Source organism: Lentibacillus sediminis (assembly GCF_002763455.1).
GTDB lineage: Bacteria > Bacillota > Bacilli > Bacillales > Amphibacillaceae > Lentibacillus_D > Lentibacillus_D sediminis_A.
The window spans coordinates 57,358-115,028 of sequence record NZ_NIXK01000010.1 but is presented as its reverse complement, the minus strand read 5'-3'; the positions used below and the strand labels follow the sequence as shown (position 1 = coordinate 115,028).

Genomic DNA, 57,671 nt, shown 5'->3' with positions numbered 1-57,671 from the left:
GCCATAGCTGTTTGCCAGACTGAGAATCCCCAGCACGCCGATCGTGGACGCAAGCGGAACTTCCTTAAACATAATAATAAAGTAGTTCCCAAGCATCGGGATAGTTGGCGGAAGGGCCTGGGGCAACACAATCTTCGTCCATTTCTTCGAGGTAGAAAGATTCAATGCCTTGGCAGCTTCCCATTGTCCTTTTTCTACACTTTCAATCCCAGAACGGTAAATTTCCCCGATATAGGTGCTGAAGTGAATGCCCAGGCCCAATGTAGCCGCAGCAAGCGGGTGTAAGGCTATCCCGATAACAGGAACCATCGGCAATGCATAGTAAAGGAAAAATAACTGAACGAGCGGCGGCGTGGATCGGATAAATTCCATAATCCATGTTACGACAAAATGAAAAGCTTTATTCGGCACACGCCGCAAAAACGTCCAGACGAATCCAAACAGGAGGGCGAACAAATAACTGGCGATGGTCAGTCCCACCGTAATTTCAATACCGTCAAGAATAACCGGCAGGGATTCCGTAAATGCTTCCCAGCTCCATCCATTATTATTCATCAGCTAGCCACTCCTTTCTTGGAGATGCTCTCTGCTTTTCGTGTTGCAAAGATCAGCGGCAATGCAATGATGAAATAGAAAACGAGCACCAGCAGATAGACAAGCGGTGCCTGCTGATAGTTGGTGCTTCTGATAATATCTCCATAATATAAAATATCGGTCAAGCCAATCAAGGAAACCAGCGACGTACCTTTAAGTATTTGAATGGTGTAGTTGCCAAATTCCGGCAGCATCATTCTTACTGCCTGCGGGAAAATAACCAGCCGCATCCGCTGGAAACGAGACATATTGAGGGCGGTAGCAGCTTCTGTCTGCCCTTTTGCCACCGCAAGAATCGAACTGCGGACTACTTCTGACATGTACGCTCCGTAGTTGAGGGCAATGGCAATAACACCTGCCCACCAGTTGCTGCCGAGCTGAATGCCAAACAGTATTGGGATCGCGTAATACAGCCAGAACAGCTGAACAATTAGGGAAGTACCGCGAAACACTTCTACATAAAAACCGGTAAAACCTCTTAGCAGCTTATTGCTGGACAGCCGGCACAGCCCCGCTACGAATGCCATCAAATAAGCAAAAAATGCGGAAGCTAATAGGACAGAAATGGTAACGCCGAGCCCTTGGGAAAGCTGTGGCAAAATATTGATAATCGCCTCGATCGGAATCACTCCTTTATAAATATTATTCTATAACTCTTTTAATCCAAATCTTTACAGGAAAAAACATAGGGTCAGGCCCCTGGGTGAGGGAACCGGACCCTATGGAGTCTTTTACTCTGAGTTTATTCACTGTTCATTGCGTATAGGAGTGGCGGGACTCCATCTTTAATTATGCTTGATAGTTTTATTCAAGATATAGAGTCACTTCGGCTTACGCTTCGCCGCCGCTGCAAAGCTCCTCTGTGGTAATTGCTCCAACTTCTACCATATTGCTGTCAGCGCTAAACCCATTTTGTTCCAGAAGTTCAGCGATTGTACCATCTTCTTTTAATTTTTGAAGCTGTTCATTATAAGCATCGCGCAGCTCGGTATCATTCAGGTTGAATGCAGCAGCACCATAGCTTGGCACGCCTTCTACATCAGGCTGCTCGAAGTTTTCTACAAGCATCAGTTCATCGGAAGCTGTTTCCATTGCCATGCGCACCGTCATTTCTGTTGCTGTGGTCGCATCGGCTCTGCCCGATTGAACTGCAGAGAAAGTTGCCGGAATATCTGCGGCAGTGGTAATCTGATCTTCACTCACGCCAGCTTCTTTCAGGAACCCGATTTCCGTAGCGCCTTCCATTACAACAACCGTTGCATCCGGGTTATCGGCAATATCCTGGTAGCTTTCCAGTCCCAGTGGATTTCCTGCCTGAACGACTAATGCTTCCCCATACTGCATTGTCGGTTCACTGAAGGCAGCATTTTCACAGCGGCCTGGCTGAATCGCCATCCCTGCTGTAACTACGTCAAATTGCTCTGCTTGAAGTCCTGGAATCAACTGACCGAAATCGGATAGCTGAGAATTCATTTCTTCAATTCCCAGTTCTGCAAAAACTGCCTCGGCAATGTCTACAGCTGCTCCTTTTAACTCCCCATCTTCCTGGTATGCATATGGTTCTTCATTGGCAAACCCGATGTTCACGACGCCGGCTTCCTGCATTTGGGCTAATTTGCTTTCACCTTCGCCACTGCTATCGCCGCCGCCTTCACCACCGCTTGCATTTCCTTCTTCTTCATTTCCGCCGCCACAAGCAGCAAGCATGAGAAGGGTAAGTACTAAAACGGATGTAAGTAGTAGTTTTCTCAATCTAAAATGACCTCCCTATTAATGTATGAAACTAGTATTGGCAGATTCTTTTCTGTCTGCCACCGCGTTTTCCAGGCACAGCCAGGTCAGCGGAAGATCTTTTCTGGGTAAAAATTCTCACGAAATAACGCTAAATACTGAAGAAAATGGGGAAAATTAACTATCAAGCAGTCATACAATAATCATAGCGGGAATTCGGTTGTGATTCAAACGCAGTATTTTTTGATAATTTATAAAATAGCGGCGTATTTTTGGATAGGACGAATCATTCTCCAGATAACAAAGACATGCTGGTTAATCTTCCATTTTCCTTGGATTTGCCCAAAATTTGCCCGGTGAGTCAGCCGATTTGGATAAGACTTATGGACAAACCAGCAGGAACAAGGTAGCATTATCAGCAAAACCTCTTATATAAAAAGAAGCGGGGGAAATTATGATGGCTGGATATGTAACGGTAATCATTGTGGGCGGGATTGTCGTATTAATGGTGCTGATCCTTTCACTAGTGACCATCTCCAAAGGCTATGCACACAAACATACCATTGACCCGCATCCGGATGATAAAGAGCAGGAGGATGACAGGGAAGAGGAGGATGAAGAGAAATGAAGTTTTCTACCATTGGAACAAGCTGGATCACGCAGCGTTTCATTGATTCTGCTGTAAAGTCAGGAAAGGCGTCTCTGCATTCCGTCTATTCGAGAAGGGAGGACAGCGCCCAGCAAATGGCTGAGGCAAACCATGCAAAGGGGTTTACCGATCTGAACGAAATGCTCAAGGAACCGGCGGACTTTATCTACATAGCTTCTCCCAATGCACTGCATTATGAGCAAATCTTGCAATGCATCACCCGGGAAAAGCATGTATTCGTGGAAAAGCCGATGGTCTATACCGAGGCACAATTAGAGGAAATAAGAAAGCAGGCGGCAGAAAAGGGAGTCCTCGTCGCGGAAGGGTTCCGTCATTTATTTTCGCCAAATTATAAACAGTTGAAAAATGCATTGCTAAAAGTGGGGCAGGTAAGAAGTGTACTGCTGCAGTACGTCCAGTATTCCTCAAGGTATGATGCGTATAAACGCGGCGAAGAACCAAATGTGTTTACTCCTGAATTTGCCGGCGGGGCAATGATGGATTTGGGAGTCTATCCACTGAGCATGGCGATTGATTTATTCGGTGAACCGGAACAGGCGGATTATTTCCCTGTACGGCTCAAAAATGGCGTTGATGGCAGCGGGACACTGGTATTGAGCTATGATGGTTTTCATGTGATCATCCTTTGTTCGAAAATCGCGCAGGCCACCATCCCATCGGAAATTCACGGAGAGGATGGGACGCTGACAATGGATCATCTGGCGCCGATTGAATCACTGTTGTTTTTTGACAGGAAAACTAAGGAAAGTGAAGAGCTGGCCGGACATCAGGCAGAGTTGGATATGATGTATGAGGTGGAAGCTTTTGTTCGGATGGTGGAGGAAAATGATACACGGGTGCATGAAGAGTGGCTGGAGAGAAGCAGGCGTGTTGTTAGAGTTACAGAAGCAGTCCGGAAACAGCAGGGGATTTTGTTTCCGGGGGAATAGATAGGATATCTTAGGCTGCCGGGGATTTGCGGCAGCCTGGGTACAATAGAATTTTCCTTAATACACTTGAATGCTGAATAGATCCTGGTTAGTCATATTTTTCGTTATAATCCGCAACCCATTCCAAATTGACGGGTCCATTTGTTACTGAGTAATAGCCACCGTTACCACTATAAAGTATTAATCGGTTTTCATGGACAGAGGCTGCGATTATGTCACCTTTTGAATAGACGGTAAATTCAAAACTTGTTACTTCAGAAACATCACTATCCCATTCGCTATCACTCATTTTTTTTACGTGATATTGACTTAAGAAATGAAACAGTTCATCCGCAGCTTCATCGTTGTTCGTTTCCCAAGTTTCACTTCCATCTAAACGGAAATCCAATGACTCTACATGAACTGGTTCATAACTTAATACAGTAGTTAAGTTTTTCTCTCTATATTCGTTATAAACAGTAATAGACACTAATGCAATAGGGAGGATGACCATAAAAGCAAGAAGGAATTTAAATACACTTTTGTTATATAGATTTTTATCTATTGTGAACTTCATAAGCATGTCTGCCAGATACACAGTAAATGGTATTATTACTAAAAAAAATAGCAAACCACCAGCGATAATACCAATATAAGAACTCCACAGATAAAATCTTTCAGCCAAAAAATATGCGGTGTATGAAAATATAAATAATGTGACGATGAAAATTATCCAAAAATGACTATTTCTGCTGTTATACATTGAATCACCCCCTGATTTTCATTCTTCAATTAACTCGCCCGTTAAAGGAACAAGCGGACTACAGGTTGCTACCGTTATTCGTACTATCTTTATTCTCTTTTTTACTTAAAAATTTCCAAACATGATATGTTGTCCAAAAAACGGTTTAGACCCTACTTAATTTTTTCATACGATTCAATCATTGTTTTACCATTTTTTTTAGCTAGCACTTGAAATGTTTTATTTTGTGAGAATGGCGAATACGTATGTTCATTATGAGTGATTATAGAATTTTCTTTAACAGTAATAAAGTATTTATTTTTTGAATCAGGTAGTATGATTTCTACACCGCCACCTCCTCCGCTTATATCTATCCTTGCTGTTAATTTTCTTAATATAAATTCCTTATCTTCCTGAAATATTCCAGCTACGTAGAAGAAATTGTTATTATCTTCAGCTAACAAAAGATGTTCACCATTCGTGGTATTTACTAATACAAGGTTTTCTCCTACTGATTTCTCAAATTCGTTCACAGCGCTTTCTAATGTGGGAAATATTTCTTGTTCTGTTGTACTTTGGTTTGGATTGTTACACCCTTGCAACACCATAATAGCTAATACAACTAATAAAAAATTTTTAACCATCGGATCACCTCTCTAAAAGGTTATAAAACACTTATCTTATGTAAAAACTCCATATCATTTATAAATGATATGGAGTAATTTATCAAGCTAATTTCATCCATAAGTTATCGTAAAAAGTACACACCGTCTGGATAGCCGGTTGCATTTATGTCTGGCGAGAGAGCTCTTACTGCATATTTATCTAATTCTGGCGCACCAGGGCCAGCTAAATATGCCGTCAAAACACCGTTGGTGATATTATAAGCCGGATCAAAATACAAAGCCTTTGTTTCACCTATCGGTACGTATGCAGTATATGAATAAGAGTTTGTGGCAGTGCGTTGCCATGAAAACCCTGCACCAGCCCTGATTTCTGGAATTCCGACGTTAACATTAAATGACTCTGATACAGACCAGCCGGTTGTGCTTGTAATACCGCATGGTTGGCCTGAACCACTGCAATCAATTGCAGCACTTACTCTAATATCATCACCAGATTCATAATAATTAGTAGAACTACTAGTTTCATTATAAATGTAAATGAGACTAGCTAAATTATTATTACCGATCTGGTTATGACGGTTTAAATCTTGATTGTTCACTGGGTTCTTTTCTTGTTCTTCTAAATGAGTTTTCAATTCTTGCAGAGATAGTTTGTTTTCTTCCCCACCTTCTACTTCAACGGCATTAGAGTATGTTTCACCTGTCTCAATGTTTATAACTTCTCCATCTTCAATCTTGTAATTACTTTCTTCTGCAAATACTGATTGAGAGGTAAACATCAAGGTTAGCGCCACTGCAAAAAAACTTGTGAGCCAAAGTTTCTTAACGACTTTTTGAGACAATTTAATTCCTCCTTATTTTTTGTGAAACAAATAGTCAATCCTGCTTCACGGGTGGAAAATGCAATCTTTTAAGATTAATCTCAACAACTATAATAATATTTTGTTATATTATTATAAAGATTGCAAAAATAATTGTGTGCGTTTAAGCTATACAATTTCCTAAACGAGCTACTGCTTAATCTTTGAACCTCCGAAACCCACTATCATTCTCTGTTTTATAGAATTGGAGTTTCCGTACATTTTCATCACCCTCCCAATCACTGACTTGTTATTTTAAATCTTACCATGGACAATTGATATTTTGTATTGGTAAAATAATAACGATAGAGTGGAAGATATAGGGGTATTACGAATTAATTTTAACAAGTATTAAAAGGGGGATTTCTATGGCTTTAGGGGAGAATCTTAGGTATTATAGAAAGAAGAAAAAATTCACGCAAGAGGAATTAGCCAGTGGGATATGTGCCGCCACGTATCTAAGCAAGATTGAGAACGATAAAATTACCCCGAATATAGAAACATTGAAGTTAATTTGTGAGAAACTTGACATAACGGTTGCCGATGTAGAAGAGAAAGATTATTCCGGAGAAATAAAATTGATCGAGAGGCTTCTGAATTACATAAGTCAAAGAGATAAAAAGGAAGCAAAAAGATTATTCAATGAAATGGATGATTTGCTCCTGAATATCACAGATCCGTATATGATTGGGCAATATAGAACAGCAGAACTGCGTTATTATCTTTCTATTAAAGATAAAGATAGGGCTAATAAAATTAAGGGAATAATTGATGCAGAGTTCATGGATTATTTATCACCAAAATATAGCTTAATATACACCCAATCATTAGGGTTATATGAATATCTCTTTGGTAGTATTTCAAAAGCTAAAGAATATTATATAGAAGCTAACCAAATTGCAGATCAATTATATATAAGAGACCCCGAATTTTACTTTCAAATGGCTATGGTCTTCAGTCGCAATAACAACATCACCATGTCTATTTATTACACAGAAAAAGCATTAGGATTATTTTCTGAAAAAATGGACTTCAAGCGCTCTGCTGATTGCCAGTTAATATTAGGCATCAACTTCAATCGTATTCATGAGTATCCAATTGCAATAGATTATTTTGAAAAACTTTTAACCACTAGTGAGCAATTGGAGAACCCTGAAATAATTAGAAGCAAGGTTTATCACAACATGGGTATGTCTTTTTCGGGATTGGGACAGTCTCAAAAAGCAATAGATTCGCTAAATAAAAGTATTGAATTTTATAAAGATCCTGCTGAAAAAATTATGGCACATTACTTATTGGTAAAAGAATACATGGGTCAGGGTGAGGATGAAAAAGCAAGTCATCATCTTGACGAGGGAGCATTCTTAGCAGAAGACAAACAGGATTTTTTGTATGAAGTCAAATTCAACCTATTAAAATTTAAACATCTAGATGCAAGCCTTAATATTAAATACCGAGATTATATCATAGAAACAGCTTTACCTTATGCTAAAGAAAAATCTTATAATCTTTATTGTGAGTGTTTGGAGTTACTGGGTTCATTTTATAGGGAAACATTCCACTATAAAGAAGCAGTTCATTATTTTGAATTAGCTTTACATTATAGAAAAAGAAGCTACTGATAAGGGGGGATTAGTAAAATGAAAAAAATTCTTATTTTGGTACTTGTAATATTTACGTTAATAGTACCTCAAACTGTTATCGCCGATGAAGAGAAATATCCTGAACCACATGATGATACACCTGTTGGGGGTGAATAGTAAGACAGGATGCCTAACCTGAACGGTGGCATCCTGTCTTTTTTTAATCAATTACTGTGATCTCTCCGTATCCACCGGCTGCAATTTAGCTTCAATTTCCTCGCGTTGATCTTCAATATAAGGCGGCAAAGCAAGGGATTCACCTAGGTGCTCGGGTGATTCGTCGGTAGCAAATCCCGGTCCGTCTGTAGCCAGCTCGAATAAAATGCCATTTGGCTCGCGGAAATACAGCGATTTAAAATAAAAGCGTTCCACTACACCGGAATTGGGAAGGCGGGCTTCCTGCAGGCGATCTCTCCACTTTGCGAGTTCTGCTTCATCTTCTACGCGGAATGCCACGTGGTGGACACTGCCGCGGCCGGGCCGCTCCCGGGACAAATCTTCACGGACCTCAAGATGCACCTCTGCACCGGTGCCGCCCTCCCCGGTGGAGAACACCAGAATATCCGGCTGGCCGCTGACTGGTGATGGATAGCTTGCGACCTGCTGAAAGGACAATACTTCTGTTAATACTCTAATCGTCGGCTCCGCATCCGGGACGGTCAGTTTGCTTGGTCCGAGTCCGATGATTCCTTTATCTGTCGGTACCGGGCTGAGTTCCCACACGTTTCCGCCAGGCACGCCACTATTTGTTTCATCGGAAATAAGCGTAAGGCGCTGCTTTTCGAAATCGCGGAAATGGATGACCTTCCGTCCGGCTTGTTCGGAAATGCCGTCATGCTCGACGTTGTATTCATTGAAGCGTTCCTGCCAATAGGTGAGGGCAGCATCATCAGGCACGCGCAATGCGGTTGCGGAGATACTTCCATGGCCCGGATAGGTCGTTCCGGCACGCGGGATTTCGAAAAAGGTTAAATCGGTCCCCGGATTCCCAATTTCATCCGCGTAAAACAAATGGTACATCGAGGTATCATCCTGGTTGACGGTCTTTTTTACCAGGCGCATTCCGAGCACCTCTGTATAAAAACGGTAATTTTCTTGCGTATTTGCCGTGATCGCTGAGACATGATGAATTCCTTTTAATTCCATCTGTCTACCTCCTTAAGTGGCAGGGCCAATTTATTCTGAATTAAAGATATTTCTATTATAAAATGCTACAAGCCCAGTGTCTATTCATGTGCTTCTTCCTGCTCTCCCTCTGGATCCGGGCGCAGTCCCCGCTGCAGTTGGGCGATGCTCAGACCGAAATCCATTTGCAGATGGGGATAGTCGGTAAAGCTTTCCCAGTCTCCGCCCCATTCAAAACCAAGCTCCTTGGCGATGTCCGCCACTTCAAACCAATCGCGCTCACCATTGTCGTTGCCATCGTAAGTGATATCCCAAATAATCTCTCCCTCGTCATTGCGAAGAGCATAGTCAATGGCCAGGCCGTAATTATGGTAGGATTCCCCGCCCTCCGCATGGGTTACGATCACACCGTCGGCTGTCCGCCCTTGAGCATATAATTCATTTTGCCGTTCAATCGAGCGAGTGCCGTCGGTAATGACAACGTCGATGCCAATATCTGCCGCTTGCTCCAGCAGTATGTTTTTATTTTCTTCGACGACAGGGTGAAGGTGTTCTGGAACAGGAGCGTCCTCGCCACGGTCAACGTAATTTCCATTCATCTGGTTATATAGAAGTAAGAGGATCATCAGAAAAAAAGCAATCAGGGCCCACGGCAGCAATATGTCGATAACCTTTTTCATGCTGTCAGGTTCCTCCCCCGGAACTATCTTTTCTTCTATTTTAACACCAGAGACAAGTATTCATCCACTTGAAGCGTAAAGGCTCCGGCTTGGATTTGTGGGGTTGTTTAGTGATATAATTTGAAGAAACATAGAGAGCATAGAAAGGAAATGAGCATGGCACAGCAAATTGGTGTTATTGGTTTAGCAGTAATGGGAAAAAATCTTGCATTAAACATAGAAAGCAGAGGGTATTCGGTTGCCGTGTACAATCGGTCCTCGGAAAAAACAGAAGCCTTTCTGCAGGATGAGGCAAAAGGGAAAAACTTTGTCGGGGCAACCACCGTCGAGGAGTTTGTCAACTCGCTGGAAAAACCGCGGAAGATCCTGTTAATGGTCAAAGCGGGACCGGCAACGGATGCGACCATTGAATCACTGAAGCCGTATCTGGAAAAGGGCGATATTCTGATAGACGGCGGCAATACCTTGTTTGAAGATACCATCCGCCGCAATCAGCAGCTTGATGAAACCGGGATTCATTTTATCGGTACAGGCGTCTCCGGCGGGGAAGAGGGCGCACTGACCGGGCCGTCGATTATGCCAGGCGGGCAGAAAGAGGCGTACGAACCGGTGGCACCGATACTGGAGGCCATTTCCGCCAAGGTGGAAGGGGACCCATGTGTGACATACATTGGGCCTAATGGAGCCGGGCATTTTGTGAAAATGGTGCACAACGGCATTGAATATGGCGATATGCAATTGATTGCTGAAGCATATTACATCCTGAAACACGTGCTTGGCATGGAGACCGATGAACTGCATGAGGTGTTTGCCGAGTGGAACAAAGGCGAGCTCGACAGCTATTTAATTGAAATTACTTCTGAAATTTTCACAAAAACCGATGAGGAGACAGGAAAGCCGCTGGTTGATGTCATCCTCGATAAAGCAGGACAAAAAGGCACAGGAAAATGGACTAGCAAAAACGCACTTGACCTTGGTGTACCACTGCCATTGATTACGGAATCCGTCTTTGCCCGGTTTATTTCTTCCTTGAAGAGTGAGCGGGTGCAGGCGAGCAAATTGCTGCAGGGGCCGAACGAGGAATCTTATAGCGGCGGCCGCGAAGAATTGATTGAAGCGGTGCGCAAAGCACTTTATATGAGTAAAATCTGTTCCTATGCGCAAGGTTTCGCGCAAATGCGGGCAGCTTCCAAAGAATATGGCTGGGATCTTCAGTATGGGGATATTGCGATGATCTGGCGCGGGGGCTGCATTATTCGCGCGCATTTCCTGCAAAAGATTAAAGATGCCTATGACCGCGAACCGGATCTGGCCAATTTGCTGCTGGATCCATATTTTAAAGAGATCGCAGAAGGCTATCAGTCGGCGCTAAGGGAAGTGGTCGCGATTGCTGTGAAACAGGGGATTGCCGTTCCTGCGTTTTCCAGCGCGGTTGCCTACTATGACAGCTACCGATCCGAGGACTTGCCGGCAAATCTCATCCAGGCGCAGCGTGATTACTTTGGCGCCCATACGTATGAACGCAAGGATAAAGAAGGCGTATTCCACACCAACTGGTTCTAGAGGAGGAGAAGGATGAACATTGCGCTGATTGCTCATGATAAAAAGAAAGATGATATCATCCGGTTTGCTCAGGCCTATAAATATTGTCTGGAAAAACACAAGCTTTTTGCCACAGGCACCACAGGTCTGAGGATTGAAGAGAATACGGGTCTGGACCTGCACCGGTTCCGCTCCGGCCCGCTGGGAGGCGACCAGCAAATCGGCGGGATGATTGCCGACAACAACATGGATCTGGTCATCTTTTTCCGTGATCCGCTGACCGCCCAGCCGCATGAGCCGGATGTCTCGGCTTTAATGCGTCTTTGTGATGTGTATGCTATCCCACTGGCAACCAATATGGCTTCTGCGGAAGTGTTCATCCATGCCCTGGAACGCGGCGACTTCGAGTGGCGGGAAATCATTCATGAGCGGGAGAATCAGGAGTAAATTTGACAGCTTTATCACATGCTGGCTTTTTCTGAATAATCTTCTCCGATCGCATTCCCTAAATCCCCTTTTCGCGATATACTAAAAGCAAAGGGGGAGTGGGGAAATGTATTTTATCATTGCCGGAGTGATCGGTTATTTATTTGGCTGTCTGCATGGATCCCAGCTCGTGGGCAAACTGAAAAAGGTGAACCTGAAGAAGACCGGGGTAAAAAATGCCGGGGCATCGAATACGACGATTGTGCTCGGCTGGAAATACGGGATACTTGTTGCACTTATTGATATTTTTAAAGCGACATTGGCGATTTTACTTACTTTATTTATTTTGCAGGAAAACGGGATTGTTGGAGAAGCGCAGACCTTGCTTGTCTATGTGACGGCATTATTTGTAATCATTGGCCACAACTACCCGATTAACATGAAATTCAGCGGCGGGAAAGGAACTGCCTCGCTTGTCGGGGTTCTTTTGGCTGTCGACTGGCGGATTGCAGTAATTGGGATTGGTATTTTACTGTTGTTGACCTTCACGACAGATTATCTGGTGGTCGGCGTTTTGTTCATGTATCTTTCCTTTTTGGTTACTACCTATGTTTTCTTTGGCGTGGAACCAGCGGCGATTGTGCTCTTTTTGTCGGTCCTCAGTGTTGTAAAGCATATGGAAAATTACCGCCGCATCCTGACGAAAGAAGAGACGAAGCTATCAAGTATGTGGAGAAAGTCCGCATAACAGGAGGAACAGCATGCTCGATATAGTGATTTGGATTTTGATTATTGCATTTTTCGTTTTAAGTTTTGTGGGGATTATTTTTCCGATTATCCCTTCTGTGGTGGTTCTCTGGGGAGGTTTTCTGCTTTATCATTTCGTGCTGAACCCTGATGAGCTGACATGGACGTTCTGGATTGCCATGCTTGTGTTTACCGCTATCCTGTTTGTCGCGGACATTATTGCCAACAGTTATTTTGTCAAACGGTTCGGCGGCAGTAAGACAGGAGAGAGAGCAGCGGCCGTTGCGGTGATTGTCGGATCATTTATTACGCCGCCATTCGGGATTCTTTATGTTCCTTTTCTCGTGGTATTCGCAGTGGAAATGATGCAGAAGCGTTCATCCGGGGAAGCACTAAGGGCGTCAATCGGCTCCCTGATCGGATTTCTCGGCGGTGCCGTGGCCAAGGTGGTCATTCAGCTGATTATGATCATCTGGTTCTTTGTGGTGCTGCTATTTTAAAATGTTTATGATAGAAAGGATTTTACGGAAATGGAACTACCAGCTCGTGTTGTAACGATCGCAGGTTCTGCTGCAGGGGGAAGTGCCGGCATCCAGGCTGATCTGAAAACCTTTCAGGAACTGGATGTCTACGGAATGAGTGTGGTCACGGCGATTGTCGGCAAACATCCGGAAACCGGCAAAAACGTACATCCCCAGACTATCGAAGCAATAGAAGCGCAGTTTTCTACATTAAACAGGCAAGTCGGGATGGACGGGGTAAAAATCGGCATGCTGTTTTCCAAAGAAGTGATCGGGACTGTGGCTCATCTGCTTGGTGATTCAGCGGCTGATCATATTGTTGTGGATCCGGTGATGGTGGGAAAAATGGGTTCACAGCTTTTGGATGACGATGCGATTGATAAACTTAAGGACGAACTGGTTCCCATGGCCGAAATCATCACACCGAACGTGCCTGAAGCCTCCCTGCTGCTTGGAGGCAGGAGTCTGGAAAGTGTTGAGGCTCTCAAGCAGGCAGCAGTGGATCTCCATCAGTTGGGCGCGGGAAATGTGCTGGTGAAAGGCGGACGACTGACCGGTCCGGCGGTCGATGTGCTTTATGATGGTCACAAGGTCACGTCATTCACCGCGCCCCGGGTGGATACGGTAAATACGAGCGGGGCAGGCTGCACCTATTCAGCGGCGATTGCTGCTTATCTTACCAAAGGAACGACTGTAGAGAAAGCGGTTCTGGAGGCAAAACGCTTTGTAACAACCGCGATTGAATACGGATTTTCCTATACTGAAATAGTTGGCCCCACGTATCATGCGGCAATTCGCAAAAGCGGCGTAGCTCATGAGATAAAAGTGGAGACGATTGGATAGGCAGAAGCAGAGTTTAGACAATAGCAAGGAGATTCAGGATGAAAAAGAAATTTTGGCTTGGATTGCTCGTCATGATGGTAATCCTGATCGCGGTCAGTTTTTTTGTTCCTCAAGAAACAGAGCCGCCATCAGATACAAGAATTATTCTCGAGCATAACCGGCACACCTATATAGCACCACCTTGTTTTGAAGAGGCGAATCCGACAAACTGGCTGCAAGAAGCAACATTGGAGGAGGCCGAGAATTTAACTTATCCCCCTGATGGTACATGCACAGCAGAAGCTATGGAAAGCGAAGAAGGCTCATTGTTTGTCAGTCTTCTTAAGGATTTGGGCATTTTGGAGAGAAAGTGGGATTGGTGATTGCCGAAGCGGGGTACATGATGGTGGCAAAAATCATAAGGGGGAATGTGTGATGATCACTACTGCACAAAAATGGGACGATAGTATTTGGGTACGTATCCCCGAGGAAATTGCAGAGAAATATGGTATTCGTGAGGGATTAGAGGTTGAAGTGAACAGTGAAGAGCAAGGAATCATTATAAAACCAATAAATCAAGAACCAACACTAAAAGAGTTATTGGCAAAATGTACACCAGAAAATCAGCATGAAGAAATTGATTGGGGAAAACCTGAAGGAAAAGAAATATGGTAATGCGGATGCTGTTTTGTTTATATCAACCTTGCCCCACATGATTTATTCCCAGCTAAAAATCCTAACTGGCGGCAGCGGTTAGGATTTTAAGATTCAAATCATAGAACATCTATCAACTCAAAAAGCTAAACAACGCTTCATTAAATTCATCGATTTCATCATTTAAATCCACTCAAGGTGGACCCCGGAGAAATTCATCTATAAATTCCATAAGTATAACATAACCAAGGATACTACTCGGTAACAAATTGATAATTAATGTAAAAAGTCTTATGGCTAAATTTTCTTTACTAAACATGGATACAATGCTTAAAGGTATGCCAGAGACGGAAGCAAACATTGTAAGAGATGCAAGTAATGAAAAAACTTTTGTGATGAATTCTGCGTTCTCGTTCGAAAAAATTAATGTCATAAATGCATAGGTTGGTATAACAATAATCACACCAAGTGCTGTAAAAAACGAGATTCTAGTGAACACCTTTAGGTTTTTTCTTTCCAATGAAATCCCCTCTTTTTAACAAACCTAACCAATTTGTCGGATCATGTTGCCCGTAAATTGTTGCTGAACCAAAATAATTAGTCTAAAAACGAAAAAATCTCATTAATGGAAAAAGAAATATCAGGAAAGATTGTAGATGTGAAGGTTTGTTTTTCGCTGGAATAAATATCTTCATGTTGGTAGGAACCTTCATGTAATACATTTTTTTCGATAATCACGTGTTGATAGTCAATGATTAAGTATTCTCTAACCCCGGCTTTTTCATAATAATTGCGTTTTAGCAAGCGGTCGTTTCGAAGTGTACTGGGTGACAGTACTTCAATAATTAAATCCGGAGCGCCATAGCAACGTTTATTACGTAATTTACTTTTATCACATACTATCGAAATATCCGGTAAAACCGTTACATCGTCTTTACCTTTCTTCTCATCTCTAAAAGGAAAAATCACCTGAAGATTGCTGCCAAATACTAGGCATGTATTTCCTTTAAGCCCATTACTGAATTCTCCAATCAGGTTTGCAACTACTCCTTCATGTTCAAACGATGCTGGTGCCATGAAGACCGGGACACCTTCATACAATTCAGCACGTTCTTCCTCTTTTACATGCAGTAAAAATTCTTCCAGTGTATATTTCTTATCTTTATCTAATGATGACATCTCTGACGCACCTCCCTATTTCATTCAATCATAGCAAGTCTTTATGCAGGCTTCAAGTAGCAATAAGTGAATACTTAGAAATTCATGTGCCGGAAAAAAACAGATAGTTACTACTATACGCTTCATGTATTATGGGATGAAGAGGTTATAGGCGAAACGTATTTATCTGGTTTTTCGGTAATATCGAAGCAGAAATTAGATAAAATAAATCCTCCACACCCTCTTGAAAAACTCTGTGAGTTCTATAAAATGAATGGGGAACAAGGGAAGGGGGTTATCTTGTGCTAAAACGGCTGATATTTATAATTGCTGGTATGATTCTGCTTATTGGCATATGGGCTGGCTTTGGTTATCTGTTTCAGGGCATTGACACCGGAGAACAGGAAGTGGTTCCTGACCGGCAATTGGAGGATTTGAGTGCAAATGAGCTGATTGAGTATGCAGCGAATAAACCGGAGGAAGAAAGCGATGGGGCAGAGTCCAACCCATTTGGTGATATTATTTCAATGGAAAATTTAGATAGAACGACTTTTTTGGAATACCTCCATGCCATGTCCCACCAAAAAGTAAAAGCGGAGCAGAAATTCGGCTTTTATCAAATAACCGAGGAGCGAATTAATTGGCTGGTGGAGGCGGTGGATGAGTCTGGGCTGGATGTGGAAAGTTCTTATATGGATATACTAAACCGCTGGGCAGAGGGGGACTTTTCCCAGGTGGTAGATGACCATAACCTCCTGTATCGTGAGGCAAGCATGGAATCCGGTGAACTGGGGTGGGCGACCGATGTATTGAGCGAGGAGGAAGAACAGGCCTACATAGAGAATAAGATAGACTTGGGTAATGTGAAGGCTAGCTGATTATAAAAAGACATAGCAGAGAGAATCCTGCTATGTCTTTTTATATACCCCTTTTCCGCTTTCTTTTCACCCAAATCACCGAGGCAACAAGAGAGCCGGCCATGACAAATAGGGTTGTCCGGAAAAATGGAGGATGGTAGGTAAAAGTGACCGTGTCATCTCCCGCTTGAATGGCGGTTCCTAAAAAGGCATAGTTGACCTGTTCAAGATCCCTTGATTCACCGTCTACCTGCACTTTCCAGCCTTTTTCATATGGTACGGGGATAGCCAGATAGCCATCCTGATTGGCCTGCAAGTTTTCAATGGTGATGCTGTTTCCTTCCAGTGTCACCTCTGATCGCTGGTTGGCCTCTTGTTTCACATTCTCGAGTGTCTGGTAATTTTCGGGATATACTTCCAGGTTTTCAAGCGTGTAGTTGCCCGCTGGTACGCGGATGGAAATCGTCTGGTTCTCCGGCTTCGGCACGCGGATGGTAATTTCGTTCACCCCGGTTTTATAAAGCGATTGCCGGGATTTTCTTGATGTTTGAAAATCATTCACATGCAGGGCAAACCCCGAAGCTTCCTTTACATTATGGCGCAAATAAAAGGATACATAGTAATCTTCCGTACCCGCATCATCCACTCCTTCCGGAATGGTAATATCCAGTCCGCCTGTTTCGGCCGTGACTTTCAGCTGACCGCCGGAATAAGTCCCACCGACAGCGTCTATTCCCGCCTCATCAATCAAATTTTCTTTCTGTGGAAGGCCCTCCGCAGTTGTCTCTGCATCTTTTACAACAATGCCGTGGAGCATTGCCTGTTCCCGTTCCAGCACGGACTGCTCAGCCAGCGAAGCTTCACTATAAACCGCGTCGGACATTCGGACAAATGGCAGTATATTGGTATTTTGGTAAACCACATAATTCTCGCTTTCCATATAGGGTTCAAAACCATATGGGGCGTTCGTCACCGCACCTTTTTCATACATGGCATATTTCCCGCGCAGCATGCTGTGGAGGTTTGCCCGGTCGCCGAACATGGAATAGCGGCTGACACTTTCCCGTTTCATATCAATCCGCAAATCATGATAATAAAACTCCAGCACATGCCCGTTGAGAATGCTGGAATACAGACTGGTCCCCGGGAAGCCTTGAATAATAGGGGTGTTATTTCGCCCATCCGCTATCCAAGTTATCCGGGAGAGCGCATCAGAATCTGCAGCAAGCACTTCATCGATGAGTGCTTGCTGTTCCTCGGAATAATAATTGCTGCTCAGGATATATTCTTTTGTCGTATTCTCGACACCCCCGCCGATGAACAACTCCTTATACTGGAACTGATTCCCCAGAATGAGCTGGGAAATAACAATCGAGGCAAGGAGCGCATACCAGGCCTTCTGATTGTTCAGGAAAAAAGCAAGCACCAGAACAATACCTGCCAGGATCACGTAAGAAGCGGTGGAAAGGCCGGTGATTTCAAACGTCGGATCTGTCACATAAAAAATGAAATAAGCTGCCGCCATCCAAATAGCTGCATACATGATCTGTCTGCGTGGCATCCTTTTTAAATAAGGCAAACCTGCTGCAACGGCACCGCCAATCGTAAAAGCAGCCAAGTACTCATATCGATGCCGCGGCGCGGAAAACCCGTTGAAGAAGCTGGCAGCCCATGGAATGAAATGCAGGACGATGAAAAACAGGCTGAGTACGGTGAAAAAGCGAAACGCTGGCTTCCGGTACAGCGGGAAACAGCCGATCAGCAACACAAAGATGGCCGGCACGATCAGTAAATAGCTGTCATACAAAATATTGCTCGTCCCATCTACCAGCGGAATTTCCTGCTCAAAAGGGGGACGCTGATTATGGAAAAATCCCCAAACGGCAGGGATGAAACCAACTGAACCAATGCCGAACCCAAGAAGAACCGATATGCTGTAATATTTTGCCTGGACAAGTTTTCCTGCTTCCTGTTTCACAAGCGGAAACAGCCATCTGCCTACTATGTAAACCCCGGTGAAAATGCCATTAATATAGGCAAAATAGAAGTTGTCAAAGAACGAAATAGCCGTCGCCGCAATTAGCCAGGCAGGCTTTCGCTCGCGGATGATTTTTTCCACGCCGAGGATCAGCAACGGCAGCCAGATAAATGCATCGGCAAAGAATTCCCAGTAGGTAACATGGCGGAAATACATCGTTGAGGCCCCGTATAAAACCGCCCCAATAAAAGAGGGGAGCGGGTTCATCTTCATATAGCGGAACAAACCGGTCGTAATGCAAATAACAATCGCCAGGCGAAACACACTGATATATACGGTTGCCTGTGCCCAGAACAGCACCTCAGGCTCGCCGATGATCGAGAGGGTTTCCAGAAGAAAAACCACTCCGGCGGTCAGGAAGAAAAAGGTATTGATTCCATAATAATAGGCAAGCTGGGTTGCTGTGCTGCCGCCAATCCCAAAATCGAACGCATAAGAAAAGTTGCCGTCTTTGAGCTGTTCATACATCAGCTGGCGGAACGGCACCATCTGGTTAAGCCCGTCATTTGGCCCCGCCATATACACGCCCTGTGCACCCTGATAAATAAAAAAGGCATGGGCAAGGAATGAGATGACGAGGCTGGAGCCGATTAACAGTCCGATTTTTTGCATTTTCTTCATCTGTTTCCCCGTCCTATTTCTTTAATATTTTCCCTGTAACCAAAAAGGTAACCGGCACCGTGAAGATGACGGCTGCAAGGGGCGCAATGTTTCCATTCCAGTGCAGGTGATCGACAAAAATGTAAATAAACAGGGAGGAGAGCCCGACATTTACCAGCTGGGTAATCGGAAATTGCAGGAATTTAGCCAGTGTCGGTCTCACCTTATACGTAAAATAAACATTCAAGTAAAACGAAATAACCATACTGATGAGAAAACCGGTAATGTGGGAAAGAAGGTAATGCCAATTCAGCAGGTTGTATAAAACGACATAAACAAGATAATAGTTCATTGTGTTCAGCCCGCCCACAATGACAAACCGGATGAATTCATTGTTCAAATATTTCATTGCTGCTCCTCATCCGTATTGGTTTCTCGCACGAGATAATGAGGCCGGTTTTTTGTTTCCATATAGATTCTTCCCACATATTCGCCAATTACGCCAAGGCTCAACAGCTGCACACCGCCAAGGAAAAGGACGGCAGAGATGAGCGTGAAATAGCCTGGCACATCGATTCCGTGACGGAGGATCTGTACAGCCATGGCCAGAATATAAAAAAGCGCAAAAACCAGGCTGATGACGCCTGCGTACAGACAGATGCGCAATGGTTTCTGATTAAAGGAAACGACACCTTCTACACCGTAATTGAGGAGGTTTCTGAACGACCATTTAGAAGCACCACTCTCCCGTTCGACATTCTCGAAATAGACGGTTTTCTGTTCAAAACCGATCCAGGAGAACAGCCCTTTGGAAAACCGGTTGCCCTCACTCATTTTTAATACGGAATCGACTGCTTTCCTGCCAAGTAAGCGGAAATCGCCTTCTCCATCATGTAGTTCCACTTGAATAATTCGGTTGATCAGTTTGTAATAAAGATGGGAGAGAAAGGAACGGGATTTCGCTTCTCCGTTGCGGTTTCGCTTGGCAACAACCTGTTCATACCCTTCTCGGTAGCCTTCCAGCAATTGCGGAATGAGCGACGGAGGGTGCTGCATGTCCGCATCCATGATAATCACAGCTTTCCCATGTGCATGATCCAGCCCGGCAATGATTGCTGCCTCTTTGCCGAAATTGCGGGTGAACGAAATGTATTTCACTTCCGGGTGTGCCCCGGCTAGCATCTGGAGGGTGGAGAGAGTAGGGTCACTGCTGCCATCATCAATAAACAACAGTTCAAAAGGACTGGATAGACTGGCGAATTCCTGCTGAACTGCTTCATGGACGGGTTTGATATTTGCTGCCTCATTGTAGGCGGGTATTATAATGGAAATTAAGTCATTCATTTTGGAGGTACCTCCGGGCATTTCATGTTGTAGTCTAAAACTACCCTGCGGACGGGATTTTCAAACGTATGGCGGGCTGAGTGGTACTGGGAGTCTTTCCATCCTGGCCGGCTCAGGTGTACAATCAAAGTTAAGAATGGGGGAGACGTGAGATGAGCTTTCGGGATGGAAAAATGGGAGATTTCACAGTACGAAAAGCAGAGGAGGCCGACACACCGGCAGTCACGGCAATCTTAAAAAGTGCGGCGGACTGGCTGGCAGAAAAAGGTATTGCGCAATGGAGTTATTTGCGGAGCGGCGGGGAAGATGAGGAGATCAGGCAGGATATTCTTTGTGGTACGACATACATTGTCGAGTATGGAGAGACGGCCGTTGCCACCTTTAATTTTTCCCCGAAGCAGAACAGCTGGGATGTGGAGATGTGGGGGGATCGGCAGGATGCAGCATATTACATTCACCGCCTGGCTGTGGCCTGGGAATGGCATCACCGGCAGATTGGCAGGAAATTGCTGGAGTGGCTGGATGAGAATCTGGAAGGGGAGACCCGCCTAATTCGTCTCGATTGTGTTGCGGACAATCCGGCATTGAATGCATTTTATCAGCAGGCGGGATATGAATTTATCGGGTACGCCGGTGAAGGGGAGGATAAATTTTCTCTCTATGAAAAAATGTGCGGGCAGACGCGCTAGAATCAAGGTCTAGTGATTGTCAATGAATTCTCCCTTATGAAAAGATATGCTTTGGGCCGTTCTTGACTTTCCTGACCAAGCCGTATATATTAAGGAATATATAGTTGAAACGCTGATGAGGATTAGTATAATTTGCTGTCTTTTGCAGAGAGGAAATGGCTGGTGCAAATTTCCATCGACACGAATTAGAACCTGCCTCTGAGTTCGCCATCGAAAAGCATTCATTGCTCCTTAAGATGTGCGCGGTTTACCACCGTTATCATGCCAAGTGTGCCGGGCTTTTTTGTCCTGCAAACAAGGGTGGTACCACCAAACCTCGGTCCCTTTACGGATGGAGGATTTTTTGTGTTCGCAGATAATGTCCCATAAGCTTGGTGGCAAGCAATGTTTTCTTTAAAAATAATTTTATATAAAGAGGTGTTTAGCTTGGGCAAGAAAAATAAGCAGTTTGTGGAAAAAATTACTTCCATGGAAGATGACTTCGCACAGTGGTACACGGATATTGTTAAACAGGCCGAACTGGTTGATTATGGTCAGGTGCGCGGAACGATGATTATTAAGCCGTATGGTTTTGCCATTTGGGAAAATATCCGCGATGAGCTGGACAAAAAAATTAAGGAAACCGGTCATTCCAATGTGGCCTTTCCATTGTTCATACCGGAAAGTCTGCTTCAGAAGGAGAAAGACCATGTCGAAGGGTTTGCTCCGGAAGTGGCTTGGGTAACACATGGGGGAGATGAGGAACTGGCAGAACGGATAGCGGTCCGCCCAACTTCAGAAGTGCTTTTCTGTGATTATTATTCCAAAAATATTCACTCTTACCGCGACCTCCCTAAGCTGTATAACCAATGGACCAATGTTGTTCGCTGGGAGAAGACGACCAGGCCATTCCTGCGTTCATCAGAATTCCATTGGCAGGAAGGGCATACAGCACATGCAACAGATGAAGATGCGGCAGCCGAAACAGACAGAATGCTCGGCGTCTATGCAGATGTGGTGGAAAATTATTTAGCCATTCCTGTGCTAAAAGGCCGCAAAACAGAAAAGGAAAAGTTCGCCGGGGCCAATTATACATTAACGATTGAAGCTTTAATGCATGATGGCAAAGCACTTCAGTCTGGAACATCCCACCATTTCGGTTCAGGATTTGCGGAAGCCTTCGATATCACGTATTTGGATGAAAATGGGGAAAATCAGTTTGTGCACCAAACATCATGGGGACTCTCCACAAGGATCATGGGCGGATTAATCATGGTACACAGTGACAATCGCGGACTAGTGCTGCCGCCTCAAATCGCGCCAACACAGGCAATGATTGTACCAGTCGCCCAGCATAAAGAAGGCGTATTGGATAAAGCTTATGCTCTGCGCGAACAGCTGCAGGAACTCGTGCGCGTCGATATTGATGCAAGTGATAAAATGCCTGGCTGGAAGTTTAATGAATATGAAATGAAAGGTATACCGGTCCGGATTGAGATGGGACCAAAGGATATCGAGAAGGATCAGGTAGTGCTCGTTCGCCGTGATACTGGAGAAAAAGAATTTGTCCCTGTTGCTGAGGTGAGCAAACGGCTGCCGGAACTGCTCGAGGAAATCCAGCAGAACCTGTTTGACAAAGCATTGGCCCATCAAAAGGAACAAACCAGTGTGGCAACAGATATGGATTCCTTTAAGCAGACACTGGAGGAAAAGCCTGGGTTTATCATGGCCATGTGGTGCGGAGATACTGCTTGTGAAGAAAAAATCAAAGAAGAAACCTCCGCAACGTCCCGCTGTATTCCATTTGAGCAGAAGAAAGTTGCTGATACCTGTGTCTGCTGCGGGAAGGAAGCAAAAGAGCTGGTTTATTGGGCGAAAGCTTATTGATTGAGTATGTCGATTGTAGGGCCGTCCTGCCGTTTTTGGTGGGGCGGTTTTTTGTACAAAGATAAGAACTTATAGAATTTTTACCCTATCACAAAGTTTTCCACTGTGGTATCTTTAATATATGAAAAAGTTAAAATGAAACAATATTTTGTTTGAGTAAAGAGAACATATAGTAAAGAATCAAAATTTTAATACTTTGGGGAGGTCATCGAATGAAATTAATACTTAAATTAGTAGCGGGGATTATTGTAGGGATTATTGTTGGATTACTTGTTAATGAGCCCATCATGGAGGTTATCGTCACGTTTCAAATGCTCTTTGGACAGTTGTTAACATATATAGTTCCTTTGATCATCTTATTTTTTATCACAAGCGGTCTGAGCAATATGGGGAAAAATTCCGGCAAACTCCTCGGCTTTACCGCTGGCATTGCATACGGATCCACGATTGTAGCAGGTATCCTTGCATTTATCATTGCGACGCTGGTCATTCCGCTGTTCGTTGACGGCTCTGCTACTGCAGCTAGTGAAGAAAGTGGGTTTTCGCCGCTTTTTGAATTGGCAATTGATCCCGCGCTGGCCATTATCACTGCGCTTCTCACAGCCTTTATTTTCGGGATCGGTATCGCCAGAACGAATTCAGCAACGTTAAAAACTTTTTTCGATGAAGGAAAGAATATTATCGAAAAATTTCTTTGGGTAGTCATTATACCGATTTTGCCGTTTTATATTGCGAGTATTTTTGCTGAATTATCAGCCGAAGGAACCGTTTGGGAGACGCTGATTTCTTTTGGAATTGTGCTTTTATTGGCGGTGGCGACCCATTGGCTGTATCTGATTGGTGCTTATTCGATTGCAGGTGGAATAACAGGACGAAATCCATTTAGCTTGCTGAAAACAATGCTGCCTGCTTATTTTACCGGGGTTGGAACGATGTCCAGTGCCGCAACGATCCCGGTCACCGCGGAACGGACAAAGAAAAATAAAGTGCACCCCTCTGTTGCGGATTCGATCATTCCTTTATGCGCAAATATTCATCTCGCAGGCAGTACGATCACGATTACAATGGCATCCATGACAGTTATGATGATGGTTGGAGATTTAGCAGCTCCAACTTTTGGCACTATCTTTCCGTTTATCTTGGGACTGGGCGTAGTTATGATCGCGGCTCCAGGGGTGCCAGGGGGAGCGATTATCGCAGCATCCGGTCTTTTAACATCGATGCTTGGCTTTAATGAAGCTGCCGTCGGTATAATGATTGCGCTCTACGTGGCTCAAGACAGCCTTGGCACCGGCTGTAACGTAACTGGCGACGGTGCGATCTCGCTCGTTGTGGAACGTTTGGTTTTGAAAAATAAATGATATGTAAAGAAACGCCTCTGAAATCAGATGCGTTTCTTTTATGAGGAGGATATCAGCGGAAACTTCTGGTCGAGAGTTAGAACTTCGGCGGGAGAGCGAGAACTTCGGCGGGAGAGTGAAAACTTCTGCCTGAAAGCGAGAACTCCTGCCTCACAGCAAAAACCCCAACTCCCGCTCCAGCCAAAAAATTTTTCCATAAACCATTGCATATCCCCACACAATATGTTATAAATATACATATTAAATAATAAATATACAAACCAAGCCAACGGAGGCCAGCACCATGAAGCACACACTAGAAACTGAATTAAACAACATTCAGCACGACCTATGGAACATGAGTAATCAAATGTATAGCCACCCGGAATTGGGTGATGAAGAATACAAATCTATGAAACTCCTTACCGATTATCTGGCAGAACATGATTTCCAGATAGAAACCGGAATTGTCGGCCGCCCGACGGCATTCAAAGCCGTGTACGACAGCGGCAAGCCCGGTCCGAGAATTGCATATTTGGCGGAATATGATGCATTGCCGGGAGTGGGGCACGGCTGCGGACATAATTTAATCGGCACGATGAGTACAGGTGCCGGTGTTGTGTTGAGCAAAATCATTGAACAAACCGGAGGCAGTGTGACTATCCTGGGCACCCCGGCGGAAGAAACAAATGGGGCCAAGGTGCCGATGAGTGAGCAGGGAATTTTTTCCGACACCGATGTAGCGATGATTTTGCATCCTGGGGGCGAATCGCATGATAGCGGCGAATCTCTCGCTATGGATGCGATCCAATTTACTTATACGGGTAAATCATCGCACGCAGCGGCTGCCCCCGAGCATGGGATCAACGCTCTGGATTCAGTAATTCAGCTATTCAATGGCATCAATGCACTAAGGGAACATTTGCGGCAGGACGTGCGGATTCACGGCATTATTTCCGAGGGCGGTCAGGCGGCGAATGTGGTTCCGGATAAAGCCGTGGCACAGTTTTACATTCGGGCAAAAGACCGGAGTTACTTGGATGAAGTGGCGGCAAAAGTGAAAAATACTGCTGAGGGAGCAGCACTGATGACTGGTGCAAAACTGACGGTCGAGAATTACGAGCTAAGCTATGACAATATGATTACCAATTCACCATTGTCCAAGGCCTTCAGCAGCAACCTTTCCGAGGTGAGTGATCAGCCGGTTCACCCGCCAAAACAAAGCTATGGATCGATTGACATGGGCAATGTCAGCCAAGTGGTTCCGGCTATTCACCCATACATCGGTCTGAATACACCAGGGCTTGTGGCGCATACGAGTGAGTTTGCTGAGAAAACCATAACAGAGGATGGTAGGAAAACCTTGACAGAAGGAGCACTGGCGTTGGCGCAGACAGGATACGATGTGCTGACTGACGGACAGCTGTTAAAGGATATTCAGACAGCTTTTGCAAACAGAAAGTAATTTTTATACAATAAAATGAATAAAAATACAAATGAATTAATAATTAAACAGAGGAGAGGAAACTATGAAATCTTTAATGACGAAATTTATTATGTTCATCGCGTTAACGTTACTTTTGGCAGCCTGCGGAGAAAGTGATGCAAGTTCCACATCAGGAGAAGACACCGGAGATCAGGACGTACTGACGATGGCCACTTCGGCGGATTTCCCGCCATTTGAATCCCGCGACCCGGAAGGTAATTTTGAAGGATTTGATATCGATTTGGCAAACAGAATTGCAGAGGAACTGGGATATGAACTGGAAATTGAGGATATGAGTTTTGACGGGCTGATCGGTGCCCTGCAGTCCAATCGTGTGGACATGGTGATGGCGGGGATGAGTGCGACTGAAGAACGGAAGCAGAATGTGGATTTCTCCGAGTCTTATCACCGTTCGGGCGAGATGTTTATCACCGTGGGTGAGCCGCTCGAGAATCTGGAAAGCCTGGAAGGAAAGACAGTTGGTGTGCAGCTTGGAACCATTCAGGAAGAAGGTGCGGATAAATTAAGCGAGGAATATGGTTTTGACGTGCATAAGGTCGATAATTCCGGTCTGCTTATTCAAGAGATAAACTCCGATCGTATTGATGTGGCGTATATGGATAAGCAGGTGGCTCTGGGCTATTTGGAAGAACATGACACCCTTGCCGGCTTTGATGACCCGACTACTGTCTCACCGGGGATGGCCGTTGCTTTCCCGAAAGGCAGTGAACTGGTAGAAGATGTGAATGCAGTGCTAGCGGAACTGGAAGAGAGCGGCGAACTGCAGGAACTAAAAGATAAATGGGAATTGGATGCTGAATAAAGAGCTGGAAAGGCAGGGTGTTTGGGAATGAATTTGGATTTTAGCCAGATCGTGCCTTATATTCCTTTTATACTGGAGGGAATATGGACTACATTAGGATTTGTCAGTGTATCGATCATCGTCGGATTTTTGCTCGGCACGGTTCTGGCATTATGTAAAATTACGGGAATCCCCGTTTTGAAATGGTTGGCGGATGCCTATACGTCAATGTTCCGGGGCACGCCGCTGATCCTGCAATTAATGATTATTTATTTTGCGGTGCCGCAGCTGACAGGGTATGATATTTCTGCATTCCTGTCGGCAGTGCTCGCATTCGGGCTGAATTCGGCAGCATATGTTTCAGAAATTATCCGGGCCGGCATCATGGCGGTGGACCGTGGACAGACGGAGGCAGCAGAAGCGCTTGGTATACCTTATAAACCGATGATGAAGGATCTAATCCTGCCACAGGCGATTAAAAATATTTTGCCTGCCTTGATGAATGAATTTATTACATTAACCAAGGAATCGGCGATTGTGTCGACGATCGGTTATCTGGACCTAATGCGCCGGGCGCAGATCGTTGGTGCGGATATTTACCGAAATTTTGAGCCATTGCTGCTGGCAGGACTGATTTACTGGGTTATGGTGTATATTCTGACACAACTAGGCAAGGTTGCAGAACGGAGGTTGCGCGCAAGTGATTAAAACAGAGAGCCTCAGCAAACAATTCGGCAAGCAGACAGTACTAAAAAATATAAACACAACCATCGATCACGGGGAAGTGGTGGCGGTGATTGGACCGTCCGGATCAGGAAAATCCACGTTTCTCCGCTGCCTAAATTTGCTGGAAGAGCCGACATCGGGCGTGATCGAGATTAACGGAAAAGAGATTACAGGCGGAAAAGCAAACAAGCTGGAAATCCGTAAAAACATCGGGATGGTCTTTCAGCATTTTCATCTCTTTCCCCATCTGACAGCGCTGGAGAATATAGCGTATGCGCCGCAGAAGGTGAAGCAGCTGAGTAAGGAAGAAGCCCATCAGCGTGCCAGCGAACTGCTGTCCAAAGTCGGGTTGACAGACAAGGCGGATGCTTATCCGAATCGTTTATCCGGCGGGCAAAAGCAGCGTGTCGCCATTGCCAGAGCCTTGGCGATGGAGCCTGCGGTTATGCTGTTTGATGAGCCGACATCTGCACTCGATCCGGAAATGGTAAAAGAGGTGCTCGACGTGCTGAAAGATTTGACAGAGACAGGCATGACGATGGTGGTCGTCACCCATGAAATGAATTTCGCGAAAGAAGTGGCGGACCGTATTCTGTTTTTGGATGAGGGAAATCTGGTAGAAGAAGGGGAGCCTTACAGCTTTTTCAGCCAGCCGAAGACAGCGCGGGCAGAGGATTTTTTGGCGAAAATATTATAATGAAGGAACAGGAGGCGGTCCGCTCGGTGGGATCGCCTCCTGTTTTAGATTAACGGTGCTGCACCAGATCAATGGTGCCTAATACAACGTGGGCCAGTCCGAATCCGAATATCGTGTTGGCCAACATTTTTTTAGAGCCGTGTTTTTGCTTCAACGCATAGCCGGTTGCAGTTACAGCTGTTCCCAGAGCTGTTGGGATCGTACCTTCGCGCATTTTCACTGTCCATCCCCCCGCCGTGTTTGCTGGTGTGATTAACACCAATTTTATTATTTGCCTGGCGGAGGGGAGTATACCGGCTTCATTTTGGAAATTCACACGGATCAACCGTCGATGATGCCTGAGGTTACTTGTTCTCCTTGGAAGGATGACGACGGTTTTGGCCCATATTATCCTGATTGGACTCGCCTAAAGGATTGATGTCTGCCTCTTCACTAAATTCCGTGCCGTATGATACATTTCTCGACTGTGCGCTGCTGTTCGGGTTGCGGACATCTTCATCAACCGGGTCAAACAGTAAAGAAAGACAGGCCAGTCCACTGAGCCCGACAAGCGTATAGACAACCCGGGATAAGAAAGCGTCTTGTCCGCCAAACAGCGATGCGACCAAATCCCACTGGAATAAGCCAATTAGTCCCCAATTAAGCGCACCAATGATTACTAAAACTAAAGCAATCCGCTGCAATGTTCTCATCTTCACACCTCCCTTACTTTTCACTTTGTCCGGAAAAACTGATCCGGCAACTCCTGCTTAGTATTTGAGAAATTACCTATTTCATACCAATGAAACGGCAAACGCTTCGGGCGGTTTGCTCATATAGTAAGGCAGGAGGGGATGGAGATGCTTTCGGCGGGAGCGTTTTTGCAGGAAATGCTGTATCTTTACAGCCTGGCGCTGGTGGGTTTTTTGGTCAGAAAAAATGGGGTGCTGAATGAAAACACGAACCAGGTACTGACACAGCTGATTTTATATATTACCCTGCCTGCACTGATTTTATTTTCCCTGAACATTTCGTTCTCACCTGCGCTCATTCAGGATTTTCTTTGGCTGTTGGGGATGTCAGCCTATGTTCTGTTGGCTGCTGTTTTTCTGGCAGCCTGGATGCGAAAACGGGCAGACCTACTCGAGTGGCAACATGGGGCATATGAAGGGCTGATTATTTTTGGCAATCAGGGGTTCATTGGCTATGCGGTGATTTTTATCGTGTTTGGTGAGCAGGGGATTGTTTATTTGACGATGTTCAACCTGATTTATTTTGTGCTTATCTGGACGTATGGAATTTTCCTGTTTACCAAAAATACCGCTGCAATTGAATGGCGGAGACTGTTTTTCAATCCGGGAATTGTTTCGACGGGGATCGGCCTGGTGGTTTTATTTTCGCCGTTTCGCTGGCCGGACGGGATTGCCAAAGGCCTGGAAAGTGTTGGCAATATGACAATTCCGCTTTCGATGATGCTGATCGGCAGCCTGATTGCCAATGTGAAATACAAGGACTTCCTGCATCTCCTGAAAAATCGATATATCTGGAAAGCGGCACTGGCCAAGCTTTTGTTGATCCCGCTCAGCCTGCTGCCGTTTGTGCTCGTGGGTGCACCGTTTTTCTTGCTGCTGATTGCAGTTCTCGTTTCCGGCATGCCGTCAGCTCCGACCATGTCACTGTATGCACAGAAATTCGGCGGTGACCGATTATTTGCGTCCCTTGGTGTGGTCGTTTCCAGCTTGTTGTGTATTGTTACGATACCGTTTCTGTATCTTTTGGTGAGTTTGTTGTATTGAAAGGCTGTTTCATCTTACCTAAAAACTGCGACGTATATTTGCAGGCATCGGTGGTATTCCCTAGGTTTTAACGCAAGGCACAACACACCCAGTGGAGGAAATACCCGAAGACTCCTGCGGGAAGGAAAGCCTAGGCGAGACCCCGAAGTGCGCATCTCACGAGGGGGCTCGCCAGCTTCCCGCGGAAAGCGAAGGGTATTTCCGGAGCGGTGGAATACATTATTTACCTATCCTGAACCTTTTGCCGATAAATATCCTCCATTGACCAGGTCATTCCTCTTTCATCTTTATAAACAACATGTTCCTGTTTAAAATGGACTGGGGAATCTAAACCTGCCGATGCGGCGATCCTGAATAATCCTTTGCGCATGGTAATTAGATAATTAGCAGTACGATATTTCTTTTCATTTATGACAAGGCCTTTTTGTAATTCGGGGTCTGTTGTTGCAACCCCGACTGGACACGCATTGGATTGACATATTTGCGCCTGAATACAGCCTACTGTAATCATAAATCCCCGGGCTATGTTGACAAGATCTGCTCCCATTGCCAGTGCAATAGCAATTCGATCAGGTGAAATTAGTTTCCCTGAAGCAATGATTTTCACGCTGTCACGGACACCATGTTTCTTTAAGGCATGATCAACTAATGGCAAAGCAGATCTGATCGGCAGTCCGACACTGTCTGTTAACTCCTGATAAGATGCACCTGTCCCGCCTTCACCGCCATCAACCGTAATAAAATCAGGGCCTTTTCCTGTTTCCTTGATTTGCCTGGCCAGCTCATCTGCTTCCTGATTACTTCCGATTACAATCTTCATTCCAACAGGTTTGCCTGTAAATTCCCTAACCTCTCCTATATGGTTCAACAATGACGGCAGATCACTAAATTCATGGAAACGATTAGGGCTGTCAATTGACTTAAATGGTTCTACCATCCGTATTTTGGCTATTTCCTCTGTCACCTTTTCAGCGTCAATATGCCCGCCGCGTGTTTTGGCACCCTGAGCTAATTTGAATTCAAACGCCTTTACTTCAGGTATCAAACTCTTTTCTTTTAACGCATCCCAATTAAACTTACCTTCTTTGTCCCTTACACCAAATAAACCTGGGCCAATTTGCATAATAATATCAACGCCCCCTTTTAAATGGTATTCGGAAATCCCGCCCTCTCCGGTATTCATCCATGTTCCTTTAGCGATTCCCAATCCTTCTGAAAGGGCGGTTATTGCGTTCTCGCCAAGTGAACCGTAACTCATTGCAGACATACCAATCTGACCTTTTACAATAAATGGGTTTCTGCAATTCTCTCCAATAATAATGGCGTCACGATCATCAAGTAAATAAACAGGTGATTTATGCTTTTCCAAACGCTCCTTTCTTTGGGTGAATAAAGGTTCTTTAAGCAAAAGATATCGATCTGTTGTTACTTTTGTTTTTTTATCGATTTTCAGTTCTTCCGTTAATTTCGGAAACATGGAGTTTCTAATATAATATCCAGCTTCCTCAAAATCTCTCTGTGACCCAAACCCAACAACATCCCGCTTGTATTTTGCCTTTTTGACAATATGCTGATAATCATTTCGTGAAAAAGGTTTCCCTTCTACATCATTGTTAAATAAATATTGACGAAGTTCCGGACCAATGGTTTCTAAAAAATACCTTACTCGTCCAATTAATGGGTAATTACGCAGAATTGGATGCTGTTTTTGCGTACGATCAATAAAAAACAAATATAACCCGACTACTGTCAGAATCAGAATAAGTAAAGCACAAAAAACAAAACCGATAATGGTTAGGATGTTTGCTGTATTCAATTTATATGCCTCCTGAATTGATGAAGATAACTAAAAGAGTTGTCACTTGTAATAACAACTCCCTATTAATATTAAGCATCTAATTTTACTCCAATAAATTTCATTTCCGTCATATCTTCCACAGCATATTTAATCCCTTCTTTGCCAATGCCGCTTTGTTTCACCCCGCCATATGGATGGTTATCCTGCCGGTATGTGGAGGTTTCATTAATCCAGACTCCGCCCATTTCCAATTGATCCGCTACCCGCATCGCACGATCAATATCTTTGGTAAAAACACCTGCCTGCAAACCATATTTGGAATCATTGACATATCCAATTACCTCCTCTTCCTGTTCAAAAGGAATCACAGAGACGATTGGGGCAAATACTTCCTCACCAATTATTTTCATTGTACGATCAACATCTGTCATTATAGTCGGAGAGATTATCGTTCCTTTTCGTTCACCGCCAGTCTCAATTTTCGCCCCATTTTCAACAGCATCATCAATCCATTGTTTTGCGCGTTTTGCTTCCTCTTCATCAATCATGGGCCCGATATCCGTTTTTTCATTTTGCGGGTCTCCAATTTTCAATGCTTTCGTTTTTGTAATGTATTCTTGTAAAAATTGATCATAAATCGTTTTATGAACAAATATCCTTTGGGCAGAAATACAGACTTGACCTGAAAAAGTAAAGGCACCCTTTACTAAACCAGTTACAGCCGTTTCCATTTGTGCATCTTCAAATAGGATATTTGGTGAGTTTGAACCCAGTTCGAGGGTTACTTTTTTAAACCCTGCTGATTTCATAATCTCTTTGCCGACAGGTAAACTGCCTGTAAAAGAAATTTTATGAACTTTTTCATGTGTAACAAGGGATGCCCCAATTTCTCCAGTTCCCATTAAGAGATTTAATACACCATCCGGAAGGCCGGCTTCCTGAAATAATTTTACTAGCATGTAAGCAGAAATCGGTGTTTTCTCAGCTGGTTTAAAAATAACCGTGTTGCCCGCAGCAATCGCTGGTGCTAATTTATGAAGGGATAAGTTTAGTGGAAAATTAAAAGGTGTAATCGCACCTACAACCCCTAATGGAATTCGTTTCACCAATCCCATGCGGTTTTCCCCGCCAATTGCCGCATCCATTGGAATAACTTCTCCTGTGATATTTTTGGCTTGTTCTGATGCGAAACGCAGGACTTGGATGGACCTTTTTATCTCATTTCGACTAAATCGGATTGGTTTGCCAGCTTCTTTAACAATCGCTTCAGCAAAATCCTCCTGCCTTTTTTCTAAGAGGTCTGCTGCACGACGTAAAATATCCGCACGTTTATGTGCTGGCATAAACTTCATGGTGGAGTGAAATGTATCAAAGCTGTTATTAACTGCATCTTCAAGGTCCGAATTCTGTGCTAATGCTATCTCAGCTACTTTTTCACCATTATACGGGCTGTTAACATCCAGTGTTTCACGAATATTCTCATTATGTTCCTGTCCATTTATGATCGAACCATACCGCATCGTATACTTCCTCCCTTCAGCAAGTAATGTCATTCAGCTTTTCGGTTAATTTCATATTCTCTCCATAGTCTACCGGGCAATCAATTAACACGGGTTTGTTCATTACGATCGCCTTTTCTAAAGCGGCTTTTAAATCCTGAGCAGCTTCTATTTTTAGTGTCTCAAAATCGTAGGACTTTGCCAGTTGAATAAAGTCAGGGTTCCCAAAATCGATATGGGAAGCACGTTTAAATTTCTTTTGCTGATGCCACTCGATTAAGCCGTATCCTTCATCTCTCCATAATAAAATCACAATAGGAAGGTTGAGTCGTTTTGCTGTTTCAAGCTCTGCACTTGTCATTTGGAAGGATCCGTCCCCACAAACTGCTACGACATTACGGTCTGGATGCACCATTTTTGCGGCAATCGCCCCAGGAACTGCTACGCCCATGGATGCTAATCCATTAGAAATCAGGCACGTATCTGGCTCGTATGTGTGATACATTCTCCCTATCCACATTTTGTGAGCCCCAACATCGGATATGACAATATCTTCTTCACCTAAACACGCGCGTAAATCGGAAATAATTTTCTGTGGTTTTACCGGGAAGCTCGTGTCTTCTCGAAATTGTTCTAATTCATCTAATGCCTGCTTGCGGATATTTTTTGCCCAGCCAATATCTCTTTCTTTCGTGGAAAGGCTGTCCGTTAATGTCTTAAGGTTTTCATCAATATCTCCAACTACATTTAATTTGACAGGATAATGCGAATCGGTTTCCGCTTCTTCTGTATCGATATGTAACACCCCTGTCCTGGCTTTTGGATTCCAGTTTTCCGGAGGGTATTCAGCCATATCAAACCCGATTGCAATAATTAAGTCAGCTTTCTCAAAGCCGCATGTAATATAATCTTTCCCGCCTATTCCTGCTGTCAGTAAACTAAGCTCGTTCTCCCACGATATCGCACCTTTTCCCATAAACGTATGAACAACAGGAATTTTCTCCTTTTCCACCAGCTTTCTCAAACTGTCTACAGCTTTTCCTCTTGTTATTCCATTTCCTGCTAAAATAAGGGGATTCTTTGCCTGTTCAATGAGTTTAGCAGCTTCCTGGATGACCTGATCATCTGCTTTAAAAAAGGTACGTTCTGTCCGCTCTAATGGAGAGGCTTCAATTTCCATACTTGCAATATCTTCCGGAAGATCGATATGGGTTGCGCCAGGCTTATCCTGTACAGCTACCTGATAGGCTTTACGGACGATTTCAGGTACAATGTCCGCTGTTTTAATTTGCGCATTCCATTTCGTTACAGGTTCATAAATATCAACTAAATCATAATATTGGTGAGATATTTTATGCTGGCGATCCAAGCCTGCTTGTCCAGTGATCGCAATAAGTGGATTAAGGTCCATGTTTGCATTTGCCACACCTGTTAACAGATTCGTTGCCCCTGGGCCTAACGTGGCCAAACAAACAGCTGGTTCACCTGTTAATCTGCCGTACGTACCTGCCATAAAAGCTGCACTCGTTTCATGTCTGGTTACAATAAATTCAATGCTTGAATCCAAAAGAGCATCCATGAGATCCACGTTCTCCTCCCCTGGAACTCCAAACATATATTTAACTCCTTCATGTTCAAGACATTTAACTAATAAATCAGCAACTCTCATTTTAAACACCCTCTGCAAATGACTTTTGCTTATTATCTGTAGAAGTATGTATTTTAAACAGCAATGAAAGAATTTGTGGGGAATTTTTCGGGTTAGCGAGTGGGTTATTAAATTAAAAAAGCAGACCAAATGCTGGCCTGCTCCCAAGGAAGTGTTTATTTCAACGCTTCTTCTATGTCTTTTTGAATGCTCTCCGGCTTGGTTTGCGGGGCATAGCGGTCAATCACTTCTCCGTGCCGATTGATAAGAAACTTGGTGAAATTCCATTTGATGTCTTTGGTCAGCATCCCTTTTGCTTCATTGGTGAGGTAGCTGAACAGCGGGTGGGCGTTTTCTCCTTTTACATCCACCTTTTCAAACATCGGAAAAGTCACGCCGTAATTTCGCTGGCAAAAGTCCGCAATCTCCTCATTTGTTCCCGGATCTTGGTCCTTGAACTGGTTGCAGGGAAAGCCGAGCACTTCAAATCCCTGATCACTATATTGGTCGTACACGGTTTGCAGGCCTTGAAACTGCGGAGTAAAGCCGCATTCACTTGCCGTATTGACAATAAGCAGCACCTTGCCCTCATAATCGGCCAATGATTTCTCTTCCCCCTGCATTGTTACCGTGGAAAAATCATATACACTCATGCAAATGAGCCTCCTTTTTAGCAAGAATAGCAGTGGGAGCACATGTTGTCAAAAAATTTGTACAGCCCTTATGTGAATAACTGGAAAAGCATAAGAAGCAAAAGCTGTAAACCTGTCAGTACCACGGCGGGCACCATTGTCCATTTACGGAAACGCGGCCATACAGTTGTCTTAAGTGTGGGATCAAAAGGCACTACGCTGAAAAATTCGTCATCCGTCAATTTATGAAACAGGTTTTTCAGCCAGCTGTTCAGAAAGAAAACAAAACATAGAAAGACCACCCACTTCAGCCAGAACGGCAGCAGGGAAATGGCGATGATCGCAACTATTACCACCTGGTAATAGCTGATAAGATAGGTTTTGTTGCGGAGGAAAGCTTTAAAAATCAGCTCGAGCAGTCCATTGCTGCTGTTCCTTTCCTTGAAAATGTTTTCCGAATTCCTGAACAAAAGATATGGAGTGTTCCGCTTATAAACAACTGGCTTTTCTGTTTCCGTGGAAAAGTTAAGTATGAGCTTGATGTATTTATTTTTTTCTTCCCGTTCTATTTCCAGCTCTTTCAACGTTGCCCGGGTTGTGTTTGCGGTTCGTGTGAGATGGTAGCTCATTATGACGATAGCCAATAAAGCTGTGATGCTTCCAAGGAAATAGGGTGGCATGTTGACAATCAGCAGCAGGTAAACGGCAGCAGACACCAGGATAAGAAACCATTTATGCCATTTTCGTTTTGCGATCCGCCTTATGGACATGCCAAACAGGTTAAAACTAAGCAAAGCCAGAAAAATAGATAGTACTTCCGTAAAGCTTGCGTCATAAGCCTGGGCGAACACCGGGAGTGCAAGGACCACGAGCAGCATCGTACTGAAGAAAGCCTGGACAAAGGACAGCAGAAAGCCGTGCTGCTTCATCCTGCGCAACAGTGCCCGTTTTTGAATCAAAAAAAGCAAATCCGCCTCCAACAGAAACGTGCGGAAATTTCCTGATGACGCCAATAAAAGAAGGGCGGCAACCAGCAAAAAGTAAGGGAGGTTTTCATTCCAGTAAAGGTTAATATCCGTCCATGCTTCTATGTAGACAAATGGCAGAATAACGAGAACCGGCAGCACCATGTAAACAATCACGGACCAGTCCAGGACGGATCGAAAAACTCCCCATTTTAAGTGGAACTCCTGCAGCGCTCGCTTTTTTATTAGCTGCTTAGCCTTCATGGGGTTCACCTTCTGTCAGGGCATCGAAACAATCAAGCAGAGAACCCCCGTCATGCAATCCGCTTTTCTCCCGGATTTCTTCCAGTGTACCTTGAAAAATGATGCGCCCATTTAAAATTAAAATAAACCGGTCACATATTTTCTCCGCTGTATCCAGCTGATGGGTGGACATGAAGATGCCCGCACCTTCGCTTTTCTTTTTCTCAATTAATGAGAGAAGTTTCTTCACCGCCTTTGGATCGAGTCCCATGAAAGGTTCGTCAATAATATAAATTTTAGGCTGTTTGAGAAAAGCCAGGATAATCATCAGCTTTTGCTGCATCCCCTTGGAAAAGTTTTCGGGAAAGTGATGCTTCACAGCGGACAGCTGAAAGAGATCGATCAATTCTTCCGCTCTTTTGGTAAAATCTTTTTCATCCTCATCGGAGACAGACAGCAGAAAATCGATATGTTCCCACAATGTCAGCCTCTCGTAAAAAATCGGCCGCTCCGGAATATAAGCATATTTTGTCAGGTGGATGTCGCCTTTGACTTCGTTCATGATGTCAAGAATGGTCTTGATCAGCGAGCTTTTGCCGGCTCCATTCGGTCCGATAACCCCTACAAGCTCTCCGGGGTTAACCGAAATTTCCATATCGGATATGACTGGCTGGTCCGCCGAATAACCAGCTTCCTGAATAGCAGCATGCAAAAGCATTTGTGTTCTCTCCTCTATTTGGTAGTTGCCTGTTTATACGAAGCTCTGGGGAGGAAAGTTTCAAAATAAAAAAACGGCCGTCCTTGGCCGTTTTTCCTACGCTTCCTGCTTCAATGTTTCACCAAGCAGGCTGAGTCTGTTTTCCACTTCTTCCTGTGTGAGCCCGTGTTCGCTGACATACAGGTTTTGCGGGCTAGTGCGGCATTCGGGTGTGCAGCCGCGCATATATTTATGCTCATTTTCCTCGGAGCAGATAATCTGTTTGTTGCAGTCCGGGTTGGCACAGTTAACGTAGCGCTCGCAAGGTTCGCCGTCAAAATAATCGTTGCCGACAATTACATGCTCTTTTTGATTGACTGGCACGGAGATGCGGCTGTCGAATACATAGCATCTGCCGTCCCACATTTCGCCCTGCACTTCCGGGTCTTTGCCGTACGTGACAATCCCGCCATGCAGCTGAGCCACATCTTCAAATCCTTCTTTAACGAGCCAGCCGGAAAACTTTTCACAGCGGATTCCACCTGTGCAATACGTCAAAATGCGTTTTCCCTCAATCAGGTGTTTATTTTCTTCCACCCATTGCGGCAGGTCGCGGAATGTCTCAATGTCCGGCCGGATGGCTCCGCGAAAATGGCCAAGATCGTACTCGTAGTCATTTCGGGCATCCAGAATTACTGTATCCTCATCCTGCATCGCCTCATGAAATTCCGTTGGCGACAGGTGTTTGCCGGTTGTCTCCAATGGGTTGATATCTTCATCCAGTTTCAGGGAGACGATTTCATTACGCGGGCGTACATGCATCTTTTTAAAAGCATGGCCGTCATGCGGGTCTATCTTAAATTCCATATCCGCAAAACGCGAGTCGCTATGCATTGCTTCCATATATTTTTCCGTCTGCTCTACGGTGCCGGAGACCGTTCCGTTGATCCCTTCAGCAGCCACCAGAATGCGACCTTTTAATTCGAGCTCTTTGCAAAACTCCAGATGTTCTGCCGCAAAGCTCTCCGGGTCTTCAATTTGTACATAATTGTAGTAGAGCAAGACCTGATATTGATTGCTTTCCATGATGATTACCACCTCTAATTATATTTGCAAGATACAATGTATGGTAGTCGTTATTCATTTTTCGCTTCTTGCAAAGAAATATTTTACCATGTTTTTTGTGTTTTTACCAGTTACATTTTTATCTAAGACAATGGAAATGTAATTTAAAAAACACAAGGAACTATAGTATAGATTCCATGTGTTTTAGTTAAAGAAAAAAAGTTAATTTGTACTCTGTATTTTCTTTTTTAAAATTCTCCGCAAGGACATATAGATGAAAAGTATGATTAATACGGTAACAGGTATTAATAAAGGTTGTAATAAGTTTAGAATTGGAATTATTGTTATGATACTAAGTATAATGCCTATTAAAATCATAAAAACCATCAATGTCAAATTAAAATAAATGGTTCGATAAATGTACTTTTTTTTAGAGCGATAACGGTTAAAATAGAAAGCTGTAATTAGTGAGAACACAAAACTAAATATTATAATTAATTCAGAATAGATAGTTATTGTTCTCAGAATTTGAATTTGTTGCATGTTAATTTCTGTTGTAATAAGAAATGAAGAGTTTTTATAATTATTAAGTCGTATATGGTCTGCAAAAACATAAAATATATAACTTAAACTAATTATTAATGTGTATATTATTGTAATTAGTTTAATAAGTTTTATATTCATATATTAGCCTCTCTGCATTTAGTGGAAGTCTGGGTTGGCGCTGAAACTATCAATGTGTCTGCCAAATTCTCCAATTAATTTCCTACTTGGTGTCCATTCCTTAAGTTGAAAGCATGAAACTCAACTTTCAATTTTACATCCAAAAACCCTCCAGGTTAATTCTCCAGTACTGGTAATTATAATTTAACAATTTATAAGACAAATGTAAACGCTATCTTAAAAGAATGTAAAATTTCTTACTTCGGTTCTGTGTTATTTCTATTTCGCTGCATAGAAAATCCGCCAAAGATAAAGAGAGAGGTAGAAACAGAGAAGAGAATCTACTGGAAGGATCTCACCGAAGGGTTCATTACAGTGAAGAAAGCGAACTCTGGCTTTTTATTGGGATATTGATGTCTTCTGTCAGCAATATTTTTATTGCATCATTTGATGTAATTGCGTTGCTGATTTATATTAAGGGGGAGTTTGATAATTCTTATGTGACTGGTCTAGAGGCTTATGGCGCCTCTTCGCTAATATAGTATGGAAATCGAAGTTAGAATAGGAGATCTTATATGGAGAGACGGGCATGATAGCATTGAAAACGTGAGTCAACTTTCCTTGATATGTGGCAGCTTGGCTTGTGAATCATGCCCGCAGAGGCTCCATGTCAAATCGCCCTTAGATATGCTAGGGTCTTGCACTTCTGCCGTTTGGATACTGGCTCTTCGGTATTCTGATTGACAGGACGGAAGCTTCTTTGGTTATAAGCATAACGGGAGCAGGAATCATTATTACGGCAATTGTCGCTTTAATGTTCCCTTCGATAAGAAAGCTGAAATGAAAAGAGAGCTGAGGACAGGGCTCTCTTTTAGAAAGCACTAAGAACGAGAAGGAGCAAACTTCCTGCAATATGCTGGTTTTCCCATTTGTCTTCCGGCATACTTCCTATATAGATAGCATTCCCACTTTTTTCTGCCTGTTCAATACCTTTAAGTTGAACCATTGTCACTTGTCTATTTCTTCGTATATACTGTTTCTGTGTAGCTTGAAGATGCACTTCGACCAGGTGAAAGTGCATTTTTGTAATTGGTTATTTAACCATGAGCTTGTCTGTAGGGAGTTTATTGAAATGCATACGATCGCCAAACGTGGACTAAGTCTATCCATCACATTCTATGCAGTCTTACATTTTATTACCTATTTTTATGAACATAGTATGTTACTCCATTTCTTAGCCGTTTTTGGGATGGGGATTTTTTTATTTGCAATCCTGTCCCGAACGATTCAAAAAATGAAGTTGCCGTTTGGTCTTTTTCTTGTGGGATTCATCATTTTGATCTTTTCAGAGACGTCGGTCATAGAGGGATTGGAAAATGGATTTCTGCATATGCGTAATATGATTGGGCTATTAGTGATTGTACCAATGATTAGCTGGGTATTGAGGGAAGAGCCTTATATGGAAGCAATTATTGGACTGGGAAATAAATTGCTCAATACAAGCAGAAAGTTTTACTTTGGTGTCGTCTCCTTTACGCAAATTATTTCCTATTTCCTGCTTTTTGGTTCGATTCCGATGATGTATCATTTTGTAAATGAGATTTTGAAGGAAGAGAAGGGGGAAGCCTGGGAAAATTTTAAAGGAACTGCACTACTAAGGGGATTTGCCCTCTCCACATTTTGGGTAATTAGCATGCCCAACTTTGCATTCATTGTAGAGGTGATGGATGCTTCGCTTTGGATTTCTATTTTGCAGGGATTCGGAATGTCGGTCTGTGGAATAATTATTGCACTGGTTTTCTCTTATTTTGATGAAAAGCGGTATGGGGTGGACTTAACGTCTGGTCTACAAACAGAAATTGAAGAGGTAGTAAGCCACAGCGCAAATAACAGGCAAATGAAACGGAAGATCATTGAATTTGCTTTATTGTTCTTTTCGCTCTTTGGTTCGATTTTTATCGTGCAGGCGATCGTACCGGTGGAACTTTTGGTTCTTATTCCGCTGGTAGTGGTTGTTTGGATATTTATCTATTATCTGTTGAAAAAAAGGCCTCATAAATTAATCAAGAAAGCAAATATGTATGTAAACCATGATATGAGCGGTCAATCCTATCAGCTTTGTGTCATGCTAGGTGCTGGCATGATGATTTTTGCATTGAATCAGACTGGATTTGCAGCCTTTGTTGTGGATGGTATTTATTCATTACAAGAAATGGTTCCATTTTTAAATATTCTTTATTTCTTGCCGTTTATCGTTATTATATTAGGTTTTTTTGGACTTGGACCATTGACTGTGATGGTTTTGGTTGGAGGAATACTGGGCAGCCTTGATCTTCCATATCCCCCTGAATTGATTGTCTTAGCGGTTACTTCCGGAAGTGCTATTTCGATCCTGTTGTCACCACTTATTATGCCGGTTATTGTATTGAGTGGGGCTAATGGCTTGAGTGGCTTTCGGAATGGGGTCGGGTTTAATTGGAAGTATGCGGTTGTGATTTATTTGACGGTACAGGTATGGGTGCAGGGTTTGGTTTATTTAGGGTAGGTGTTAAGTTTTGGGGTGTTGTTCCTGGCAACATCTTTCGCCTGCGAGGAATTATGGCACGATTCACCTGTAGTTGTGGTTAAATATTATATCAAAAAGAGAGCTCCGGTGTTGAGCTCTCTTTTTGATAAATTTAAAGTTACTGTTGTTGAGATTGCTGAACAGCTTGCTGCAGCGATTGCTGAGCTTGTTGAGCTTGTTGGCTTTGCGGTGCATTTGCTCCAGCTTGTGCCTGAGCATTTTGCAGCGATGCCTGAGCTTGCTGTGCCTGTTGCTGAGCTTGCTGCAGCTGCTGAGGATTTGCACTGCTTTGAGCCTGTTGTACAGCCTGCTGAGCCTGCTGAGCTTGCTGGATAGCCTGCTGCAATTGTTGCTGTTGCTGATTCTGTTGTGCCATTATACGATACCTCCATGGATGATATTGAGCGTGTAACCACTCTGTCCTTTACGTTCTCACATGTAATGGGTAATTATGCATGAATTTTACTGGTTTTTTCATTTTGTTCAGCCCTTCTATCGTTTATTAAAAATTATTTTCCCTAAACGCTTGCATTCTGCTGCGAAAACAGTTAAAGTAAAAGAAGCAATGGAAATTGAAGTTTGAATAATACTTTACGATCTCTTTAACAAGTGGTGTAAAAGTATTTATGATTCAATTATACTTTGCAAGCTATTTGTATAAGGAGGTCATGTAAATGACTGGTAAAGTAAAATGGTTCAACGCTGAAAAAGGCTTCGGTTTCATCGAGCGTGAAGACGGAGACGACGTATTCGTTCACTTCTCAGCAATCCAAGCTGAAGGGTTCAAAACTCTTGAAGAAGGCGAAGATGTTGAATTCGAAATCGTGGAAGGCAACCGCGGACCACAAGCAGCTAACGTTGTTCGTGCGTAATTGAACTTCCAAAAAGGTTTATCTCACTTGTGGGGTAAACCTTTTTTTATTTTATATGAAACGGGAGGCATTGCTAGTGGGAGACTTCAGATGGGAGCGGGAGGCAGAAGCGGCCTGGGACGGGCGGGCAGAATTCTGGCATTCGCGCAGTGAGAAGATGTGGGAGCGTGGCAGCAGGAAGGACATTCTTCCCTTTATAGAGAAACATTTGCAAAAAGGGAGTCGTGTGCTTGATATAGGATGCGGTGATGGTTATGGTACGTTGAAACTGTGCGCGGCAGGCTATCAGGCTTCAGGCATGGACCTTTCCAGTGAAATGATTGCTCTTGCTAAGGAGCGTGCTGGGTTATCGGGGGTCTCTTTTTTGCAAGGGGATGTCAGTGAGCTTCCATATGAGGACGCCAGCCTGGATGCAGTCATGGCAATTAACGTCCTGGAATGGACAGCGTCCCCGATGAAGGCTCTAGGTGAGATGAGCCGGGTGGTAAAAGAAGGCGGGCTGATTTTTGCCGGGATTCTTGGACCAACAGCGGGGCCGCGTGCGAACAGCTATCCACGCTTGCATGGTGAGCCGGCAATATGCAATACGATGATGCCGTGGGAATTCGGGCAGCTTGCGGGGGAGCAGCAGCTGGCGTACATAGATGGTTTTGGTGTTTACAAAGAAGGAGTCAAGCAGCAGCACTATCAGGAATTGTCTCTGGAGCTGCAGCAGGCACTGACATTCATGTGGGTATTTATGCTTCGGAAAGAAGGGGAGACGGATGGATAAGCAGGAAAGGGAGAAGCAAGTCATTGAGAATTACCAAAACGAGGAGAAGATGATGATTCTGATTTACGCGCAGTGGTGTGTGAATCATGACATCGACCCGGTCGCGCTGTATGAACAGGCTTATCCAGGCCAGGGAAGAAATCCTGCTCTGGAGGAAGCGATGGAATTAACGGTGCCGAGGAAGGAGTCGGACCAGATTGCGGATGCGACTATGCTGGAGGTGCTCCAGCTGTTTGGCAATGATGATCTGGCTTTTGCTGTGCAGGGGGAAATTGAGAAGCAGGGTCAGAAAGGATCCCGTTCAAATGAAAATTAATATTTTGTTGTTAGCGTGACTCGCTCGATTCGAAACTGCGTACGCCCGATTTGAGGGTGTGCTCGCTCGATTTGCCCTGCACCTCGCTCGGCGCACTGCAACTCAAAAGGAAGATCCCCTGTATAAACAGAGGATCTCCACACTTTTAATGCATCGTCTGATGGTAATGATCATACGTATCCATCGCTAAGGTAACACCTTGAGACAATGCAGCCCCGCCACCCAAGGCAGCACTGATGGCGATCGTTTCCATTAGCTCTTCCTGTGACGCCCCATGCTCACACGCGCCTTTTGTATGGTACATAATGCAGTATTCATCCTGGGCATAAATGCTGATGCCAAGCGCTGTTAGCTGTTTCTGTTTTTTGCTGATATTCCCATCCGCAAAGCACGCTTCCGTGAAATCGAAATAGCCTTTCATCATCTTGGGCAAATGTTTGCTGAGACGGTTGCTTCCCTCTTTATAATCGACAATCGACTGATCAAAATAATTAACAGCTTCCTCTTGATGAAATTCCATCTTGCCAACTCCAATCCTATTTAAAAATACATTTTTCTTATTGTCTGCAGTTTAAACAGGATTTAATCTTGGCATAAGTTGGCATTCCGAGCATGAGAACTCAGGATCGAGCACGAGAGCTTCAACCCGAGAGCAGAAACTTCAACCCGAGAGAGAAAACCTCCACCCAGACTGCTCCTACTCTTCAAACAACTTAATCAACGCCTGAGTCCCACTGTCTTCTTCCCCTTTTTCAGCAAGCTCCCTATACAGCTCCAGAGATAGAGCCAGGCCTGGCGTGGACATTCCCATTTCCTCCGCGGACTCCAGTGCAATGGTCATATCTTTAATAAAATGCTTTACATAAAATCCCGGTGCGAAATCACCTGCGAGTATCCGGGGAGCAAGCTTGGTCAAGGAAAAGCTGCCGGCTGCTCCAGTAGAGATACTGTCCAGAACGCGGGATGGATCCAAGCCCGATTTTCGAGCATATGCAATGGCTTCACAAACACCGACCATGGTGGAGGCGATCGTAATCTGGTTAGCAAGTTTGGTATGCTGACCTGCGCCAGCCGCGCCTTGTAAAATCACGTTATTACCCATCACATGAAGAAGTGGCGCGATCGCATCAAAGTCCTGTTGCTCACCACCAACCATGATGGCAAGGGAAGCATTTTTTGCACCGACATCCCCGCCGGAAACCGGTGCATCCAGTGCGTAAATTCCCCGTGCCTTTGCTTCCTTAAAAATTTTCTCTGCCAGAGTCGGTTTCGATGTTGTCATATCAATCACATAGTTGCCTGCAGCCGCATTTTCCAAAATGCCGCCCTCGCCAAAATACACTTCTTCCACATCTGATGGGTAACCGACCATCGTAATGATCACATCCGCACTCACCGCCAATTCGGCAATAGTGCTTTTCCAGTTCGCACCATTATCCACCAGTCCTTGAGCTTTTTCCTTTGTCCTTGTGTAAACAGCAAGTGAAAACCCGGCATTTTGCAGGTTAACCGCCATGCTTTTTCCCATTACACCCGTTCCGATAAAGCCAATCGTTGAATTTGATGTCAGCATACTGATCATTCTCCTTTCCCTCTCATCATTCTACATCTTTCCGAAAAATCCTTCCAATGGACGGCATTTCCACGGTTAACATGATTTGGGAGCTAATCCTGAGAATCATAAAATGGCTTTTACACATAGTATGGTTAGCACACTTAAGAACATGGACGGAGGAGGAATGTTATGATCACGGCAGAACAGCAGAGTCAGTGCAAAGCGTCGTTATTGCAACGGCAAAATGAACTAATCAATCATATCCAGGATCATTTTGGCACAACAATGGAGCTTTCAAAAGAATCCATGGGCGAGCTGTCCAATTATGATAATCACCCGGGAGATATGGGCACCGAATTATTTGAGCGGGAAAAAGACACAGCGCTGAATGAGCATGCGGAAAAGGAACTGGAAGACATTAATGCGGCACTGCATGCGATTGATGAGGGCACCTATGGGATCTGCAGCAAGTGCGGGGGAGATATCCCTTTTGAGCGGCTGGAAGCAGTCCCGACAGCCGACCGCTGTGTTCAGCATGCGGAAAACAATGCCTTTGAACACCCGCGCACGATGGAAGAAGAGGTGTTCAGTCCGAACATCAATCCAAATGAAATCAAGGAAGAAGAACAGACCGGTTATGACGCTGAAGATGCCTGGCAGGAAGTCAGCCGCTATGGCACATCGGAGACCGCTTCGGATTTTTATGAGGATAAAGACAACTACGATGAAATGTTCCCGAACAGTGACGAAAACATCGGGTCAGTCACTGACCTGGAAGGGTTCCTCTCCGCAGATATTGATGGAAGCTATAATGGGGTTACCCCAAATCATAATAAATTTGAAGAGAGATACGATGAAGAAAATGAATCCTTTTGACGGGTGTGACGTAGTACCTGGCAAGGGGTGATGTATATGAAGGATGGAAAAGGATGCATCAAATGCGGCGGCATCGAGGCGGACTCGAAGGAGGTTGCGATGACCGGAACCGGGCTGTCTAAGATGTTTGATGTACAGAACAATCAATTTGTGGTGGTGTACTGCAAGAACTGCGGTTACTCGGAGTTTTACAATAAGCAGAGTTCGAAAGGCAGTAATATCACTGATTTATTCTTTGGTTAAACAAAAAAAACTTCCGGCGGGCTCTTTCCCGCCGGAAGTTTTTCCTGTTGTTACGCTGCAGGTTGTTCTTCCTGTTCCTCGCGAGGCTGCAGCTGCAGGTCTACCGTTTGCTGGTTGCCATCACGGTAGTATTCTATTTCAACGGTTTCCCCAATCGTTGCTTCCTGATAGAGGAATTGCCGTAATTCTAAAATGGATGTGATCGGATTTCCGTTAATCTGTGTGATTACGTCAAACTGCTGCAGTCCGGCTGCCTCAGCGGATGATCCTGGCTCAACTTGGGCAATGACCATGCCGCCTTCTACATCATCCGGCAGCTCAATCTGTGCTTGTGCTTGCGGTGGCACTTGGCTTAGCGAAGCAGTGCTAATGCCAATAAACGGCCGCTCTACTTCTTCGCCTGATTCCAGCTGTTCCATAATCGGCAGGGCGGAATCAATTGGAATGGCAAACCCGATGCCTTCCACAGCCTGTTGTGCGATTTTCATGGAATTAATTCCAATGACTTCCCCTTCTGTGTTTACCAGGGCGCCGCCACTGTTACCAGGGTTGATCGCTGCGTCGGTTTGAATGACCTCTGTCATCCAGTCCGCCCGCTGGTCTCCATTAGTGTCAACAGGAACGGAACGCTCCAGACCGCTGATGATACCTTGTGTCACGGTGTTGGCAAATTGCATTCCCAGCGGGTTGCCGATCGCCATCACGGTTTCCCCAACCGTCAAATCGGACGAGGAGCCAAGATTGGCTACCGTATCAATGTTCTCTCCGTCAATTTCCAGCACGGCCAGATCTGTCAATGCATCTGTCCCAAGCACCGTGGCAGGTATGCGCGTGTCATCATTCAATACAACTTCCACTTCTTCTGCACCTTCAACTACGTGCTGGTTGGTTACAACATAAGCAGATCCGTCTTCTTTTTTATAAATAATTCCGGAACCTGCTCCAGCCTGTTGGCTTTCTGTCCAGACACTTTGCTGCTGCAGATTAACTACACCCACGACAGCCTCTGCGGTCTCACTGATATTCGCGGCTGTTTCCGCATTATCTGTTGCCATGGTTGCCACGACTTCCGGAGAGCCTTCATCCTGGCTGGTACCTGCCGTCTCCCCGTTCCCTCCTGACTGGTTCAAAGGAATAATATTATAGGAAACTAACATAACGACAGCAATTGCCGAGATTACACCGCCAATTACACCGCCGAGAAGTGCGCCAAGTCCAATACCTGATTTTTTCTTTTTCTTCGGTTTCTCGGCTGTGGCCGCTGCCGGCCGGCTGGTTCGCGTATGCTCCGGCTCTGTGTTTCTCGCTGGATGTCCGGTTTCTGTGCGTCCCGGTTCTGTAGCTTCTGCCGGCTGACTTGATTCCGTACGGCCCGGCTCAGTATCTCTTGCTGGATGGCTGCCCATCATATGATCTGGCTCTGTATCATTTACAGGCTGGCCAGTTTCCGTACGCCGCAGCTCTTCCTCTCTAGGCTCCGTACGATCCGGCTCTGCATCTCTTCCCGTATATTCCGTTTGCTCCCGCTCCGGTTCATAGGATGTGTTTTCGTCTTCCGGATTGCGGTTAAATTTATTTTCATCATTGCGATCCATAATATGACCATCCTTTCTTTAAAATAATAGCAGCAGGGGCTTCAGAAAATTTTCCGAAGCCGTCCCAATTTCGGGATTCCCTGCCTGTTTAAAAATCAAACGTATGCGAGTGGATGTGAAAGGTCATGTTGTATGTTGTCTTTCGCATCGTTCTACTGTAAGTATACCCACACAGAATGGTACAGTTTTGGGAAAGGTGTGGAAAAAATGTGTAAATGAATTATGTTAGAATAGGGTAAGGATTGGAAAGAGGAGAGATTTGCGTGAACAAATATATTGGTGTTGTTGAAGATGATGGAAACATACAGAATATCGTTTCGGCTTATTTGCAGAAAGAAGGATTTGACATTACTGTGGTCAATTCAGCAGAAAAGGCAATGGAATTATGGAAGGATAATCCGCCGGAGATGTGGATTCTCGATATTATGCTGCCAGGCATGGACGGCTACGAATTTTGCAAAAAGGTACGAAAAGAGAGCGATGTCCCGATTATCATCATTTCGGCAAAAGATGAAGAAATTGACAAAATCCTCGGCCTGGAGCTCGGGGGAGATGACTATTTGACGAAACCATTCAGCCCGAGAGAACTGGTGGCCCGGGTCAAGCGGCTGTTCAAACGGACGGTTGCACAACCAGCAGACGAGGGAGGGAGCTCCTCCTCTGTTCAGGAAGAAATTAAGGCAGGGCGGCTGTTGGTCCTGAAAAATGAGCGGCGTGTTTTTTGGGCGGATGAAGAGTATGAAGTGACAACAAAGGAATTTGACATGCTTTTGTTATTTGCCGAAAACGTCAACCGTGCTTTTTCCCGGGAAGAACTTCTGGTAAAGGTGTGGGGTGACGATTATTTTGGCAGTGACCGGGCAGTGGACGACCTGGTTAAACGGATTCGCAAAAAAATAGCGGATATTCCACTGGAGACGGTATGGGGCTATGGCTACCGGCTCCGCGAAGAAGAGGGATAGGCCATGAAACTGCAGCATCAGCTCAATATTGCATTTACTACCCTGCTGATCGTTATTCTTGGCGTTGCCAGCTTTGTGATTTATTCCATGATTTTGGACCTTTTGATTGAAGATGAGCGCCGACAGCTGGAACAAAGCGGGGAGATCCTCGTTAATGTGATGACAGATCGATATGGGAGCTTGAACATCCAGCAGTTTAATGAAGTGCTGCAGCAGCAGGATCTGCAGCTGTTTCTCTATGACCGGAATGCGGATGCCGTGCTGTTTTCCACAATGCCGAGTGAGGCTGCAGAGGGGATTTTCTCTGCCAATGACTTTGCTGATAATGAAGAAGCTTTGTGGGAATACAACGGACATAATTTCGTAACATCAAGGATCTTGTTTTATCCGGAAGCTTTGGGGCTGGAACTGATTTTGCTTACGCCAATGAGCGATATTTCCGCGGTGCAGCAAAACTTTATTTTTCTAATTGCGGTGGTCTTTCTAATAGGTGCCGGGGTTGCGGTGCTGCTCAGCTACTTCATGACGGACAAGCTGGTCACCCCGCTCACTCAATTGAAGCGGCAGCTGAAAAAAATTGAAAAACGCCAATTCAGTGACATGGAGCGCATTCGTGCAACAGGTGAGATCAAAGAAGTAGAACAGAGCGTATATGAAATGGCGCAGGAATTAAAGCGATACATGGACAGCCAGCAGGGATTTTTCCAGAATGCCAGCCATGAACTGAAAACCCCATTGATGACGATACAGGGCTACGCCGAGGGCATCCGGGACGGCATTTTTGATGAAAAGGACACGGAAAAAGGGCTGGAAGTCATGGTCGCCGAAGTGAACCGGCTGAAAAAAATTATTAATGAAATGATTCTGTTGGCCAAACTCGACAGCGAGCCTGGTGTCTATGAACCGGAGCAGTTAGAGGTGAGCGCGCTCATCGATCAGGTCATGGAGCGAGCCCTGCCGTTTGTCATGGAGAGCGAGATGACACTTGATCGGAATGTCCAGGATGAGCTATTGGTTAAGGCAGATCCGGAAAAATTGCTCCGCGCCTTGTTGAACCTTGTCTTCAATGGTCTGCGCCATGCTCATTCGAAGGTACATGTTCGCGCATTTCGGGAAAACCGGGGGACGGTTATTACGGTAGAGGACGACGGGGAAGGAGTCGCCGAGGAGCTGATCCCGACTATTTTTCACCGATTTGTGAAGGGGGAAAGTGGTGAGACTGGACTTGGTCTTGCTATTGCCCGTGCGATTGTTGAGCAGTCCGGCGGAAAGATTAGTGTAGGGGCTTCTGAACTGGGGGGAGCTAAGTTTGTGATTGTGTTTCCTGGTGGGTGATGTTGAATTGGTTGAGAACTTCTGGTTTGGGTTGAAGTTTCTGCTCACACGCCGAAGTTCCCACTCACGGGCGGAAGTTCCTACTCACGCGCCGAAGTTCCCGTTCACGGGCGGAAGTTCCTGCTCACGGGCGGAAGTTCCTGCTCACGCGCCGAAGGTCCCACTACCGGCCAGAGGTTCCGTGCAAACAAACTGAACTTTCCCGACCCTTGCACACTCGCCATGCCTATGCTATAATTGATTGGTTAATCTCGGATTTTTACAGAGGAGCGTACGTTATGCAATTAAGAGAAAACATCCGCAACATCGCGATTATTGCGCACGTTGACCATGGGAAAACAACGCTTGTGGATCAGCTGCTGAAATATTCCGGAACATTTCGGGAAAATGAACATGTAGATGATCGTGCAATGGATTCGGATCAGCTTGAAAAAGAGCGCGGGATCACGATTCTCGCGAAAAATACAGCAATTGATTATAAGGACACAACCATTAACATTTTAGATACGCCTGGTCACGCTGATTTTGGCGGTGAGGTAGAACGGATTATGAAAATGGTGGATGGGGTCGCTCTTGTGGTGGATGCCTATGAAGGTACCATGCCGCAGACCCGCTTTGTGCTGAAAAAAGCACTGGAGCAAAAGCTTACACCGATGGTTGTGCTCAATAAGATCGACCGCCCGAATGCCAGGCCGGAAGAAGTCATTGACGAGGTGCTCGACTTATTTATTGAACTGGGTGCCGATGATGATCAGTTGGAATTCCCGGTCGTCTACGCATCTGCACTGAATGGTACATCCGGCGAGGAGCCTGATGATCAGCAGGAAACGATGGATCCGGTCTTCACTACAATTATGGATCATATTCCTGCACCTGCCGATACGCGGGACGAGCCGCTGCAGTTCCAGGTGACACTGCTTGACTATAATGATTATCTCGGCCGAATCGGCATTGGTCGTGTGGTCCGCGGCTCAATTAAGGTCGGACAGCAGGTGGTCGTTTTGAAAAAGGATGGCACGCAAAAGTCTTTCCGTATTTCCAAACTATTCGGCTTTACCGGTTTGAAGCGGAACGAGATTCAGGAAGCACATTCTGGTGATATTGTAGCGATCGCCGGCCTGGACGATATTAATATTGGTGAAACCATTTGCCCGCCAGATCATCCAGAGGGACTACCGGTGTTGCGGATTGATGAGCCGACCCTGCAAATGACATTTCTCGTGAATAATAGTCCATTTGCCGGCAGGGAAGGGAAATCGATCACTTCCCGTAAAATTGAGGAGCGTCTGCTGAAACAGCTGGAAACCGATGTCAGCCTGCGGGTCGAGCCAACCGACTCCCCGGATGCTTGGATTGTTTCCGGGCGCGGCGAACTGCATTTATCGATCCTGATTGAAAATATGCGCCGGGAAGGCTTTGAACTGCAGCTTTCCAAGCCACAGGTGATCATTAAGGAAATCGATGGCGTGCGCTGCGAACCGTACGAGCGTGTCCAGGTCGATGTGCCGGAGGATTATACTGGCGCAGTGATGGAATCCCTCGGTGAACGCAAAGGCGAGATGCAAGATATGGTCAACCAAGGGAACGGCCAGATGCGCCTGGAATTCAAAGTACCATCCCGCGGCCTGATCGGCTACACAACGGAATTTATGTCACAGACCCACGGGTACGGCATTATCAATCATACCTTTGACACCTATGAACCACTTGTCAAAGGGCAAGTTGGCGGCAGACGTGAAGGCGTGCTTGTCGGATTGGAAAATGGCAAAGCCTCCACTTATGGCATCATGCAGTTGGAAGACCGAGGCGTTATTTTTGTTGAGCCCGGTACGGAACTTTATGCCGGCATGATTGTCGGCGAGCACAACCGTGAAAATGACCTGACCGTCAACATTACCAAGGAAAAACATTTGACCAACGTCCGGTCCGCCACCAAAGACCAGACGTCAACAATCAAGAAAACCCGGGAACTGTCCCTGGAAGAGGCGATTGAATACTTGAATGACGACGAGTATTGCGAAGTGACTCCAAAGACCATCCGGCTGCGCAAAAAAATCCTGAACAAAGGCGAACGGGAAAAAGCGCAGAAAAAGGCAAAGCTCAGTTAATAATGGACTCTCCAAGTCTACACTCGGCTGATCATATTATATGGTCGGCCGTTTTTTTATGGAGTTCGTCAGAAAGAGTGGCTTGAACCAGCGGAAGCACGCCCTTATTCAGCTGAAACATTTCGTCAATGCCGAAAAACGCATCACAGCAACCCCCTTAACAAAAAACTCCGTGCAAATGCCACCTTTTCACAACTATAATCGGATTATACATACAAAGAGGTGGCATTTTTTTAAAAGAGATCTTTATCATTTTCCCATCAAACCAGCTGTTTTTTCTGTTTCCCCTCCGCTACTACGGTCCAATAAGACGTACCCGGTCGCCAAGCGCAAGTGCCGCTGCGTTTCTATTCACCATGCCACCTACTTGGAAAAACCATCAGTTATCCAATAAACGAATGCGAAGATCTCCTTTAACTTGAATAGAAGAACACCGGGAAGAAATACTAATATTACGGAATTTTTAAAGCTCGGGATTACAGTGTAACGGCAGCTGCGGAAAGGTGAGAGAAGATGAAAAAGATAACGTCGGTTTTTTGGATCACCTTGGCAATTACAGTCGCTCTATCTTTGTGGGGGGCATTGGATCCAATAGGGTTTGAAGCGATTTCCAGTGCAATTATGAATTATGTATCTGTCCATTTTGGCTGGTATTATCTATTGATTGTTTCTCTGTTTGTGATTTTTTGCCTTTACTTGATCTTCAGTCCATACGGGAAAATCCGGCTTGGAAAACAGGAGGACAGACCGGAATTCAGTTATCCTACCTGGTTTGCCATGTTATTCAGTGCCGGCATGGGGATTGGGCTTGTATTTTACGGGGTGGCATCGCCGGTTTCTCATTATATGAAAACACCGCCTACAGCGGAACCTGGCAGCATGCAAGCATTGGAGGATTCGCTGCGCGTCACCTTTTTCCATTACGGGGTGCATGCGTGGGGGATTTATGCAGTGATTGCCCTGGTGCTGGCCTACTTTACTTTTCGTCATGGAAAGCCTGGATTAATCAGTGCCACGCTGGAGCCATTATTTGGTGACAGAATGAAAGGAAAATGGGGAAGGACGATTGATATTATCGCTGTGTTTGCAACCATTGTGGGGGTTGCCACCTCGCTTGGCTTTGGCGCAACGCAGATTAATGGCGGTCTGACGTATCTGTTTAACATTGATTCAGGGTTCGTTGTCCAGTTGATCATCATTGCAGTGGTGACGGTGCTGTTTATGATTTCTGCATATACCGGTCTCAGCAAAGGGATCAAATACTTAAGCAATGCCAATATGATTCTGGCAACAGCATTATTTGCAGCAACGCTCATTCTCGGGCCTACCGTGTATATCTTCAATTCCCTTACAGATGCAATCGGCATGTATCTGCAGACTCTGCCATCAGAAAGTTTTCGGTTGGCGCCTAATGACCCTGACGAGCGCCAGTGGGTCATGGACTGGACGGTCTTTTTCTGGGCATGGTGGATCGCCTGGTCGCCATTTGTCGGCATTTTTATCGCACGTGTTTCCAGAGGACGCACGATCCGGGAATTCCTCTCCGGCGTGCTGCTGGTACCGTCGCTGGTCAGCTTTCTCTGGTTTTCCGCATTTGGAATGTCCGGCATTGATGCGCAAAACAACGGCGTGGATATTGCTTCCCTTCCAGATGAGCAGGCGCTGTTCGGCCTGTTTGAACAGATGCCGCTTGGATTTATGTTATCCATTCTGGGGATTATGCTGATTGCCACATTTTTTATCACTTCTGCCGACTCGGCCACTTTTGTGCTTGGGATGCAGACGACAAACGGTTCGTTATCTCCGCCGACTGCCGTCAAGTTTGTCTGGGGTTTTGCTCAATCCGCAATTGCTGCAGTGCTCTTATACACCGGCGGACTGCAGGCATTGCAAAACGCATTGATCGCGGCGGCGTTTCCGTTTTCGTTGATCATGCTGCTGATGATTTATTCCTTTTATAAAGCATTGAGAAAGGATAAAGCAAGAGAGAATCAGGCACGGGCGAAATAGAAGCCGGGGAATTTTCGGCTGCTTCCTGGCCGCTCAGGTTTCTGGCAGACTTAAGGATAGAAAAAGGGAGTCCAGGGAGGATTCCCTTTTTGCTTTTTAGGTAATAGTGAAAATAGATTTATTTCTTCTGTCGTAGTTGTAAGCACTTGCACAACTTGCCTATACAAGTTATACTGATAAGGAAATTTAACATGTATATACAAGTTAGCAATAGAGCAGAAGTTTCAAAAGGGAGGTATTTTGATGGCTGATACACAAGCATTGGTCTATGCGCCGCTCAGCGGGAAAATCACGCCGCTTGAGAATGTGCCGGACCCGACGTTTTCGCAAAAAATGATGGGAGACGGACTGGCAATTGAACCGACCGACGGCAATGTAGTTTCTCCGGTGAATGGAGAAATTGTGCAGATTTTCCCTACCAAGCATGCGGTCGGCATTAAAGGGGATTTCGGGGAAGAAGTACTGATTCATATTGGATTGGAAACCGTGGCTTTGGACGGAGAAGGATTTGAGGCTCATGTCCAGCAGGGGGACCGCGTTCGTGTCGGTGATCCGCTGATTACATTTGATCTGGATTTTATTAAAAAGAAAGCTGCAAGTCACATCTCGCCGATTATTATTACTAATGGCGATGCGTTTTCAAACCTTGGGAAAACGAAGGAAACCACTGCAGTCGGTGGTGAAACGATTCTCTTTGATACGAAAATGAAAGCGGATGAAACGGACGCCGCTCCGGCAGAAAACAAGAAGCGACCGTCCGGGAAATCTGGAGGATATAGCCTGGAAGCAGAAGAAATTATTGCTGCTGTCGGCGGGGTGGACAATGTTGATGCCGCTACCCACTGTGTGACAAGGCTGCGCTTTGCCTTGTCCGACGAAAACAAAGTGGACCAGGAAGCGCTGGATAATATGGATATTGTCCAGGGTTCCTTCGCGGCTAACGGCCAGTTTCAGGTCGTGATTGGCCAGGGGACGGTCGACAAAGTTTACAAAACGATGGTAGATAATACGAACATCAGTGAAGCAACGAAGGAAGAAGTGAAGGCAGCCGGCGGGGGAAAACAAAATCCGCTGCAACGCGGGGTTAAAGTGCTGGCAGATATCTTCATTCCTATTTTGCCGGCGATCGTAACAGCGGGTTTATTGCTCGGCCTGAACAATATTTTAGTCAACCCGATTTTCACCGAACAGCCGATTATTGAGTTGTATCCGCAATGGACCGGCATAGCCGACATCATTAACCTGATCGCCAATGCGGCGTTTACGTTTCTGCCTGTTCTGATTGGCTGGTCGGCTGCCAACCGATTTGGCGGCAGTCCGCTTTTGGGGGTTGTGCTCGGACTGATTCTCGTGCATCCTGCGCTGACACCTGCTAGTGAGTATGCGCAAGCAGCGGCAGGAGGAGATGCACCGACATGGAATTTGTTTGGCTTTGAGGTAAATATGATGGGTTATCAGGGACAGGTTCTGCCAGCGCTGGTAGCTGCCTGGGTACTGGCAAAACTGGAAATCTGGCTGCGAAAACATGTGCTTGATTCGCTGCAACTGTTGGTTGTTGCACCGGTTGCGCTCTTAGTTACCGGATTTTTGGCCTTTATCGTTATTGGCCCTGTTACCTTTACCATCGGAAACTGGATCACCGGTGGAATGATCTCTGTATTTGAGGCATTCCCGATTATTGGTGGACTACTGTACGGGGCGCTATATGCACCACTTGTTATCACAGGAATGCACCACACCTTCCTGGCTGTCGATCTGCAGCTGATCGGAAGCACTGGGACAACCTTCCTGTGGCCAGTTGTCGCATTGTCCAATATTGCGCAAGGCTCTGCCGTCTTGGCGATGTTCCTTGCAGCCAAAGAAGAAAAACTAAAAGGTCTTGCCGGAACTGCTGGTCTTTCTGCTTATCTTGGGGTAACCGAACCAGCAATGTTTGGTGTCAACTTGCGATTCAGGTATCCATTTATAGCTGCATTGATTGGTTCGGCAATTGCAGGCGCCTATATTACCATGCAAAATGTTCAGGCAGAGTCGATCGGGGTTGGTGGACTTCCGGCATTCCTGTCGATTGTACAAGAAACCTGGATCAGCTTCTTTATCGGCATGGCGATTGTGATTATCGTGCCATTTATCATCACGTTCCTGATCGCAAAACGCAAGCTGAACACACACTGATCAACTGGAGGATTGAGTGCAATGAATGAAGCATGGTGGAAGAGAGCGACGGTGTATCAGATTTATCCGAAAAGCTTTCAGGACACGACTGGAGACGGCACAGGCGATCTCCAGGGTGTCATCAAGCGCTTGGATTATCTGCAAAAATTAGGTGTCGATGTCCTGTGGCTGACACCCGTTTATCAGTCTCCGCAGAATGATAATGGCTATGATATCAGCGATTATTATGCGATTGATCCATCCTATGGAACCATGGAGGATTTTGAGCAGCTGCTGGAGGAAACCCATAAGCGCGGCATGAAACTGATCATGGATCTGGTAATTAACCACACATCCACGGATCACGAATGGTTCCGCCAGGCGATTTCGTCAGCGGATAATCCGTATCGTGAATTCTATATTTGGAAAGATCCCGTGGATGGAAAAGAGCCGAATAACTGGCAGTCAAAATTCGGCGGATCCGCCTGGGAGTATGACGAGGCGAGCGGGCAGTATTATTTGCATTTGTTTGACCGCACCCAAGCTGATTTGAATTGGGAAAATCCTGAGGTTCGTGAAAAATTGTATGAAATGATGCGCTTCTGGGCGGAAAAAGGCATTGACGGTTTCCGGCTCGATGTAATTAACCTGATTTCCAAAGATCAGGATTTCCCGAATGACACGACCGGTGATGGCAGGAAATTTTACACGGACGGGCCGCGGGTTCATGAATTTTTCCATGAAATGAATCAGGCTGTGCTTGAACCGCATCAGTTAATGACGGTTGGGGAGATGTCCTCTACCTCCATTGACAGCTGTATTTTATATACGAAACCGGAGCGGGAGGAGCTGGATATGACGTTCCAGTTCCATCATCTGAAAGTGGATTATCCGAATGGCAAGAAATGGACGAAGGCTCCGTTTGATTTTCTCGAGCTGAAGCGGATCCTTTCTGACTGGCAGAAAGGGATGCATAAGGGTGGCGGCTGGAATGCGCTGTTCTGGTGCAATCACGATCAGCCGCGCGCACTTTCCCGGTTTGGCGATGACACCGAGCACCCACGTACATCTGCGAAAATGCTGGCGACCACTTTGCATATGATGCAGGGCACCTCTTATATTTATCAGGGGGAAGAGATCGGCATGACGAATCCGAGATTCACATCTATTGAACAATACCGCGATGTCGAGTCTCTGAATGCCTATAAGATGCTCAGGGAGCAGGGGAAAACAGAACAGGAGATTTTGTCCATCCTTGATCAAAAATCCCGTGACAATGCAAGAACACCGATGCAGTGGTCGGACGAGAAGCATGCAGGGTTCACCAAGGGGGAGCCGTGGATTCGTGCGGCTGATAATTTCCGTGAAGTTAATGCGGAGAACGCTCTCGATGATACAGATTCGATTTTTTACCATTACCAAAAGCTG

General features: G+C 45.0%; 56 protein-coding genes and 1 other annotated feature (2 of these 57 only partly in view). Of the genes, 31 read left to right on the top strand and 25 right to left on the bottom strand.

The window, feature by feature from the left end; genetic code table 11:
* The 3 genes from ehuD to ehuB form a co-directional block, all read right to left on the bottom strand.
* Positions 1-555 carry the 5' portion of an ectoine/hydroxyectoine ABC transporter permease subunit EhuD gene (gene ehuD / locus CEG13_RS15815; RefSeq protein ID WP_100012853.1) on the bottom strand. It extends 156 nt beyond the left edge of the window, so only the first 555 of its 711 coding nucleotides appear in the window; its start codon is at positions 553-555; its stop codon lies off the left edge, out of view.
* Positions 555-1,214 (bottom strand): amino acid ABC transporter permease, encoded by a 660-nt coding sequence (locus CEG13_RS15810; protein WP_100012864.1) that lies wholly within the window; start codon positions 1,212-1,214, stop codon positions 555-557. Before CEG13_RS15810 ends, ehuD begins: the two co-directional genes overlap by 1 nt.
* 211 nt (positions 1,215-1,425) lie before the next feature.
* Positions 1,426-2,346: an ectoine/hydroxyectoine ABC transporter substrate-binding protein EhuB gene (gene ehuB / locus CEG13_RS15805; RefSeq protein WP_100012852.1), complete on the bottom strand. Its 921-nt coding sequence runs from the start codon at positions 2,344-2,346 to the stop codon at positions 1,426-1,428.
* 433 nt (positions 2,347-2,779) lie between these two features.
* Here ehuB and ytzI point away from each other — a divergent pair, with 433 nt between their 5' ends.
* Together ytzI and CEG13_RS15795 are read left to right on the top strand one after the other, a co-directional pair.
* On the top strand, positions 2,780-2,953 hold the full coding sequence (gene ytzI, locus CEG13_RS15800; RefSeq protein WP_239984677.1) for a YtzI protein: 174 nt from the start codon (positions 2,780-2,782) through the stop codon (positions 2,951-2,953).
* The gene (locus CEG13_RS15795) at positions 2,950-3,924 is read left to right on the top strand and encodes a Gfo/Idh/MocA family protein (protein ID WP_100012850.1); all 975 of its coding nucleotides are present in this window, start codon (positions 2,950-2,952) and stop codon (positions 3,922-3,924) included. Before ytzI ends, CEG13_RS15795 begins: the two co-directional genes overlap by 4 nt.
* An 88-nt stretch (positions 3,925-4,012) precedes the next feature.
* Here CEG13_RS15795 and CEG13_RS15790 read toward each other — a convergent pair whose 3' ends face one another.
* The 3 genes from CEG13_RS15790 to CEG13_RS15780 all read right to left on the bottom strand — a co-directional run bounded on the left by CEG13_RS15790 (position 4,013) and on the right by CEG13_RS15780 (position 6,113).
* Positions 4,013-4,666 (bottom strand): hypothetical protein, encoded by a 654-nt coding sequence (locus CEG13_RS15790; RefSeq protein WP_100012849.1) that lies wholly within the window; start codon positions 4,664-4,666, stop codon positions 4,013-4,015.
* Positions 4,667-4,818: 152 nt separating this feature from the next.
* Complete coding sequence (locus CEG13_RS15785; protein WP_100012848.1) at positions 4,819-5,289, bottom strand: hypothetical protein; 471 nt, start codon at positions 5,287-5,289, stop codon at positions 4,819-4,821.
* Positions 5,290-5,393: 104 nt separating this feature from the next.
* On the bottom strand, positions 5,394-6,113 hold the full coding sequence (locus tag CEG13_RS15780; protein ID WP_100012847.1) for a hypothetical protein: 720 nt from the start codon (positions 6,111-6,113) through the stop codon (positions 5,394-5,396).
* A gap of 386 nt (positions 6,114-6,499) precedes the next feature.
* Here CEG13_RS15780 and CEG13_RS15775 point away from each other — a divergent pair, with 386 nt between their 5' ends.
* Positions 6,500-7,753: a helix-turn-helix domain-containing protein gene (locus CEG13_RS15775; RefSeq protein ID WP_100012846.1), complete on the top strand. Its 1,254-nt coding sequence runs from the start codon at positions 6,500-6,502 to the stop codon at positions 7,751-7,753.
* 189 nt (positions 7,754-7,942) lie between these two features.
* On the opposite strand, the gene CEG13_RS15770 is transcribed toward CEG13_RS15775, so the two are convergent.
* Together CEG13_RS15770 and CEG13_RS15765 are read right to left on the bottom strand one after the other, a co-directional pair.
* Positions 7,943-8,920, bottom strand: a complete 978-nt coding sequence (locus CEG13_RS15770; protein ID WP_100012845.1) for a ring-cleaving dioxygenase — start codon at positions 8,918-8,920, stop codon at positions 7,943-7,945.
* Positions 8,921-9,000: 80 nt separating this feature from the next.
* On the bottom strand, positions 9,001-9,579 hold the full coding sequence (locus tag CEG13_RS15765) for a M15 family metallopeptidase (protein ID WP_100012844.1): 579 nt from the start codon (positions 9,577-9,579) through the stop codon (positions 9,001-9,003).
* Between the two features lie 156 nt (positions 9,580-9,735).
* Between CEG13_RS15765 and gndA the strand changes: the two genes are divergently transcribed.
* The 7 genes from gndA (at position 9,736) to CEG13_RS15730 (ending at position 14,312) form a co-directional block, all read left to right on the top strand.
* Positions 9,736-11,142, top strand: coding sequence for an NADP-dependent phosphogluconate dehydrogenase (gene gndA, locus CEG13_RS15760; RefSeq protein WP_100012843.1), 1,407 nt, complete (start codon positions 9,736-9,738; stop codon positions 11,140-11,142).
* Positions 11,143-11,154: 12 nt separating this feature from the next.
* On the top strand, positions 11,155-11,568 hold the full coding sequence (mgsA, locus tag CEG13_RS15755) for a methylglyoxal synthase (protein WP_100012842.1): 414 nt from the start codon (positions 11,155-11,157) through the stop codon (positions 11,566-11,568).
* Positions 11,569-11,674: 106 nt separating this feature from the next.
* The gene (locus CEG13_RS15750) at positions 11,675-12,295 is read left to right on the top strand and encodes a glycerol-3-phosphate acyltransferase (RefSeq protein ID WP_100012841.1); all 621 of its coding nucleotides are present in this window, start codon (positions 11,675-11,677) and stop codon (positions 12,293-12,295) included.
* Between the two features lie 13 nt (positions 12,296-12,308).
* A complete protein-coding gene (locus tag CEG13_RS15745) occupies positions 12,309-12,794 on the top strand; it encodes a DUF456 domain-containing protein (RefSeq protein ID WP_100012840.1) in 486 nt (161 codons plus the stop codon).
* A 30-nt stretch (positions 12,795-12,824) separates the two neighbouring features.
* A complete protein-coding gene (gene thiD / locus CEG13_RS15740; RefSeq protein WP_100012839.1) occupies positions 12,825-13,658 on the top strand; it encodes a bifunctional hydroxymethylpyrimidine kinase/phosphomethylpyrimidine kinase in 834 nt (277 codons plus the stop codon).
* A 38-nt stretch (positions 13,659-13,696) separates the two neighbouring features.
* Entirely contained in the window at positions 13,697-14,020 is a 324-nt protein-coding gene (locus CEG13_RS15735; RefSeq protein ID WP_100012838.1) for a hypothetical protein, read from the top strand.
* A 52-nt stretch (positions 14,021-14,072) separates the two neighbouring features.
* Entirely contained in the window at positions 14,073-14,312 is a 240-nt protein-coding gene (locus tag CEG13_RS15730) for an AbrB/MazE/SpoVT family DNA-binding domain-containing protein (RefSeq protein ID WP_100012837.1), read from the top strand.
* A 576-nt stretch (positions 14,313-14,888) separates the two neighbouring features.
* On the opposite strand, the gene CEG13_RS15720 is transcribed toward CEG13_RS15730, so the two are convergent.
* On the bottom strand, positions 14,889-15,470 hold the full coding sequence (locus CEG13_RS15720) for a Uma2 family endonuclease (RefSeq protein WP_100012835.1): 582 nt from the start codon (positions 15,468-15,470) through the stop codon (positions 14,889-14,891).
* 281 nt (positions 15,471-15,751) lie between these two features.
* Here CEG13_RS15720 and CEG13_RS15715 point away from each other — a divergent pair, with 281 nt between their 5' ends.
* A complete protein-coding gene (locus tag CEG13_RS15715; protein ID WP_100012834.1) occupies positions 15,752-16,327 on the top strand; it encodes a DUF6241 domain-containing protein in 576 nt (191 codons plus the stop codon).
* Between the two features lie 40 nt (positions 16,328-16,367).
* On the opposite strand, the gene CEG13_RS15710 is transcribed toward CEG13_RS15715, so the two are convergent.
* From CEG13_RS15710 to CEG13_RS15700, 3 genes are read right to left on the bottom strand one after another with little or no spacing between them, the layout of a single operon-like run.
* A complete protein-coding gene (locus CEG13_RS15710) occupies positions 16,368-18,965 on the bottom strand; it encodes a YfhO family protein (RefSeq protein WP_100012833.1) in 2,598 nt (865 codons plus the stop codon).
* A 13-nt stretch (positions 18,966-18,978) separates the two neighbouring features.
* On the bottom strand, positions 18,979-19,353 hold the full coding sequence (locus CEG13_RS15705) for a GtrA family protein (RefSeq protein WP_100012832.1): 375 nt from the start codon (positions 19,351-19,353) through the stop codon (positions 18,979-18,981).
* Positions 19,350-20,288 carry a glycosyltransferase family 2 protein gene (locus CEG13_RS15700; RefSeq protein ID WP_100012831.1) on the bottom strand — a complete coding sequence of 313 codons (939 nt, stop codon included), beginning with the start codon at positions 20,286-20,288 and terminating at the stop codon, positions 19,350-19,352. The genes CEG13_RS15705 and CEG13_RS15700 overlap by 4 nt, the downstream gene beginning before the upstream one ends.
* A gap of 152 nt (positions 20,289-20,440) precedes the next feature.
* On the opposite strand from CEG13_RS15700, the gene CEG13_RS15695 reads away from it, so the two are divergent.
* From CEG13_RS15695 to CEG13_RS15665, 7 genes are all read left to right on the top strand, one after another.
* Positions 20,441-20,977, top strand: a complete 537-nt coding sequence (locus CEG13_RS15695; RefSeq protein ID WP_239984676.1) for a GNAT family N-acetyltransferase — start codon at positions 20,441-20,443, stop codon at positions 20,975-20,977.
* Between the two features lie 103 nt (positions 20,978-21,080).
* Positions 21,081-21,305, top strand: a binding site (T-box leader).
* A 98-nt stretch (positions 21,306-21,403) separates the two neighbouring features.
* Positions 21,404-22,843, top strand: coding sequence for a proline--tRNA ligase (gene proS / locus CEG13_RS15690; protein WP_100012862.1), 1,440 nt, complete (start codon positions 21,404-21,406; stop codon positions 22,841-22,843).
* A gap of 212 nt (positions 22,844-23,055) precedes the next feature.
* Positions 23,056-24,204 (top strand): dicarboxylate/amino acid:cation symporter, encoded by a 1,149-nt coding sequence (locus tag CEG13_RS15685; RefSeq protein WP_100012830.1) that lies wholly within the window; start codon positions 23,056-23,058, stop codon positions 24,202-24,204.
* Positions 24,205-24,487: 283 nt separating this feature from the next.
* On the top strand, positions 24,488-25,648 hold the full coding sequence (locus CEG13_RS15680; protein ID WP_100012829.1) for a M20 family metallopeptidase: 1,161 nt from the start codon (positions 24,488-24,490) through the stop codon (positions 25,646-25,648).
* 76 nt (positions 25,649-25,724) lie between these two features.
* Entirely contained in the window at positions 25,725-26,492 is a 768-nt protein-coding gene (locus tag CEG13_RS15675) for an ABC transporter substrate-binding protein (protein ID WP_100012861.1), read from the top strand.
* 27 nt (positions 26,493-26,519) lie between these two features.
* Positions 26,520-27,179, top strand: a complete 660-nt coding sequence (locus CEG13_RS15670) for an amino acid ABC transporter permease (protein WP_100012828.1) — start codon at positions 26,520-26,522, stop codon at positions 27,177-27,179.
* Positions 27,172-27,894, top strand: coding sequence for an amino acid ABC transporter ATP-binding protein (locus tag CEG13_RS15665; protein ID WP_100012827.1), 723 nt, complete (start codon positions 27,172-27,174; stop codon positions 27,892-27,894). The genes CEG13_RS15670 and CEG13_RS15665 overlap by 8 nt, the downstream gene beginning before the upstream one ends.
* 49 nt (positions 27,895-27,943) lie before the next feature.
* Here the strand turns inward: CEG13_RS15665 and CEG13_RS15660 are convergent, their stop codons facing one another.
* Together CEG13_RS15660 and CEG13_RS15655 are read right to left on the bottom strand one after the other, a co-directional pair.
* Positions 27,944-28,114, bottom strand: a complete 171-nt coding sequence (locus CEG13_RS15660; protein ID WP_100012860.1) for an asparagine synthase — start codon at positions 28,112-28,114, stop codon at positions 27,944-27,946.
* A 124-nt stretch (positions 28,115-28,238) separates the two neighbouring features.
* Positions 28,239-28,586 carry a DUF378 domain-containing protein gene (locus tag CEG13_RS15655; protein ID WP_100012826.1) on the bottom strand — a complete coding sequence of 116 codons (348 nt, stop codon included), beginning with the start codon at positions 28,584-28,586 and terminating at the stop codon, positions 28,239-28,241.
* Between the two features lie 147 nt (positions 28,587-28,733).
* Here CEG13_RS15655 and CEG13_RS15650 point away from each other — a divergent pair, with 147 nt between their 5' ends.
* On the top strand, positions 28,734-29,669 hold the full coding sequence (locus CEG13_RS15650) for an AEC family transporter (RefSeq protein WP_100012825.1): 936 nt from the start codon (positions 28,734-28,736) through the stop codon (positions 29,667-29,669).
* 223 nt (positions 29,670-29,892) lie between these two features.
* On the opposite strand, the gene CEG13_RS15645 is transcribed toward CEG13_RS15650, so the two are convergent.
* The 7 genes from CEG13_RS15645 to trhO all read right to left on the bottom strand — a co-directional run bounded on the left by CEG13_RS15645 (position 29,893) and on the right by trhO (position 38,237).
* Complete coding sequence (locus tag CEG13_RS15645; RefSeq protein WP_100012824.1) at positions 29,893-31,485, bottom strand: FMN-binding glutamate synthase family protein; 1,593 nt, start codon at positions 31,483-31,485, stop codon at positions 29,893-29,895.
* 71 nt (positions 31,486-31,556) lie between these two features.
* The gene (locus CEG13_RS15640; RefSeq protein ID WP_100012823.1) at positions 31,557-32,987 is read right to left on the bottom strand and encodes an aldehyde dehydrogenase family protein; all 1,431 of its coding nucleotides are present in this window, start codon (positions 32,985-32,987) and stop codon (positions 31,557-31,559) included.
* Positions 32,988-33,003: 16 nt separating this feature from the next.
* A complete protein-coding gene (locus tag CEG13_RS15635) occupies positions 33,004-34,764 on the bottom strand; it encodes an acetolactate synthase large subunit (protein ID WP_239984674.1) in 1,761 nt (586 codons plus the stop codon).
* Positions 34,765-34,790: 26 nt separating this feature from the next.
* Positions 34,791-35,267: a glutathione peroxidase gene (locus tag CEG13_RS15630; RefSeq protein ID WP_100012821.1), complete on the bottom strand. Its 477-nt coding sequence runs from the start codon at positions 35,265-35,267 to the stop codon at positions 34,791-34,793.
* Positions 35,268-35,335: 68 nt separating this feature from the next.
* Complete coding sequence (locus tag CEG13_RS15625; RefSeq protein ID WP_100012820.1) at positions 35,336-36,475, bottom strand: ABC transporter permease; 1,140 nt, start codon at positions 36,473-36,475, stop codon at positions 35,336-35,338.
* A complete protein-coding gene (locus CEG13_RS15620) occupies positions 36,465-37,172 on the bottom strand; it encodes an ABC transporter ATP-binding protein (protein WP_100012819.1) in 708 nt (235 codons plus the stop codon). Before CEG13_RS15620 ends, CEG13_RS15625 begins: the two co-directional genes overlap by 11 nt.
* A 96-nt stretch (positions 37,173-37,268) precedes the next feature.
* Positions 37,269-38,237 carry an oxygen-dependent tRNA uridine(34) hydroxylase TrhO gene (gene trhO, locus CEG13_RS15615; RefSeq protein ID WP_100012818.1) on the bottom strand — a complete coding sequence of 323 codons (969 nt, stop codon included), beginning with the start codon at positions 38,235-38,237 and terminating at the stop codon, positions 37,269-37,271.
* Positions 38,238-40,011: 1,774 nt separating this feature from the next.
* Between trhO and CEG13_RS15605 the strand changes: the two genes are divergently transcribed.
* Positions 40,012-41,424: a hypothetical protein gene (locus CEG13_RS15605; protein ID WP_100012816.1), complete on the top strand. Its 1,413-nt coding sequence runs from the start codon at positions 40,012-40,014 to the stop codon at positions 41,422-41,424.
* Positions 41,425-41,563: 139 nt separating this feature from the next.
* On the opposite strand, the gene CEG13_RS15600 is transcribed toward CEG13_RS15605, so the two are convergent.
* Positions 41,564-41,821, bottom strand: coding sequence for a hypothetical protein (locus CEG13_RS15600; protein WP_100012815.1), 258 nt, complete (start codon positions 41,819-41,821; stop codon positions 41,564-41,566).
* 298 nt (positions 41,822-42,119) lie between these two features.
* On the opposite strand from CEG13_RS15600, the gene CEG13_RS15595 reads away from it, so the two are divergent.
* The 3 genes from CEG13_RS15595 (at position 42,120) to CEG13_RS15585 (ending at position 43,405) form a co-directional block, all read left to right on the top strand.
* Positions 42,120-42,317 carry a cold shock domain-containing protein gene (locus CEG13_RS15595; protein ID WP_100012814.1) on the top strand — a complete coding sequence of 66 codons (198 nt, stop codon included), beginning with the start codon at positions 42,120-42,122 and terminating at the stop codon, positions 42,315-42,317.
* A gap of 76 nt (positions 42,318-42,393) precedes the next feature.
* Positions 42,394-43,089 (top strand): class I SAM-dependent methyltransferase, encoded by a 696-nt coding sequence (locus CEG13_RS15590; RefSeq protein WP_420843806.1) that lies wholly within the window; start codon positions 42,394-42,396, stop codon positions 43,087-43,089.
* A complete protein-coding gene (locus tag CEG13_RS15585) occupies positions 43,082-43,405 on the top strand; it encodes a hypothetical protein (protein ID WP_100012812.1) in 324 nt (107 codons plus the stop codon). Before CEG13_RS15590 ends, CEG13_RS15585 begins: the two co-directional genes overlap by 8 nt.
* Before the next feature lie 145 nt (positions 43,406-43,550).
* Here CEG13_RS15585 and CEG13_RS15580 read toward each other — a convergent pair whose 3' ends face one another.
* Positions 43,551-43,925 carry a carboxymuconolactone decarboxylase family protein gene (locus tag CEG13_RS15580; protein WP_100012811.1) on the bottom strand — a complete coding sequence of 125 codons (375 nt, stop codon included), beginning with the start codon at positions 43,923-43,925 and terminating at the stop codon, positions 43,551-43,553.
* A 177-nt stretch (positions 43,926-44,102) separates the two neighbouring features.
* On the bottom strand, positions 44,103-44,987 hold the full coding sequence (locus CEG13_RS15575) for an NAD(P)-dependent oxidoreductase (RefSeq protein WP_275661813.1): 885 nt from the start codon (positions 44,985-44,987) through the stop codon (positions 44,103-44,105).
* A gap of 162 nt (positions 44,988-45,149) precedes the next feature.
* On the opposite strand from CEG13_RS15575, the gene CEG13_RS15570 reads away from it, so the two are divergent.
* A complete protein-coding gene (locus tag CEG13_RS15570) occupies positions 45,150-45,836 on the top strand; it encodes a TraR/DksA C4-type zinc finger protein (protein ID WP_100012809.1) in 687 nt (228 codons plus the stop codon).
* Between the two features lie 36 nt (positions 45,837-45,872).
* Positions 45,873-46,079 carry a zinc ribbon domain-containing protein gene (locus tag CEG13_RS15565; protein WP_100012808.1) on the top strand — a complete coding sequence of 69 codons (207 nt, stop codon included), beginning with the start codon at positions 45,873-45,875 and terminating at the stop codon, positions 46,077-46,079.
* A gap of 50 nt (positions 46,080-46,129) precedes the next feature.
* Here CEG13_RS15565 and CEG13_RS15560 read toward each other — a convergent pair whose 3' ends face one another.
* On the bottom strand, positions 46,130-47,674 hold the full coding sequence (locus CEG13_RS15560; protein WP_239984673.1) for a S1C family serine protease: 1,545 nt from the start codon (positions 47,672-47,674) through the stop codon (positions 46,130-46,132).
* A 263-nt stretch (positions 47,675-47,937) separates the two neighbouring features.
* On the opposite strand from CEG13_RS15560, the gene CEG13_RS15555 reads away from it, so the two are divergent.
* The 6 genes from CEG13_RS15555 to treC form a co-directional block, all read left to right on the top strand.
* The gene (locus tag CEG13_RS15555; protein ID WP_100012807.1) at positions 47,938-48,636 is read left to right on the top strand and encodes a response regulator transcription factor; all 699 of its coding nucleotides are present in this window, start codon (positions 47,938-47,940) and stop codon (positions 48,634-48,636) included.
* A 3-nt stretch (positions 48,637-48,639) separates the two neighbouring features.
* A complete protein-coding gene (locus CEG13_RS15550; RefSeq protein WP_100012806.1) occupies positions 48,640-49,971 on the top strand; it encodes a sensor histidine kinase in 1,332 nt (443 codons plus the stop codon).
* Positions 49,972-50,249: 278 nt separating this feature from the next.
* Positions 50,250-52,079: a translational GTPase TypA gene (gene typA / locus CEG13_RS15545; RefSeq protein WP_100012805.1), complete on the top strand. Its 1,830-nt coding sequence runs from the start codon at positions 50,250-50,252 to the stop codon at positions 52,077-52,079.
* 513 nt (positions 52,080-52,592) lie between these two features.
* Positions 52,593-54,089, top strand: a complete 1,497-nt coding sequence (locus tag CEG13_RS15540; RefSeq protein WP_100012804.1) for a glycine betaine uptake BCCT transporter — start codon at positions 52,593-52,595, stop codon at positions 54,087-54,089.
* A gap of 243 nt (positions 54,090-54,332) precedes the next feature.
* Positions 54,333-56,264 carry a PTS system trehalose-specific EIIBC component gene (gene treP, locus CEG13_RS15535; RefSeq protein ID WP_100012803.1) on the top strand — a complete coding sequence of 644 codons (1,932 nt, stop codon included), beginning with the start codon at positions 54,333-54,335 and terminating at the stop codon, positions 56,262-56,264.
* Between the two features lie 21 nt (positions 56,265-56,285).
* A protein-coding gene (gene treC / locus CEG13_RS15530) for an alpha,alpha-phosphotrehalase (RefSeq protein WP_100012802.1) crosses the window boundary here: on the top strand, positions 56,286-57,671 show its 5' portion. The gene runs 276 nt beyond the window's last position; the window shows 1,386 of its 1,662 coding nt (coding positions 1-1,386); its start codon is at positions 56,286-56,288; the stop codon falls past the right edge of the window.

Excerpts from the sequence above, each read along its gene's own strand:
- gndA (WP_100012843.1), top strand. The coding sequence starts at position 9,736 with ATGGCACAGCAAATTGGTGTTATTGGTTTAGCAGTAATGGGAAAAAAT.
- CEG13_RS15595 (WP_100012814.1), top strand. The coding sequence starts at position 42,120 with ATGACTGGTAAAGTAAAATGGTTCAACGCTGAAAAAGGCTTCGGTTTC.
- CEG13_RS15560 (WP_239984673.1), bottom strand. The coding sequence starts at position 47,674 with ATGGATCGCAATGATGAAAATAAATTTAACCGCAATCCGGAAGACGAA.
- CEG13_RS15775 (WP_100012846.1), top strand. The coding sequence starts at position 6,500 with ATGGCTTTAGGGGAGAATCTTAGGTATTATAGAAAGAAGAAAAAATTC.
- CEG13_RS15795 (WP_100012850.1), top strand. The coding sequence starts at position 2,950 with ATGAAGTTTTCTACCATTGGAACAAGCTGGATCACGCAGCGTTTCATT.
- mgsA (WP_100012842.1), top strand. The coding sequence starts at position 11,155 with ATGAACATTGCGCTGATTGCTCATGATAAAAAGAAAGATGATATCATC.
- CEG13_RS15790 (WP_100012849.1), bottom strand. The coding sequence starts at position 4,666 with ATGTATAACAGCAGAAATAGTCATTTTTGGATAATTTTCATCGTCACA.
- CEG13_RS15770 (WP_100012845.1), bottom strand. The coding sequence starts at position 8,920 with ATGGAATTAAAAGGAATTCATCATGTCTCAGCGATCACGGCAAATACG.
- CEG13_RS15680 (WP_100012829.1), top strand. The coding sequence starts at position 24,488 with ATGAAGCACACACTAGAAACTGAATTAAACAACATTCAGCACGACCTA.
- trhO (WP_100012818.1), bottom strand. The coding sequence starts at position 38,237 with ATGGAAAGCAATCAATATCAGGTCTTGCTCTACTACAATTATGTACAA.
- typA (WP_100012805.1), top strand. The coding sequence starts at position 50,250 with ATGCAATTAAGAGAAAACATCCGCAACATCGCGATTATTGCGCACGTT.
- CEG13_RS15785 (WP_100012848.1), bottom strand. The coding sequence starts at position 5,289 with ATGGTTAAAAATTTTTTATTAGTTGTATTAGCTATTATGGTGTTGCAA.
- CEG13_RS15540 (WP_100012804.1), top strand. The coding sequence starts at position 52,593 with ATGAAAAAGATAACGTCGGTTTTTTGGATCACCTTGGCAATTACAGTC.
- CEG13_RS15605 (WP_100012816.1), top strand. The coding sequence starts at position 40,012 with ATGCATACGATCGCCAAACGTGGACTAAGTCTATCCATCACATTCTAT.
- CEG13_RS15600 (WP_100012815.1), bottom strand. The coding sequence starts at position 41,821 with ATGGCACAACAGAATCAGCAACAGCAACAATTGCAGCAGGCTATCCAG.
- CEG13_RS15630 (WP_100012821.1), bottom strand. The coding sequence starts at position 35,267 with ATGAGTGTATATGATTTTTCCACGGTAACAATGCAGGGGGAAGAGAAA.
- treP (WP_100012803.1), top strand. The coding sequence starts at position 54,333 with ATGGCTGATACACAAGCATTGGTCTATGCGCCGCTCAGCGGGAAAATC.
- CEG13_RS15585 (WP_100012812.1), top strand. The coding sequence starts at position 43,082 with ATGGATAAGCAGGAAAGGGAGAAGCAAGTCATTGAGAATTACCAAAAC.
- CEG13_RS15710 (WP_100012833.1), bottom strand. The coding sequence starts at position 18,965 with ATGAAGAAAATGCAAAAAATCGGACTGTTAATCGGCTCCAGCCTCGTC.
- CEG13_RS15625 (WP_100012820.1), bottom strand. The coding sequence starts at position 36,475 with ATGAAGGCTAAGCAGCTAATAAAAAAGCGAGCGCTGCAGGAGTTCCAC.
- CEG13_RS15700 (WP_100012831.1), bottom strand. The coding sequence starts at position 20,288 with ATGAATGACTTAATTTCCATTATAATACCCGCCTACAATGAGGCAGCA.
- CEG13_RS15670 (WP_100012828.1), top strand. The coding sequence starts at position 26,520 with ATGAATTTGGATTTTAGCCAGATCGTGCCTTATATTCCTTTTATACTG.
- CEG13_RS15675 (WP_100012861.1), top strand. The coding sequence starts at position 25,725 with ATGACGAAATTTATTATGTTCATCGCGTTAACGTTACTTTTGGCAGCC.
- thiD (WP_100012839.1), top strand. The coding sequence starts at position 12,825 with ATGGAACTACCAGCTCGTGTTGTAACGATCGCAGGTTCTGCTGCAGGG.
- CEG13_RS15735 (WP_100012838.1), top strand. The coding sequence starts at position 13,697 with ATGAAAAAGAAATTTTGGCTTGGATTGCTCGTCATGATGGTAATCCTG.
- CEG13_RS15550 (WP_100012806.1), top strand. The coding sequence starts at position 48,640 with ATGAAACTGCAGCATCAGCTCAATATTGCATTTACTACCCTGCTGATC.
- CEG13_RS15655 (WP_100012826.1), bottom strand. The coding sequence starts at position 28,586 with ATGAGAACATTGCAGCGGATTGCTTTAGTTTTAGTAATCATTGGTGCG.
- CEG13_RS15730 (WP_100012837.1), top strand. The coding sequence starts at position 14,073 with ATGATCACTACTGCACAAAAATGGGACGATAGTATTTGGGTACGTATC.
- ytzI (WP_239984677.1), top strand. The coding sequence starts at position 2,780 with ATGATGGCTGGATATGTAACGGTAATCATTGTGGGCGGGATTGTCGTA.
- CEG13_RS15640 (WP_100012823.1), bottom strand. The coding sequence starts at position 32,987 with ATGCGGTATGGTTCGATCATAAATGGACAGGAACATAATGAGAATATT.
- CEG13_RS15580 (WP_100012811.1), bottom strand. The coding sequence starts at position 43,925 with ATGGAATTTCATCAAGAGGAAGCTGTTAATTATTTTGATCAGTCGATT.
- CEG13_RS15750 (WP_100012841.1), top strand. The coding sequence starts at position 11,675 with ATGTATTTTATCATTGCCGGAGTGATCGGTTATTTATTTGGCTGTCTG.
- CEG13_RS15720 (WP_100012835.1), bottom strand. The coding sequence starts at position 15,470 with ATGTCATCATTAGATAAAGATAAGAAATATACACTGGAAGAATTTTTA.
- CEG13_RS15685 (WP_100012830.1), top strand. The coding sequence starts at position 23,056 with ATGAAATTAATACTTAAATTAGTAGCGGGGATTATTGTAGGGATTATT.
- CEG13_RS15650 (WP_100012825.1), top strand. The coding sequence starts at position 28,734 with ATGCTTTCGGCGGGAGCGTTTTTGCAGGAAATGCTGTATCTTTACAGC.
- CEG13_RS15745 (WP_100012840.1), top strand. The coding sequence starts at position 12,309 with ATGCTCGATATAGTGATTTGGATTTTGATTATTGCATTTTTCGTTTTA.
- CEG13_RS15765 (WP_100012844.1), bottom strand. The coding sequence starts at position 9,579 with ATGAAAAAGGTTATCGACATATTGCTGCCGTGGGCCCTGATTGCTTTT.
- CEG13_RS15705 (WP_100012832.1), bottom strand. The coding sequence starts at position 19,353 with ATGAAATATTTGAACAATGAATTCATCCGGTTTGTCATTGTGGGCGGG.
- CEG13_RS15575 (WP_275661813.1), bottom strand. The coding sequence starts at position 44,987 with ATGATCAGTATGCTGACATCAAATTCAACGATTGGCTTTATCGGAACG.
- CEG13_RS15570 (WP_100012809.1), top strand. The coding sequence starts at position 45,150 with ATGATCACGGCAGAACAGCAGAGTCAGTGCAAAGCGTCGTTATTGCAA.
- CEG13_RS15695 (WP_239984676.1), top strand. The coding sequence starts at position 20,441 with ATGAGCTTTCGGGATGGAAAAATGGGAGATTTCACAGTACGAAAAGCA.
- CEG13_RS15565 (WP_100012808.1), top strand. The coding sequence starts at position 45,873 with ATGAAGGATGGAAAAGGATGCATCAAATGCGGCGGCATCGAGGCGGAC.
- CEG13_RS15620 (WP_100012819.1), bottom strand. The coding sequence starts at position 37,172 with ATGCTTTTGCATGCTGCTATTCAGGAAGCTGGTTATTCGGCGGACCAG.